The sequence below is a fragment of the Vibrio sp. Vb1574 genome, assembly GCF_033338675.1.
The window spans coordinates 1-54,859 of record NZ_JAWOTC010000031.1; the positions used below are offsets into that span (position 1 = coordinate 1).

Here is a 54,859-nt window from a genome sequence, read left to right on the forward strand (position 1 = left end):
GCGGGGTGGAGCAGCTTGGTAGCTCGTCGGGCTCATAACCCGAAGGTCGTCGGTTCAAATCCGGCCCCCGCAACCAAATACAAGACGATAGATTGAGTACTTATTTAGTATACAATTGTTAAGTCGTCTACGGATGCGCCGCTTGATTCAACGCCTGCTTCTCGCAACCAATCACATCGCTCTTTTCATAATGCTGCGAAGCATGAATCCCCAAAAGCTAAACTTTTATCCGCATCATATGATGTCGGACGATTTCGTTTGTGTTTAAAACACGATATGAATCGGCTGACGTACAAGTATGATGAGGCTTCGCGTGTTTTATCTACTTTAATTAACAGAGTTATCCACATACGTCGTTCTGTGGATAAGTTGGTTGATAAAGTGTTTTTAGCTTGACTTTTTATGATGGGGAAGAAAGATCTTTTCTCTAAAGTGAAGTGGAAACAACAAAGAAATATCAATTAACTCTTTGTTATACAAAGAAAAAATAAGTTTTTTGTCGGATCGAGTACGTTAAAATACGATCATTAACTGGTATTTTTTTGATCCTAGTCATTTCTCCGAGCTGTGTTTAACTTTTTTCTGCTAGCTTGTTTTTCTTGAATCTCAAATTTTTTTCCACATTACAAAATTGAGAACAAGGTCATGAATTGAACATGCAAAAGTACTTTCAATCTCTTGCATATAGACTACGCTCTATGCGTCTCTCGGCAGTCCCTTCTCGACTATCCTTATTAAGCGTTGCTTTTTCGTCTCTATAGATGAATTACTCTCAGTGGGGAGTTGATTCAGTTGCTCTGTCAAAGCCCATTTAATGTGCTCATCAAGTAATTTATTTTCACCTTGCCGACTTTCCAGCGCATCTATGATTCGCTGACTATATTCTGCATTACCAAGTGCGACAGCGATGTTACGTAGCCACTGTATATGACCAATACGACGGATAGCGGAGCCTTCCATATTTTTTAGAAAAGTCGCTTCATCCCAGTTAAACATGTCGACGAGGTCAGGGTTTTTGAAACTGTCACGACGGTGGAAATCATCTTGCTCCGTTATGTCGGCGTAGCGGTTCCATGGGCAAACCAATTGACAGTCGTCACAACCATAAATGCGGTTACCCATTGGCTTTCGAAACTCTTCAGGAATCACGCCATCGAACTCGATGGTGAGATAAGAGATACAACGCCTGGCATCGACAACTTTGTCTTCAACGATGGCTTGTGTTGGGCATGATGTAATGCATGCTTTGCATTTACCGCACTGATCAACGCTTGGCTCATCTACGGGTAGTGGTAAGTCGATAAGTAGTTCACCTAAAAAGAACCACGATCCACAGTCTTGATCTAAAATCAGGGAATGTTTCCCGGTCCAACCTAAGCCCGCTTTTTGGGCGAGAGGTCGCTCTAATATTGGTGCGGAATCAACGAAAGGTCGGTAACCATATTGACCAACCTCTTGTTCAATAAGTTTGCCGAGTTTATTTAGCTGCTTTCTGACGAGCTTGTGATAATCACGCCCTAGTGCGTAGCGGCTAATATAGGCATGACTTTTATTCGCGAGGTTTGAAGCGAATTGAGCCTCTGGTGGCAGATAGTCCATCCGGACGCTGATAACACGAACGGTTCCCGGGAGTAGCTCATGGGGTCTAGCACGCATCATACCGTGACGAGCCATCCAATCCATTGAGCCGTGATAGCCTGCATCAAGCCATTTTTGTAGTGCTGCTTCATGTTCACTCAGATCAACGTCGCAGATCCCAACTTTTTGGAAGCCGAGTTCTTTTCCCCAAACTTTGATTTGTTGTGCGAGTTGTTCGTAGTTCATGTTAACCACCGGAATAAAGGGGGGCGGATCTTAACGGATCTCTGGCTTTGGTGCTACCCAGTTAGGTACGTTTTTGATGTTGTGAATACTGCTTATTGAAGTCATTTGCATATATTCTAAATCTAGGTCGATACTAAGATGATTAAGATACCGTTTATTGGATACTTTTTTCGCACATATGACATTTGAAAGCTTGTCTCTCAAAACCAACACGGTTTACTATTCCTGTTCTTTTGATTTTTATATAGTCAACGATCATTAGTTAGAGAAGCATCAATGAGCACGAAACAATTCAATTTAAAAGATGAGCATGAAACGGTTGCACTAGGCACCGCTTTGGCTCAGCTTTGTTCCCAGCAAACCACAATTTATCTGCATGGTGATTTGGGTGCAGGTAAAACAACCTTTAGTCGTGGTTTTGTCCGTGCTCTTGGTCATCAAGGTAACGTGAAAAGTCCAACTTATACTCTAGTCGAACCGTACCAGTTGGATCAGTGGCAAGTATATCACTTCGACCTTTATCGTCTTGCGGATCCTGAAGAGCTTGAGTTTATGGGGATTCGAGACTATTTCACAGACGATGCGATTTGCTTGGTTGAATGGCCTGAAAAAGGGCATGGCTTACTGCCACAACCGGATCTTGATGTAAACATTCGCTACCAAGGTGAGCAACGTGTAGCCGAACTAACAGCTAATAATGATTATGGTGTGCAGTTACTCAGTCGATTGGAGCTATGTTGAGTTTTTCAAATTTTAGAGTAGTGGCGACGTTTGTCGCCACTTTTCTCCTTCTCATCCCCAATTTAGCATTTGCTAACGTCGTTAAGAGTTTTCGAGTTTGGCCTTCACCTGATGAAACGCGTGTTGTCATCGATTTAGGCTCGGAAGCTGACTATTCCTATTTCTCTTTATCAGGGCCGGATCGCCTTGTCGTGGATTTAAAAAGCACGACGATGCAGGCCAAACTGCCTGTTACTGTTACGGATAGCCCTGTTTTAAAACTGGTACGAAAAAGCTCGCCTCCAGAGAAGGGCACTTATCGTTTGGTGTTTGAACTAAAAAAGAGCGTTCAAGCGGAATTATTTAAATTAAGCCCAACACCAGGTGGGCAGTATGGTCACCGCTTGGTGATTGATTTACCGCACGGTAAGAAGGCATCGACCTCTAAACCGAGTAAGCCAGCGGCGGCCAGCAAAGACATGAGTTCAGTTCAACGAGCTCAAGAAGTGTTAATTGTTATCGACCCTGGTCACGGTGGGGAAGACCCTGGCTCTATTGGCCCTTCACGTCGTAAGTACGAGAAAGATGCGGTATTGAGTATCTCAAGAAAAATTGCTGCTCAGCTCGATGCGACTCCTGGTATTAAAACGCGCATGACTCGTACGGGAGATTATTTTGTAAACTTAAATCGTCGTGTCGCGATTGCTCGTGAAAATGATGCGCACTTGCTGATTTCCATTCACGCAGATGCGTTTACTTCACCGAAGCCTCGCGGTGGATCGGTCTTCGTACTAAATACTCGTCGTGCAAATACCGAAATTGCTCGTTGGGTCGAGAACCATGAGAAACAGTCTGAGTTATTGGGCGGCTCGGGTAATGCGTTCTTCACGAAGACAAAAGATCGTAACGTGAACCAAACTTTGTTGGACTTGCAGTTTAGTCATTCACAAAAAGAAGGCTATAAGCTGGCAACAGAAATCCTAGGTGAGATGGGACGTGTTGCGCACCTGCATAACACCAAACCGATCAACACCAGCCTTGCGGTTTTACGCTCTCCACAGATTCCGTCTGTGCTAGTGGAAACGGGCTTTATTTCTAACCCAACAGAAGAGCGTTTACTGTTTCAACGAGCGCACCAAGATAAGTTAGCTCAGGCTATCACTAAGGCGGTCGTCAAGTACTTAAAAGATAACCCACCAGAGGGTACGGTGTTCTCGCCTTCAGCGAAGCCAATGGTACATATTGTAAAGCGTGGCGAGTCATTATCGGTGATCGCGAACAAATATGGGCTTAGCTCTAAAGCGCTGATGTCGGCAAACAACTTGAAGTCGACAGGCTTGGCAATTGGTCAGAAGCTCAACATTCCTTCTGCTGGTACGATTAAAGTGCCAAGTAAACCGATTACTGTTGAGACAGAAACCATTACGCACAAGGTTAAGTCTGGTGAGTTCTTAGGTAAGATTGCGAATCACTATAAAGTGAAGGTTTCAGATATCCGCCGAGAGAATAACTTGAAGTCAGATACCTTGTGGGTAGGGCAAAAGTTGAAGATAACGGTCGCGGTAAAAGATAAACCGATTCGTAAGCACAAGGTTTCTCGGGGTGAGTTCCTTGGCAAAATAGCGTCCAAATACGGCGTTAGCGTATCGAGCATTCGTAAAGCGAATAACTTACGCTCTGATCAGCTAGCGGTTGGGCAAGTCCTGATCATTCCAAACAAGTAGGTGAGCTTCTAACTCATTATGACGATTAAAATTTTGCCAGCCAGACTTGCAAACCAAATCGCCGCAGGGGAAGTGGTCGAAAGACCTGCTTCTGTGATTAAAGAACTGGTTGAAAATAGTCTTGATTCTGGCGCAACTCGAATCGATATCGATATCGAGAAAGGAGGCGCAAAGCTGATTCGTGTTCGTGATAACGGAAAAGGTATCGCGAAAGATGAACTCGGCTTAGCGCTCAGTCGTCATGCGACATCTAAGATACATACCTTAGATGATCTCGAAGCCATTATGAGTCTAGGTTTTCGCGGTGAAGCGTTAGCCAGTATTAGCTCAGTCTCGCGTTTGACGCTCACGTCGCGTCCTGCGGCACAAGAAGAAGCCTGGAGTGCCTACTCCGAAGGGCGTGATATGCAGGTGAAGCTTAAGCCAGCAGCGCACCCGATTGGCACTACCGTTGAGGTGTTGGACTTATTTTTTAATACTCCAGCGCGTCGCAAGTTTCTTCGTACGGAGAAAACCGAATTTGCTCATATTGATGAGTTATTGAAACGTATTGCGTTAAGTCGCTTTGATGTCACCATCAATGTGCGTCATAACGGCAAGATCATCCGTCAATATCGCGCGGCGAAAAATCAGCTTCAAACCGAAAAGCGTATTGCTGCTGTCTGCGGTAATGCGTTTGTGCGGCATATGCTCAGAATCGAGCTTGAGCATCAAGGGTTAAAGCTACATGGGTGGATTACCACGCCAGAGGGAGCAAGGCAGCAAAGCGATTTACAATATTGCTATGTGAATGGCCGAATGATGCGTGACAAATTAATCAATCACGCGATTCGTCAAAGCTATGAAATGAGCTTAAAGCCAGATCAGTTTGCTGCGTATGTGCTCTTTATTGAGCTAGATCCGCACCAAGTAGATGTTAATGTTCACCCTGCTAAGCATGAAGTGCGTTTCCACCAAGCTCGTTTGGTGCATGATTTCATCTATCAAGCTTTGACGGATGCACTTGCGCAAAGCGCCGTGATTGATAAACCACAGGTGAATGAATCGGCATTTCATCGCGTGGAACCGACTGAGTCCGAAGAGATTGAGCATTCGCCAGAGCCTGAAAAAGTACAAGAGCCAGCATCTTCACCAGTACCAGAGCGGGTTTATCAAGCGATAGAGAGTACACCGGCTTATCCTGGACGCAGTGATTATGAAGTGAAGCCTCGTAATAGCGGTCCTAGTGAAACCTCCGTGCGAGAGGCGCGCGTAGTGGAGTCATTCAAACGTAATGATTGGGTGGAATCCAAACCTGCACCAAAGCCAAGTCACAGTAAAGAGCGCCACGTAGAACCAGCTCCAACTAAACAAGAAGTACGCGCTTATCACGAGCTGTTGAAAACGCCAGAGTTTGAGGCTCAGGCAGTCACTCCAATAGCGCCCCAAACGATAACTTCGCACACATCAATGCCATCGATTACTGCATTAGGCAAAGCGCTGATGGTGGTTGATGAACAATTTGTTTTGATGAGCAGTGACAGTGGGGCGGCGTTAGTCTCGTTACCTAGAGCAGAATTTTATCGTGTAAAAGGCCAGCTTTCTCCAAGCGATGGTGCACTCAAGGCACAACCTCTGCTTGTTCCTCTATCTATTAAGTTAGAGGCCGAATTAGTGAGACTGGCCCAAGATTATCAACAAGATTTGGCATTGCTTGGTATTCAATTGAAAGCGAGAAACGAGCACGCCTTAATGGTGATGGGCGTCCCAGCTCCGCTGCGTCAACAAAACTTACAAAATTTAGTACCAGATCTGTTATCTTACGCGCAATCTTGTGTGAACGAAGGTATAGCAGCGGCTCAGATGCTGTCTGAGTTGATAGATTGGCTCGCATTACAGGTCACGACAGTGAAGAGTCACTATACTTTTTCTGAAGCCATTCAAATTATTGCGGAACTTGAACAGCTAAGACATGGTCAATTGCCATTAGAAGATACAAAATTCGTATCCGCTGTTGATTTCTCTGCCACGATAGCCAAATTAAAACCATGACAGATAAACTACCTTTGGCGCTATTTTTAATGGGGCCAACTGCATCAGGCAAAACTGAGTTGGCGATTCGTCTTCGTCAAAAATTTCCGATTGAGATCATCAGTGTTGATTCTGCTTTGATCTACAAAGGGATGGATATCGGTACGGCGAAACCGGATGAAAAAGAGTTAAGTTTGGCGCCTCATCGCTTGATAGATATTTTGGATCCAAGTGAATCTTACTCTGTCGCCGACTTTCGTCGAGATGCATTGAAAGCGATGGATGATATTGTTGCAGAAGGAAAAATTCCACTTCTTGTGGGTGGAACAATGCTGTATTACAAGGCGTTACTTGAAGGTTTATCACCACTTCCTGCTGCAAATCCTGAAATTCGTCAGCAAATTGAACAAGAGGCATTGACTAAAGGTTGGTCAGTGTTGCACGATGAACTCAAAGAGGTTGATCCTGTGTCAGCCGCGAGAATCCATCCCAATGATCCCCAACGTTTATCTCGGGCATTGGAAGTTTTTCGCATTTCAGGTAAAACTTTGACTGAATTGACTCAAACGAAAGGTGAAAGCCTACCATACCGAGTCAAGCAGTTTGCAATAGCTCCCAAGGATAGGGCAGAACTTCACCGTCGGATTGAACTCCGTTTCGAGAAGATGATGGAAGCGGGCTTTGAAGAAGAAATGAAAGCGTTACATTCGCGAAAAGATCTTCACCCCGATCTTCCTTCCATACGATGCGTCGGTTACCGACAGATGTGGGAGTATTTAGATGGGGAGTGTACACGTGACGAAGCGGTATTTCGTGGCGTATGCGCGACTCGTCAATTGGCCAAGCGTCAAATCACCTGGTTACGCAGCTGGGATGATTTAACTTGGTTGGATAGCGAGAACATTGAACAGGCATTAGAAACGATGTCGGAAGCAATAGCATCTGATTGACATAGCTGTGTATAATGTGATCGTTTTTGCGTGAACGCACTCTCAAAGGATCTGTTGTTGGCAGTTTTTATACTATGCTGCTAATTACTTAGAGTGCATTTTTGATTCGTTTAGCTCAGATGCAAAAGCCGTATCTTTTGCATTGCACCACTAGCTAAATAATTACAACTACAAATTAAATAAGGAAAATAAAAATGGCTAAGGGGCAATCTCTACAAGACCCATTTCTAAACGCGCTACGTCGTGAGCGTATCCCGGTATCTATCTACCTTGTGAATGGTATTAAACTACAAGGTCAGATCGAATCATTCGATCAATTTGTGATCCTGCTGAAGAATACTGTTAACCAAATGGTGTACAAGCACGCGATCTCAACAGTTGTGCCGGCTCGTCCAGTGAGCCATCACAGCGGTGAACGTCCACAAGGTGAGCGTCCACAAGAGAAATCAGAAGATTAATTCTTCATCGAGTATTTTTAAAATAAGGAGTTGATTGCTTGTTTGACCGTTATGAATCCGGTGAGCGAGCCGTACTTGTTCATATCAACTTCACGCAAGAAGGTGAATGGGAAGATCTGGCTGAGTTCGAAATGCTGGTTTCTTCTGCTGGGGTAGAGGCGCTACAAGTGGTAACTGGTAGTCGTCAATCCCCACACCCGAAATACTATGTCGGAGAGGGTAAGGCCCAAGAGATTGCTACAGCGGTACAATCAACTGGTGCCGAAATTGTGATTTTTAATCACGCCCTCTCTCCTGCCCAAGAACGTAACCTCGAAGCACTGTGCCAATGTCGAGTTCTCGACCGCACTGGTCTTATTCTCGATATCTTTGCTCAACGAGCTCGAACACACGAAGGTAAGTTACAGGTAGAGCTGGCTCAACTTCGTCATATCTCTACTCGTTTGATTCGTGGTTGGACACACCTTGAAAGGCAGAAAGGTGGTATCGGTTTACGTGGCCCGGGTGAAACCCAGCTGGAAACCGACCGTCGCTTATTGCGTGACAGAATCAAAGCCATCCTGCGACGCTTAGACAAAGTAGCGAAGCAGCGTGAACAAGGGCGCCGCGCCCGAAATCGAGCTGAAATCCCAACGGTTTCACTTGTGGGTTACACCAACGCGGGTAAGTCGACACTCTTCAACCGTATTACAGAAGCTGGCGTGTACGCGGCTGATCAATTATTTGCTACTTTGGACCCGACTTTACGTAAGATAGAGTTAGCAGATGTTGGTCCTGCCATCTTGGCAGACACGGTTGGTTTTATTCGACATTTGCCACACGACTTGGTTGCGGCCTTCAAGGCAACCTTGCAGGAAACGCAAGAAGCTGACATTTTGTTACATGTTGTTGATGCCAGTGATGAGCGTTTTCGTGAGAATATTCAAGCTGTTCATGAAGTACTAGAAGAGATCGACGCGCATGAAGTGCCGACTCTGGTTGTCATGAACAAAATCGACAATCTAGATTCGCAGAAACCACGTATAGAACGAGACGAGGAAGGCGTACCTCGCGCAGTTTGGGTTTCAGCAATGGATGGGTTGGGCATTGATGTCCTGTTTGAGGCTCTGACGGAACGTCTGGCGTCACAAATGGTCGAGCATCAGTTGCGAATTCCTCCACAGTATCAAGGACGATTCCGTAGTACCTTCTTCCAAATGAAGTGTATTCAACGTGAGGAATATGACCAGGATGGTAACTTGTTGATCGATATTCGAATGCAGCAAGTAGATTGGTCTAGACTTGAAAAAAGAGAAGGGGCAGTTTTGACTGGCTTTATAGTCACTTAAAGGACTGCTACAGTATAACGTCATATCAAATGATGGAGCTTTCTAATGGCGTGGAATGAGCCTGGAAATAACAACGGCAACAATGGCCGCGATAATGACCCTTGGGGTAATAATAATCGTGGTGGCCAGCGTCCTGGTGGCCGAGATCAAGGTCCGCCAGATTTAGATGAAGTGTTCAACAAACTGAGTCAAAAGCTGGGCGGCAAGTTTGGTAAAAAAGGCGGCGGTGGTTCTCCAATCGGCGGCGGTGGTGGTAGTGCAATTGGCTTTGGCGTGATTGCTCTGATTGCTGTTGCAGTTTGGTTCTTCGCTGGTTTTTACACCATCGGTGAAGCAGAGCGTGGTGTTGTACTGCGTTTAGGTAAATACGATCGTATCGTAGACCCAGGTCTTAACTGGCGTCCTCGCTTTATTGATGAGTACGAAGCGGTAAACGTACAAGCGATTCGTTCACTACGTGCATCTGGTCTAATGCTGACCAAAGATGAAAACGTTGTAACAGTTGCGATGGATGTTCAGTACCGAGTGACTGACCCATACAAATACTTGTACCGTGTAACCAATGCAGACGACAGCTTGCGTCAAGCAACGGATTCTGCACTACGTGCAGTAATTGGTGACTCATTGATGGATAGCATTCTAACCAGTGGTCGTCAGCAAATTCGTCAAACTACGCAAGAAACACTGAACCAAATCATTGATAGCTATGATATGGGTCTGGTACTTGTTGATGTGAACTTCCAGTCTGCTCGTCCACCAGAGCAAGTGAAAGATGCGTTTGATGATGCAATCGCAGCACGTGAGGATGAAGAGCGTTTCATTCGTGAAGCTGAAGCATACAAGAACGAAATCTTGCCTAAGGCAACGGGTCGTGCAGAGCGTTTGAAGAAAGAAGCACAAGGTTACAATGAGCGTGTCACTAACGAGGCTCTTGGTCAGGTAGCACAGTTCGAAAAACTACTACCAGAATACCAAGCAGCGCCTGGTGTAACGCGTGATCGTCTGTACATTGACGCAATGGAAGAGGTGTACTCAAGCACTTCGAAAGTGTTGATTGACTCGGAATCAAGCGGCAATCTTCTTTACCTTCCAATCGATAAGTTGGCGGGACAAGAGGGCAAAGCAGATACCAAACGTAAATCGAAGTCATCTTCAACTTATGATCAAATTCAACTTGAGTCTGATCGTACACAAGAAGACACTTCGAACACGCAGTCTCGTTCAACAGGTTCACGTCAAGGGAGATACTAAGAATGCGTAAGTTAATGATCCCTGTACTGGTAATCGCACTGGCATTAATGTTGATGTCTTTGTTTGTGATTCCTGAAGGTGAGCGCGGTATCGTGGTTCGATTTGGTCGTGTCTTGAAAGACAATAACGACATCACTCGAATTTACGAGCCTGGTCTGCATTTCAAGATGCCTTTGTTTGACCGTGTGAAACAACTTGATGCACGTATCCAAACAATGGATGGTCGTGCAGACCGTTTCGTAACGTCTGAGAAAAAAGACGTTATCATTGATACCTACGTGAAGTGGCGTATTGAAGATTTTGGTCGCTACTACCTCGCGACAGGCGGTGGTAACTCGCTAACGGCAGAGGCACTACTTGAGCGTAAAGTGACGGACGTGCTTCGTTCTGAAATCGGTGCTCGTGAAATCAAACAGATCGTATCTGGTCCACGTAACGATGATGTGCTACCAGAAGACGCAAGTGCCGATGTTGTCGCAACTGAAGCGGCTCGTGAGGCGCTTGAGATTGATGGTGAACGCGACCTAATCATGTCTGAAGTATTGAAAGACACGCGTGAAAGCGCAATGAAAGACTTGGGTGTTCGTGTCGTTGATTTCCGAATGAAGAAAATCAACCTGCCTGATGAAATCAGTGAGTCTATCTACCGTCGTATGCGTGCGGAGCGTGAGTCCGTTGCTCGTAAGCACCGTTCTCAAGGTCGTGAAAAAGCGGAAGTTATTCGTGCTCAAGCAGAACTAGAAGTAGCAACTATTCTAGCTGAAGCTGATAAAACTGCGCGTGTGACACGAGGTGAGGCGGATGCTGAAGCTGCGAAGATTTATGCTGAAGCATACAACAAAGACCCTGAGTTCTTTAGCTTCCTACGTTCGCTACGTGCGTATGAGAAGTCCTTCAGCTCTAAGAGCGATATTCTGGTGCTTGATCCGAAGAGTGAGTTCTTCCAATACATGAACCAGTCGAAGGGCAGCATGGAGAAATAATCTCCGCGTCTCATTGAAATAAAAGGCTCCTTAGGGAGCCTTTTTTGTATCTGATGCTAAGTGCTAGCTCATCATGATGGCGATGACGGCTCCAGCAACTACTAGGCAGCCACCGATGCGTCGTAGCTGATTGTTGGGTTGTTCACTTAATTGAGCCACCATATTCCGCCAACCGTTAGGAGCAATCAGTGGCCCAATGCCTTCCACGATCAAGACGAGCCCAATCGCCAACCATATGGATTCAGACATAGCGCTTTCCAGTCGAATAGAGAAAGCTAAATACTATCAGTGATATGCTGATTTCAAAATGAACAAAGCGGCAAGATGACATTCTGGTAGCAACTCTGTGAACAAAAAATGACTGCAAGAAGCGTGATTCGGTGCTAGAATCCATTTTTAACTAGCAATCAGACTTGGAAAGATGGGAAATAACGTAGTCGTTCTAGGCACCCAATGGGGTGACGAAGGTAAAGGTAAAATCGTAGACCTTTTAACTGAAGATGCAAAATACGTGGTACGCTACCAAGGCGGTCACAACGCAGGTCACACTCTCGTAATTGACGGTGAAAAAACCGTTCTTCACTTAATTCCATCAGGTATCCTTCGCGATAACGTAAAATGTGTTATCGGTAACGGTGTTGTACTATCACCTGAAGCTCTACTTAAAGAAATGAAGCCTCTTGAAGAGCGCGGTATTCCAGTACGCGAGCGTCTTTTCATTTCTGAAGCATGTCCGCTAATTCTTCCTTACCACGTTGCAATGGACCAAGCTCGCGAAATCGCTCGCGGTAAAAAAGCTATCGGTACTACTGGTCGTGGTATCGGTCCAGCATACGAAGATAAAGTTGCTCGTCGTGGTCTACGCGTTGGCGACCTATTCGATATGGCGACTTTCGCAGAGAAGCTAAAAGAAGTCATGGAGTTCCATAACTTCCAACTAGTTAACTTCTACAAAGCGGAACCAGTAAGCTACGAAGAAGTACTTGAGCAAGCTAAAGGCTACGCTGAACTACTAACGTCAATGGTTATCGACGTAACTGACGAACTAGACGCAGCACGTAAGCGCGGCGACAAGATCATGTTCGAAGGTGCACAAGGTACACTACTTGATATCGACCACGGTACTTACCCGTACGTAACGTCTTCTAACACGACTGCTGGTGGTGTTGCTGCAGGTTCTGGTTTTGGTCCTCGTCACATCGGTTACATCTTGGGTATCGCAAAAGCGTACTGTACTCGCGTTGGTGCTGGTCCATTCCCGACTGAACTATACGACGGTTTAGATAAGCAAGATCCAATTGGTAAGCACTTAGGTGAAGTTGGCCACGAGTTCGGTGCGACAACTGGTCGTCTACGTCGTACAGGTTGGTTCGATGCTGTTGCTATGCGTCGTGCAATCCAAATCAACTCTGTATCTGGTTTCTGTCTAACTAAACTAGACGTACTAGATGGTCTAGAAGAGCTAAAAATCTGTACTGGTTACAAGATGGAAGATGGCTCCGTGCTAGAAGTTTCTCCGATGGCTGCTGAAGCATTCGAAAAAGCAACGCCAATCTACGAAACAATGCCTGGTTGGTCTGAGAACACATTTGGTGCTAAGTCACTAGATGCTCTACCACAAGCCGCTCTTGACTACATCAAGCGTATTGAAGAGCTAACTGGCGTTCCAGTAGACATCATCTCTACAGGTCCTGACCGTAACGAAACTATCATCAAAGTTCACCCATTCGAAGCTTAATTGATAGCCGTTAAAGATTGCAAAAGCCGACCTTCTGGTCGGCTTTTTTGTATCTGAACAAAAACAGCGTGACTCTCATATGGCAAGCTTTTGCCGCTGAGCCTAAATCAGAGGCAAAAATTGTCTAAAGCTTAGCTGTTTTTTGCCGATAAGGTTATCAAGCAGAGGAGATCCTTCACCGATCTTTGGTTTCTTAGATACCTTAAGGGTACGTTTATGAAGTTACGAACAGTGGCTGCTTCACTGTTGTTGACCTTGGTTGCTACCACAGTGAAAGCCAATGTTGCTTATGTGGGGGCACCAGTTCCGATCTATACCGAAGCAGAGCTGATAAAGCTTATTGAGCAAAATAAGCACTTACAACGTGTGCGCGCTGATAACTGCCAGCTGGTGGAGGATATCGTAGCTCGTGCGACTCGAATTAACTTACCCGCTTATGAATTTCTGTACGGAGATATGTTGGCTTGGGGTGTGTGTGTCGAGCAAGATGTCGAACTGGGTCTTTACTACATCGAAAATGCAGCGCATCAGGGGTTACCAGCTGCACTAGAGCAGATTGGCCGATACTATTCGCGTGGCACTTTAGTACAGCAAGATAAAGAACGTGCAATTCCATATTTGCGAGAAGCTGCGTCAATGGGAAACCTAAACGCGCGTATTCATCTGGCCGAGTTGCTTTTACGTGATTATGGCAGTCCACTCGATTACGAAGATGCGTATCGTTGGTTATATAACTCTGTCACAGCAGATAAGCGGCAGCATAAGCGCATAACTGTATTGAGAAACGGCCTTGAACAGCGCATGCCACAAAACGTTATTGCTCGAGCTAAACGGCGAGACACCTTTTGGTAACGCTTCAATATTGCAAACAACTTCATACAACAAAGCCCACGTCACGTGGGCTTTGTTGTTTTCCCGATAGTTGGTAGCGCTTAAACCACTTTGTGTGGACCGAAGCATTCGTAATGGAATTGCTCTTCTGGTACGCCAAGTTCTAATAGCTGTTTCGCTACGTGCTGCATAAATCCTACAGGACCACAGAAGTCTACCTGCACGTTATCTTGCTTTAATGCAGCTTCAATTTCATACAGATTGACAAAGCCCGTGAAGTGGAAGTCTTCGCCTAGCTTGTCTTCTGCCGTTGGTTGGTTATACCAAACGAGCGCGTTCATATTTTCTTTTTCTGCAACGAGTTGGCTTACGTGTTGCTTGAAAGCATGCTGTTGGCCATTTTCTGTTGCATGAACCCAAGTTACAGGTGCTTGATGTGCTGAGAGACTTTCTAGCATTGACAGCGTTGGAGTAAGTCCCACACCAGCAGAAATTAGAACAACGGGTGTTTGTGGTTCGGCATCCATAAAGAAATCACCGGCAGGGGCCGCAAGCTGCACTTTTTCGCCAATGTTCAGGCTATCGTGCAGGTAGTTCGACACTTTTCCGCCTTCTTCACGTTTTACTGAGATACGGTAGGTGTTCTCTTGGACCGCAGAAGACAGGCTATATTGGCGAATTTCTTGGTTTTCTAACTGGTCACTGTTGATGTAGATGCCAAGGTATTGTCCCGGTTTATACGGCGCCACTTTTTGGCCATCGGTTGGCTTGAACACAAAGCTGCAAATGTGTTCGCTCTCAATCTTTTTATCGACTAATTCAAATTCGCGTAGACCGCGCCAGCCGCCTTCCAAAGCTTCATTTTGTTGGTAAATTTGTTCTTCGCGCTGAATAAATACATTCGCAAGTACGCCGTAAGCCTCAGCCCAAGCATCCAACACTTCTTGACCTGGATTAAAAAGCTCATCGATTGTAGCAAGTAAATGCTTACCAACGATTTGGTACTGATCTTCTGTGATCAAAAAGCTCGTGTGCTTATGCGCAATTTTCTCTACTGCGCCAAGCAGAGCTGGCAAATTTTCAATATTGGCAGCATAGGCACAGATAGCGTTGAATAATGCTTCACGCTGATCGCCGTTACGCTGGTTACTCATGTTAAAAATATCTTTCAACTCAGGGTTATGAGTAAACATACGCTCGTAAAAGTGCGCGGTCAGTTTTGGTCCTGTTTCGGCGATGAGTGGTGCGGTCGCTTTGACGATCTCGATAGTTTGATTGCTGAGCATAAGGGCTTCCTACTTTAAGTTGTATTTATAATGCATGTTTAAAGTTGTATCTCAAATGTATCTTTCGATCAAGAAAAGATTTACACTTTTATCGATAGCTCAAGTTTGGGGTTTTAGCATCACCAGCGGGTTATTGAGTCGCACTTTGGGAGAGAATATGCAGTTAACTAGTTTCACTGATTATGCGTTGAGAACCTTAATTTTCTTGGCTTCGTTGCCGGAAGATGAGTTAACCAGCATTACCGAAGTGACGGATTTATTTGGTGTGTCGCGCAACCATATGGTTAAAGTTATCAATCGGTTAGGACAGTTGGGTTATGTCCATACCGTGCGCGGAAAAAACGGTGGTATCCGGCTGATGAAGCCAGCATCTGAAATCACAGTCGGTGGTGTTGTGCGCGATTTAGAGCCGTTAGATTTAGTCAACTGTGGTGTGGATTTTTGCCATATTACCCCTGCTTGCCGCCTCAAAGATAAATTGGCGAAAGCAAAAAGTGCCTTTCTGGCGGAGTTGGATGACTGCACGATTGAATCCTTGCTCAGTGACAATTCTGAACTTTTGATCTTGCTGGCTCGTCCTTAACTCATTTGCATGCCTAGAGTCGATCTCGATCATTCTTTTTTCAAAGCAATTCTGTAGCTTATCGAGAGACTCAGATATACTAGCCATATACCTTCCTTGCTAGATAGGCGTGCCTATGTCAGACAATATTCCAAACGATCCTTTTGCAGATCGTGAATCCAAAAATTACGAAAATCCAATTCCAAGCCGAGAGTTTATCATCGAGTTTCTAGAGCAAGCGGGCGTTCCAATGAATCGTAACGACTTGTTTGAGGCACTAAAGCTTCAGGGCGAAGAGCAATACGAAGGGTTGCGTCGTCGGCTACGTGCGATGGAGCGAGATGGCCAACTGGTGTTTACCCGCCGTCAGTGCTATGCATTGCCTGAAAAACTTGAAATGGTGAAAGGTTACGTGATTGGTCATCGTGATGGCCATGGTTGGGTACGTCCAGAAGGCAGCGTCGGCAAGGATGATGATATTCTGTTACCGCACCATCAGATGAAGAACATCATCCACGGTGATTTTGTCTTAGTGCAACCTACAGACAACAGCAAGCGCGGCCGCCGTGAAGGACGTTTGGTGCGTGTGCTAGAGGAGCGTAATGATCAAATCGTTGGTCGTTTCTTCCTTGAATATGGATACTCCTATGTTGTCCCAGATGACTCGCGTATCAGCCAAGATATCCTGATCCCAAATGAGCACAAAGCGGGTGCACGCATGGGTAACGTAGTCGTAATTGAAATTACTGATCGTGGCTCACGCTCACGCGGCATGATGGGTAAAGTGGTTGAAGTCCTTGGTGAAAACATGGCACCAGGTATGGAAACACAAATTGCGATTCGTACACACCAAATCCCTCACGAATGGCCAGAAGCCGTCGATAAACAAATCGAAAACTTAGGCGAAGAAGTACCAGAAGAAGCGAAAGTTGGTCGTGTGGATCTACGTGATTTGCCACTAGTGACCATTGACGGCGAAGACGCACGAGACTTTGATGATGCCGTTTACTGTGAAAAGAACAAAGAAGGTGGTTGGCGTTTATGGGTAGCGATTGCTGACGTCAGTTACTACGTTCGTCCTGACTCTGCGTTGGACAAAGAAGCGATCAATCGTGGTAACTCAGTATATTTCCCTTCGCAAGTTGTGCCAATGTTGCCAGAAGTACTGTCGAACGGTCTATGTTCGCTTAACCCGCAAGTAGATCGCTTGTGTATGGTGTGCGAAATGACCATTTCCGATACAGGTAAGCTGTCTGGTTACAAGCATTACGAGGCGGTGATGAACTCGCACGCTCGTCTCACATATAGCAAAGTGAGCGCGATTCTAGAAGGGGATGAAGAACTACGTGAGCGCTACCAGCCGCTTGTTTTTCATCTAGAAGAGTTGCACAAGATGTACAAAGTGCTGAAAGAAGCACGAGATCAACGCGGTGCAATCGAATTTGAAACCGTTGAAACCAAATTTATTTTCAATGCGGAACGTAAAATCGAAAGCATTGAGCCAGTAATTCGTAATGACGCGCATAAGATCATCGAAGAATGTATGATTTTAGCCAACATTGCTTCGGCATCGCTGGTAGAAAAAGCGAAAGAGCCCGCGCTTTATCGTATCCACGAATCTCCAGGTGAATTACGCCTGCAAGGTTTCCGTGACTTCTTAAGTGAACTTGGTCTTGAGCTAAAAGGTGGTTTAGAGCCTTCACCAACGGACTATGCTGATCTCGCACGTCAAATCTCCGGGCGTCAAGATCAAGAGTTGATTCAGACCATGCTGCTACGCTCAATGAAGCAAGCGGTATACAACGCAGATAACGCGGGGCACTTTGGGTTGGCATTGAAACGCTATGCGCACTTTACGTCGCCAATTCGTCGTTACCCTGACTTGTTACTTCACCGTGCAATCAAGTATCTGATTGCTAAAGAAGAAGGTCGTAATCAAGATCGCTGGACACCAACAGGTGGCTATCATTACTCGTTTGACGACATGGATTTTTACGGCGAACAATGTTCGATGACAGAGCGCCGTGCTGATGATGCAACACGTGATGTTGCGGATTGGCTGAAGTGTGAATATATGCAAGACCACGTCGGTGACGAACTAGACGGTGTTATTGCTAATGTCACTAGCTTTGGCTTCTTTGTACGTTTAACGGATTTGCACATCGATGGTTTGGTACATATTTCTACCCTTGCGAACGACTACTATCAATTTGACCCGATTGGTCAACGACTTATTGGTGAAAGTTTCGGTAACATCTACCGCTTAGGTGATGCAGTAAAAGTAAAAGTACTGGCTGTTAACCTCGATGATAAGCAAATTGACTTTGAATTGGTCGAAACAAGTCGTAAGCTACGCGGCGAAGGTAAGACTGCGAAGAAACGCGCAGCGGAAGCAAAGCGCAAAGCGAAAGATAAAAAACGCGCTGCGACTCGCTCTTCATCGAAGGAAGGTGGCGCGGCTCGTGCAGTTCCTGCGATAGAGCCAACTAAACGCCCAGAAGAAACGGGCGCAACGAGTAAGCGTAATGGCCCAAAACGTGGTGACGCCGAAGGCAACGAGAAGCCTAAAGTGAAAAAAGCACGTAAAAAGAAGCCGCACAGTAAGCCGAAGAAAACCAAGCGCACTAAAAAAGAAGCGCAGTAGTAGGTTGAAGCGCCAACTTAGTTCAAACTTGGTTGGCGCAGGCAATACGACCAGAACAACAGGTTAAACAATGAGTAACGAATTTATCTACGGCATTCACGCAGTGAAGGCGGTATTGGAGCGCGAACCAGAGCGTTTTATCGAGGCGTACGTTTTAAAAGGTCGTCAAGATGATCGCCTAATGCCAATCCTAAATGATCTTCAGGTTTGTGGTGTTTCTATTCAGCAGATGACACGTAAAACTTTGGATGACAAAGCGCGCGGTGCAAATCACCAAGGCATCATCGCTCGTGTGAAACCAGCGAAGCAGCTGAATGAGAACGATATAGATGATATCCTGGCGCAGCACGAATCACCACTGCTATTAGTGTTAGACGGAGTGACCGATCCACACAATCTTGGTGCGTGTTTACGTAACGCAGATGCGGCAGGTGCTGCGGCGATCATCGTACCGAAAGATCGTTCTGCACCGATGAACGCAACCGTAAGCAAAGTGGCTTGTGGTGCAGCTGAAGTCGTGCCATTGATCCGAGTGACTAACTTGGCTCGTACTATGCGTACATTGCAAGAGAAAGGCATCTGGTTTGTTGGTACTGCGGGCGAAGCAACGCACGACATCTACCAAGCAAAACTGACTGGACCCCTTGCTATCGTAATGGGGGCAGAAGGTGATGGTATGCGTCGTCTGACTCGTGAAACCTGCGACGATTTGATTAAGATCCCAATGGCTGGTAGCGTTTCAAGCTTGAACGTATCTGTGGCATCCGGCATCTGTTTGTTTGAGGCAGTTCGTCAGCGTATTGCTGCAAAGTAACGACGAAACAAACAGTTACTGTAGAATCAGACATAATGATAAAAACAAAGGATGGGGTGCCATCCTTTGTCGTTTTCACCGATTTATAAATAAAAATCCTCAGGGAAGTTATGACTCAACAAGACATTAAATTCATCGCCTTCGATCTAGATGGTACTTTGCTTGATAGCGTGCCAGATCTAGCTGTCGCGGCAGACCAAGCGGTACAGGCGCTTGGCTTTCCATCGGTTTCAGAAGAACAAGTTCGTGATTATGTGGGTAACGGCGCAGACGTGCTTATTGGTCGCTCATTAAGCCAAAGCCTGACCATCAACCCAGAGCTGAGTGAAGAGCTTCGTGCTAAAGCGCGTGTATTGTTTGATGACTACTACGAGCAAAGCGGTCACAAGCTAAGTCATCTTTACCCAACGGTAAAAGAGACACTAGCAGAGCTGCACAAAGCGGGCTTTGTTATGGCGTTGGTGACTAACAAACCTTCAAAGTTTGTGCCTGACGTTTTGGAAAAGCACGACATCGCAAAATACTTCGTTGATGTCCTTGGCGGTGATGCATTCCCAGAGAAAAAACCAAACCCAGTAGCATTGAACTGGTTGATGGAAAAGCACCAAATCCAACCAAGTGAAATGCTGATGGTTGGCGACTCGAAAAACGACATTCTCGCAGCAAAGAATGCAGGCTGTGCCTCATTTGGTCTGACATATGGTTACAACCACGGTGAACCTATTTCAGCATCAAATCCAGATTTCGTCGCTGACAGTTTGGCAGAATTATTGGACGTTGTAGCGGTTTCTGCATAACGGCTACAAAAGAGCTTCCAAAATACTCGTTAATGAGTACACTGAGTAAACCGTGCACCTATTACTGCACGGTTTTTTTCATTTAATTAGATTAAGAAGTCAAAGGAATCATTCTAATGAGCAAACCCATTGTATTGAGTGGTGTTCAACCTTCAGGTGAACTAAGTATCGGTAACTACTTGGGTGCTCTACGTCAATGGCAGCAGATGCAAGACGATTATGATTGCCAATATTGTGTGGTAGACCTTCACGCGATTACGGTTCGTCAGGACCCTAAAGCGCTGCATGAAGCAACTCTAGACGCACTGGCAATTTGTCTGGCAGTTGGTGTTGACCCGAAGAAGAGCACGCTATTTGTTCAGTCACATGTACCAGAGCATGCTCAATTAGGTTGGCTTCTTAACTGTTACACTCAAATGGGTGAGCTGAGCCGTATGACTCAGTTTAAAGACAAATCGGCACGTTACGCGAATGACGTAAACGTCGGTCTATTTGACTACCCGGTGTTGATGGCTGCTGACATTTTGCTTTACGGTGCGCACCAAGTACCTGTAGGCAGTGACCAGAAGCAACATCTAGAATTAGCGCGAGATATCGCAACGCGTTTCAACAATATTTACTCGCCAGAGCAGCCAATCTTCCAAGTTCCAGAGCCTTACATTCCGACAGTAAATGCGCGTGTAATGAGCCTTCAAGACGCAACGAAGAAGATGTCTAAATCTGATGACAACCGTAAGAACGTTATCACGCTGCTGGAAGAGCCTAAGTCGATCCTTAAGAAGATCAACAAAGCGCAAACCGATACCGAAACGCCACCAAGTATCCGTCATGATATCGAGAACAAGGCGGGCATTGCTAACCTAATGGGTCTGTACTCTGCGGCGACAGGCATGAGCTTCGAAGAGATTGAAGCGAAGTACCAAGGCGTAGAAATGTATGGCCCATTTAAGAAAGATGTTGGTGAGGCAGTTGTAGCAATGCTTGAGCCAATTCAAGCAGAATATCACCGTATTCGCGCTGATCGTGCTTACATGGACGAGGTAATGCAGCAAGGCGCTGAGAAAGCCTCGGCACGAGCGGCTGAAACGCTTAAGAAAGCATACGAAGCAGTAGGTTTTGTAGCTCGCCCATAGTTGCTAAGAACGAATACGAAAAGCTCCACTTTGGTGGAGCTTTTTTATGCCTGTATTACTGAAATGGTGTGTCTTTCATACAGCGTTCCATGTCGTAATATTCAACACGTCCTCGAGCCCCTAGAAAGGCAGACTTCACAACCATGCCTCTATCAATGAAGTAACTAAGCTGTACGCATGATATATCGTAGCTGAGTTCTTTAATTCTCGCTGGAATCCAGTAGGTTCCTGGCGTTCTTAGACGCTGAGTAAAGGTAATAACACCCTCGTCACTGACTTCTAGCTCTTCAATACCATCCAGTTCATTTTTGGCTGATTCGATGATGTCTTGATTCGCCGTAGGTTGAAGTGGCTCACTGGCGGTCAACTGACACCCCGCTATCAAGCCAAGTAGGGAGAAAGCTAGCACACTGCGTTGAATTTTTTTCATTTGTCGTTCCTGGGTTTACAGCTAATGAGATCTTATTGTCTCGCGCAGGTGTTATATCTTTTGTGTATGTTTTTGGCTAGTGAGTAATGAAAAGTTATTGAATAAATCATGAACACTTTGAAGTATGAGGGGCCTGTATAAGAGAGAACGAAGCGAGTAATAGATTCTTGGGCTTGAACAGTGATACAAGTGAAAATTAAAGCATTCTAAATTAGTGACTAATTATATTTTTTATTTGTAACAGGAACGGTTGGGTTAATAAGCAACTCAACAAGTGATGTATTTTCTACTCCTTAACATGAAGTGAAAAAGTAAACTGAGTAATCAATCTAAATTCTGATTTGTTTATCAATAGCGCTCTGTATTTATTACAAAAAATGTTTGAATGGGATGCTCTGGCATATTTTCTTATATTCACATGTGATTCATTTCACGGCTTTAATTGCTCATTCTTATTTATTTCATAAATAAACCTGATAGTAGACGCAAATGGCAGGCTCTAACCAGAGCTAAATTTGCATTTACATAAATATCAGGTATGACAATGGACACGTTAATCAAACCCTCAATACTCGCATTAACCATCGCCAGTGCACTTAGTGCAAACGCGAACGCAGAGATTATTATTTCCCAATACGTAGAAGGCGGCGCTTATAATAAAGCGGTAGAGATCGCTAATACGGGTGATACTGCGGTGACACTCACTGGCTACGAGTTGGCGAAATCATCAAACGGTGGTGGTACTTGGGGCAGCACATTCGACCTTAGCCAAGTGACGATACAAGCTAACCAAGTGTATGTACTGGCGCATGGTGACGCGAGCGATACCATCAAAGCTATCGCCGATATCACAGATAAAAGCGTTGCGAACTTTAACGGTGACGACCCGATCGCACTGCTGAAAGATGGTGAAGTGCACGACATCATCGGTGTGATGGGTGACGTAGATTTTGGTAAAGACACCACATTAGTTCGTAACAGTGATGCACTAACCCCTTCTGCTACTTATGATGCATCTCAGTGGACGGCATTTGAGAAAGACAACATTGACGGCCTTGGTGAGCTAAATGCGACTGAGCCACCAGCACCATTCGCTTGTGAAGTCGACGGTCAGCAACCTAACTTCACTACCATCCAAGATATTCAAGGTGAAGGCGATACGTCTCCATTCATTGATGGTTACCCATACATTACTGACGAAGATCATTTCGTAACGGGTGTCGTGACTGCTGTTACCACTGGCCTAACCAAAGGTTTCTACCTACAAGCATTAGAAAGCGACAACAACGACAAGACCTCAGAAGGCTTGTTCATTCATACTGACGCGGCAGACACGGCGCTGAAAGCTGGTGACGTTGTTTGTGTGAAAGGTAAAGTTCAAGAGTATTACAGCAATACTCAGCTTGCTTCTGATGCTAACAGCTATGTGAAAACAGGCACCTCTGAAACCTCTCGAGTTACCGATCTTGTTATCAAAGAAGGTGAGACACTACGTGATGCGCTTGAGCGTCATGAAGGGATGCAAGTTGAGTTGACCTCGGCAAGTGACTTGTTTGTAACTCGCAACTTCTCTTACGACTACGATTCACGTCGTAACAATATGATGCTCTCTCATGAAGCGCCATTGTTAAAGCCGACTCAATTACACGCGGCAGAGAGCGATGCAGCCGTTGAGCTAGCAAAAGACAACGCAGCAAACCGCGTATACCTAGAATCAGATGGCAAAGCACCAAACGGCCAAATCCCATACTACCCAGATTTTGCTAAAGATGCAGACCAAGATGGCTCTTCAGAGCAGCACATTCGCCTTGGTTCTCGAGTAGAAGGTCTTCAGGGTGTCGTGGCTTACAGCTACAACGAATACCGCCTGATTGCGACCAATGAAGTCGATAACACCAACTTTGTGACTTCAGGTGAAGGCTTCGATGTGGCTCGTAAAGATGCCCCAGCGATTGCGGACTCAGATTTGCGTATTGCAAGCTTCAACGTACTGAACTACTTCAACTCCGTGGCTGACAGTGGCCATGAAAACCCAACCGGACAAAACCGTGGTGCGACTAACCTAGATGAGTTCCTGATCCAACAAGCGAAAATCGTTGCGGCGATGAACAAGATGGACGCTGACATCATTGGTTTGATGGAAGTGGAAAACAACGGCTTTGGTGATGGCAGTGCTATCCAAAACTTAGTTGATGCCCTAAATGCTGAGATTGATGACGCTGAAGATCATTACACGTATGTCGAAATCGAAGAGCAAGACAAATACCAAGACGAATACTTTGGCAGTGATGCGATCATGGTGGCGATTTTATATCGTGCTAACGCAGTAACGCCAAAAGACGCTGCAAAAGTGATCATCACGCCAGAGCAGCACATTGCAGAAAACACAATTACTCGTAAAGAGGGCACAGAAAGTAACCCTGCTTACGATAAGTACCAACGCCACAGTCTACTTCAGACCTTTACGGTGAAAGAGACGGGTGAAGATTTGTCTATTGTCGTAAACCACTTTAAGTCGAAAGGCTCTGAGTGTATTGAAGAGTGGATTGCTGGTGTAGAAGATTCTGAGCCAGCGGATCTGCAAGGCAACTGTAACAACTTCCGCGTTTCTGCTGCGCACGCAGTGGGTGAAGCGTTGAAAGAGGTGAAAGGCGATGTATTGCTCATGGGCGACCTCAATGCTTATGGCATGGAAGACCCACTTCTGACACTGACTGATTACTCGAAAGAGAAATACGGCCGTGACATTTATACTGCTGCTTACACAACCATTGGTGATGGTGAACTTCAAGTAGAGAAGACCAAAATTGAAAAAGGTTACGGTCTGCACAACTTAAACACGTTGCTGCACGGCACTGATACGTTTTCTTACACCTATTCGGGCGAGCTGGGTAATTTGGACCACGCATTGGCAAGCAGTAGCCTAGCGCAAAAAGTGGTAGCAATTGAAGATTGGCACATCAACTCTCTAGAAAGTAACTTGTTTGAATACAGCAGCAAATACACGGGTGACATGCCGAAGTACAAAGATGCGTTCTCTGCCTCTGACCACGATCCAGTGATCATCGCGATTGATTTACCAGATGATGACATCGATTTACCGAAAGCAGGTGACAACTTAGCCGTCGATGTCCGTTTACCACCAACGGCGGTTGTGGGCGATATTGTTACGGTGAACTTAACGCCATCCACACAAGCGGCTGCGGCAAGCAGCGATACGAAAGCTTACTCGGCTAGCCAAACTTTAGTTCAAGCTGATATTGATGCGCGTAGCGTGAATATTGAGTTTGAACAAACGCCAGAGCAAGGTAATTATCAGTTAGAAGAGAAAGTGACTGACTCGACAGGTAATATCGTGAAGTTTAGCTCTGTTCGTGATGTTTCAATGACGCAAACTGAAGCTGGAACAGAAGTGTCGAAGGATTCAGATGGTGGTTCGTTTGGTTTTGGCGCGCTATTTGCGCTGCTAGGTCTCGGCTTATTCCGTCGTCGCCGCTAAGCGAATTTACTTCCTGACAAACAGTTCCTAAATAGCTGTAAAGACCAAAGGCCAGCCTATGCTGGCCTTTATGTTCAGAAAAAATATAGAAATGGATAATCATATTGACGTATTAGTTACCAAGTTTGGGTATACTTTTTCAGCAGAGCAAAGGGTGAGACTACTAAATGGACATTAGCTATCGTCAGCTCAAAGCTTTTATCGCCTTGGCTGAGGAACAAAATTTTACTTATGCCGCTGAAAAGGTGCACATCACCCAGTCTGCGTTGAGCCAGATGATGAAAAAGCTGACCCAGCAACTTGCCAGCGAACTCTATCAGCGCCAAGGCAGGAAAATCATCCTCACCGAAGCGGGCGAGCAGTTGTATCAGGAAGCGCGATTTATCGTTAATCGCTTGGATAAACTAGTTCAGCAAAACAAAGACCGCCAGCACGGCTACAACAAGTCGCTGGTGGTTTCGTCGCTATATACGTTGTGTGCATCCTTAGCGCCGAAAACCCTCAATGACCTGAAAAAGCGCTATCCAGATTTTACTTTTCGCTTAATTGAAGAACGGGTTGATGACATTACCCATTCAGTACTACAAGGGCAGGCAGACATCGGCATCAACACCAATCCGAATCACCCAGAATTGAACTTTGATTTACTGTTTCGCGATTACCTGTGCTTTGTTTGCCGGCAAGACCATCCGCTCGCCGAGCATAAGCAAGTCAGTTGGGAACAAGCGCATCAATACGCGTCGATTGGTGTCAGCCCCGGGAACAGTTTACGCACACTTGCCGACGAAGCGTTTCAACGCATTGGTTTAACCTATGATCCGGAGTTGAGCGCTTCGCATACCTCAACACTATTAGGGATGATTTCCAGCGGACTAGGTTCGACGATTCTGTCTTCCACTATCGGTGAGTTGAGCAACAACGTGGAAGTTCGCTTTATTCCGATTGTTCAACCGGTTCAGTACCGCTCAGTAGGGCTCATTACACGTAAAGAAACTCATCGAGAGTTAGTCGATGAGTTCAGTTTGATTTTGAAAAAGCATGTCAGCGACTGGGGCTTTGCTGAGTTTATCCCCAGTCGTTAAGCGACGTTACATTGGCCCGACGGGTAAACCTGTCAGCATGTAAATCAGGAATAGCCCGCCCCAAACACTAAATAGCACCAGAGCGTATGGCACCATCATCGCGAGGAAAGTACCAAATTTCACTTGCGGATTATATTTGGCGATCAGCGCCAGTACCATCGGAATATATGGATTGGTCGGTGAAATGATGTTGGTGGTGGAGTCGGCAATACGATAGCCCATTTGCGTAATTTGCGGGTCTACGCCAAGTAACATAAAGAGTGGGATAAATACCGGGGCCATGATCGCCCATTGCGCCGAACCACTAAACACAATCATGTTCATCACGCCAGCAAGCATCATAAACAGCGCCATCATCGCCAGCTTTGGCATCTCGACAGACGAAATCCATTCCGCACCATTCACCGCAATAAAGATAGCTAAATTAGACCACTTAAACCAAGCAATGAACTGGGCAATCACAAATACCAAGACAATGTAGCCGCCAACGCCCTTGAGCGCTTTGGACATCAAGTCAGGAATATCACTGGCTTGTTTGATCGTACCCGCTTTGACGCCGTAAACCACCGCATTCATAAAGAAGAATGCCATGATGATCGGGATAATCCCTTTTAGGAAAGGTGAAGGTACCAAACCGCCGTCTGCATTACGTAGAGGTGAATCGGCTGGCAGCAGGGCGGCCAAAAGCAAAGCGATAAACACCAAAGACGCTGCTCCAGCCCATTTCAACGCACTCTTTTGCTTAGTGGTAATTTCAAAAGACGGTTCACTATCGGCGTGGTTGGTTGTCACTTTATGCGCGAATTTAGGCTCGATGTATTTGTCGGTGATGAGCGTCCCTGTGACGACTAAAATCGGAACGGAAAGCAACATAAAGTACCAGTTTGCTGCCGGGCTAACTTCGACGTGTTCAACGATGGCAGACGCTTCGGTTGAAATACCGGAAAGTAATACATCGGTGCCAGCAATAAATAGGTTGGCGGTAAACCCAGCCGCGACCGCGACAAAACCTGCGGCGATGCCGACAATTGGGTTGCGGTTGGTTGCCGCAAAAATCAGACCTGCGAGAGGGGGAACCAAAATGAACGCAGCGTCTGAGGCGAGGTTACCGATGATACCAGTGACGAAAATCGACGCGGTGACAAACTGACGCGGCGCGTTGAGCAATGATTGCTTGATTGCACTGTCGGCCAAGCCTACTTCTTGCAATAGCCCCACCGCTAGCATCATACATAAGACCAATCCGAGTGGTTTAAACGAGACGAAGTTATTCACCGTCGATTGCAGGATGTAAACCAGACCTTCACCACTGATTAGGCTCTTAACGTGCACTACTTCACCCGTAGATGGATGGGTCACGCCGCCGCCAATAAACGAGAATAGGCAAGAGAGCAGCATGACGCTGAGGCACAGGAAGATAAACAGATAGAAGGGATGAGGGACTTTATCGCCCAGTCGCTCAATGCGGTCGATCATTGACGCGCCTGAACTCGATTTTTGCGTAATTGCAGTCGACATTGTTAGAACACTCCTTTGTGTAAAAAGGGGAGTCACTTCCCCTCATTTGTTGTTATTGCTGTTCAATCAAATTGATAAAGTAAGCGGCGCCAATCGGCAGCAGCCGGTCGTTAAAGTCGTAGGCTTTGTTGTGCAGGCCAACGCTGCATCCTTGCTCCTCAGTGCCGTTGCCGATAAAGCCGTAGCAACCCGGTACTTTGTTGAGGAAAAAGGCGAAGTCTTCGCTGGTTAGCATAGCTTCACAGCTTGGGTTAACGCGCTCAGCTCCAACGGTTTGAGCCGCTGCGTCGATCGCTCGCCGAGTTTCGTTTTCGGTGTTAACCGTCGGTGGGTGAGAAATTGGTCCGAGTTTAAATTCTGCTTGCATCCCGTGCGCCTTGGCGCTGTGAGCTACTAGTTGCTCGAGTCGTTCAACCAAGCTATCTCGTGTTTGTTGAGACAAAGTACGGAACGTACCGCTCATATGAGCTTGGTCGGCGATGGCGTTGGTTGTTTCTCCACAATGCAGCTGTGTGACCGAAACCACTAGTGGATCAAACGGGTCGTAGTTGCGGCTGACCATGCCTTGAATACCTTGGTAAATATGGGTCGCGACAAGCAATGGATCTTGGGTTGTGTGTGGTAAGCCAGCATGACCACTTTTTCCGTCGACAGTGACAAACAGACGGTCAGAGCTCGCCATTATTGGCCCCGTCTTAAATGCGAAATGCCCTTCAGGAATGCCCGGCATATTGTGCAGAGCGTAGCATTCGTCGATCGGGAAGCGCTCTAACACGCCGTCGGTGATCATGGTCTCGGCGCCACCGCGACCTTCTTCTGCCGGTTGGAATATCAGCACCGCTTTGCCTGCAAAGTTACGCGACCGGGCCAAGTAGCGCGCAGCGAGTAGCAACATAGTGGTGTGACCGTCATGGCCACAGGCGTGCATTTTACCGTCGTGGCACGAACGGTGGGCAAATGTGTTGGCTTCATGGATGGGTAGCGCGTCCATGTCGGCGCGAAGACCGATGCTCTTTCCGTCCCCGATCGAGCCGTGAATCACACCCACTACGCCCGTTTTGGCGAAATCAGTACAGATTTCATCTACGCCGTACTTTTCGAGCTCGGCAACCACTAACGCTTGAGTGTTATTTTCTTCAAAACCTAATTCTGGTTGCTTATGAATGGCATGACGGATACTAATCGCGTCGGCTAACCAAGGTTCTAAGACTTCAATAATGTTCATACATCTCCCCTTTAATTGAGAATGATTTAACACTATTGAAACAATTCAAACAAACCGGATTACTACTGAAACTATTAGCGTTGCTAATAGTTGCTTGGAGAGAGGTTAAACTAAAAGCCGCCCAATACTGAGCGGCTTGAATGACGATTACATCCCATAGGTAAATGGTTTACCGATCGGCAGCATGTCCTGATGCACTGGTGCTAATGCGCTCGCGTAGCAGCTGAGCAGTTTCAAGGTGTATTGAGTGCGAGCAACAAAATCACTGTCATCGCTATTCGCATCTTGATCGATGAGTTTATCGCTGTTGCGCACAATGAGGTGGTCAGGCAAAAAGCACACGTGGTTATTTTTGCTGCCGGTCATGCGCAATTCGCTGATCGGGTAAACACCGTTGATACTCACGCTGACACTCACCAATAGTGCTGGTTTATGTGCCAGTTCGTTTGCTGTCGTCAGTAATAGGAAGTTTTTCAGCGCTGGGGTTGCCATCCCGTGCCATTCCGGTGTGATAAAGACAAACGCGTCAGACTCTTTCAGTTTTTGCGCGATTGGTGTCCAAACATCCCACTCTTGGCTACCTTGCCAAACGCCTTCATTCCAAAATGGTAGGTTCAGCTCATGCAGATCGAGGATCTCCACTTGGTCGAATTCTTGCAAACCGTGCTGTTTGAGAAAACGAGCCACTTTGAGACTTTGTGAATTTACCCTTTGGCTGCCAGATACAATCGTTAGTTTCATAATCATTTCCTTTTTAATTTAATATCTTGTTTATTGGTGTTATGCATTTGCAGTTTTAGGACTATGGGAGGCCAAAAAGATCGAAATCAGTATTGCTCCTGCACCTAACAATTGCAGTGGTGTGAGTATTTCATCTAAAAATATGTAGCCCAACACGCTCGCCGAGACGCTACTCAGAAATCCTAGAAACGCGACGTTTGTTGCAGGAAGACGCTCGATTCCTTTAAACCACAGTGCGTAAGCGAGTACGGCGCCCACTATGGTTAGGTAGCTGTATCCGGCCAAGTTTTTCAGTGAAATGGTGTCTGGTAGACCTTCAAACCATAGCGCTGCAGGTAATAAAAGGATGCCTCCGACAAGGAGTTGCCAGCCAGTGAACGCCAATGTCGACATATTCTCCGGACGTCCCCAGTATTTGGTGAGCACCACGCCACTTGCCATGCTTAATGTACCTAGTACCGCCAGAACAATTCCTTGCGCGCTGATCTGCACCGTTTCGTTGATGACGATAAGCGCTACACCAAGCACCCCGAAGATTGCTGCGATGCAGTGGCTCAAAGCGATCTTACTTTTTAATACCAGCCCACTGAGCAGCATCACTATGATCGGCTGGCTCGACATGACCAGTGCCGCGGTTCCTCCAGGTAGGTAACTTGCAGCAAAAAACAGGCAGTAAAAGAACAGTCCGATGTTGAGCACTCCAAGGCATGCGAGTTTTCCCCACCATTGCTGGTTCGGAAAGCACCGCGTATAAGCGATGAGTAATAATCCCGCCGGAAGTGCGCGTATCGCAGACGCGAGTAGGGGACTATCTGCGGGTAGCAACTCAGTAGTGACGATGTAGGTGCTGCCCCAAACGATGGGAGCAATCGCGGTGAGCAGTATTGCTTGAATCCTTTCTGCGTTGGTCATAATACCTCCTGTAAAGTATCTTTTGTGAAAGATTGTTTTTTAAAAGTAATGGCGTTTTTTCTTTTGGTCAAGTATCTTTTTGAAAAGGTTTTTAGTTAGTGATGATAATGGGGATGATGTAATGGACGGTGTAGATAAGATTCTTCAGCAGTGGCAGCAAGCACGACCTGACTTAGATTGTTCTTCGATGGGCGTGGTTGGGCGCATTCGTCGCGCGGCAAACTTCTGGGAACAGGTCCATGGCCAAGTGTGCGGTGATGCTGGGATCAGCGCAATTGAGTTCGATATTCTGGCCACGCTAAGACGTAGCATAGACCCCGTCACGCCGACAAAGTTGTACAAAACGTTGATGATTTCGTCTGGTGCAGTGAGTACACGCTTAGAAGGCTTGGTACAAAAAGGTTGGGTGCACCGCGTAGCGAGCGAAAGCGACCGCAGAAGTAATCGAGTGACATTGACGGAAGACGGTGTTGCCTTTTTAGATCAGGTGCTTGAAGCGCATGTCGCGAGCATGGAACAACACTTAACTTGTCTTGACTCTGAAGAGAGAAGTGCGCTAGAAAGCCTGCTGAGTAAGTTCCTGCGAGCCGAGGTGGAATAACTGATCGTACTTGCGTTTAGATAAAAAGGCGGCACAATACTCGCTTTCAGGTTTCCACGATGTAGTCCCATGCTGTTAATTATCGATAATTATGATTCGTTTACCTACAACCTTTACCAATACTTCTGCGAGCTTGGTGCAGACGTAAAGGTGGTGCGTAACGATGAAATCGACATCCAAGGCATTGAGGCGCTCAATCCAACTCATTTGGTGATCTCGCCAGGGCCATGTACGCCGAACGAAGCAGGTATTTCACTGAAAGCGATAGAACACTTCGCTGGTAAGCTTCCAATATTGGGTGTTTGCCTTGGCCATCAAGCGATAGCGCAAGTGTTTGGGGGGGAAGTGGTACGTGCTCGACAAGTGATGCACGGCAAGACCTCACCAATTCGTCACAACGGTCGCAGTGTGTTTAAAAATCTGAATAACCCACTCACGGTAACCCGTTATCACTCTCTTGTGGTGAAAAACGGTACTTTACCCGACGTGTTTGAACTGACTGCATGGACAGAACTGCCTGACGGAAGCATGGATGAAATAATGGGTTACCAACATAAAACCTTGCCAATTGATGCGGTGCAGTTCCACCCAGAATCAATCAAAACTGAGCAAGGTCACGAGTTGCTTGCGAACTTTTTAGCACGCAAAACGATCTGATCGCGATCACTTTTCTTAACAAATCATTCATCTTTTTGCTGAGGTGAGCGGATTGCAAAACTATGCGATTCTCTCGAGTCTCTTTGTCTATTCATGTCTTTTTAAACCTTCTATCCCCTGTATTACATAACATTTATAAAAAATCACTTCTCTATTTTACTTTCTTGATGCATAAATAGTCATAAGCAGTGATTAATGGAAGTTGCTTTCGAGAACGAAAAGAATAAATCACTATTGAAATGGTTAATTAAATGTAAATACAATGCCGCAATAGCTTAAATGCAAAACATTATTTGCTGGCAAAGAGAGCCGGTTAAATTCGCTTATCTGCTACGCATGCGGTATCAAGAAGGAATGTGCAATGACAACGGAAATTAAAGTAGAGCGCGGTTTATTCGATGAGGTAATGGTACCTTGCTATAACCCGATGGAAATGATCCCTGTTAAAGGTGAAGGTTCACGTGTTTGGGATCAGGACGGTAATGAATACATCGACTTTGCTGGTGGTATTGCAGTGAGCTGTCTTGGCCATTGTCATCCAGTAATGGTAAACGCACTAACAGAGCAAGCTAACAAGCTTTGGCACTTAAGTAACGTTATGACGAACGAACCAGCCCTTCGTCTGGCGAAAAAGCTAACAGAAGTGAGTTTTGCTGAGCGAGTGTTCTTTGCTAACTCTGGCGCAGAAGCAAACGAAGCCGCTTTGAAGCTGGCACGTCGTTATGCAGCAGACGTTCATGGCACTGAGAAGTCTGAAATCATTGCATTCAAACAAGGTTTCCACGGTCGTACATTCTTTACCGTAACGGTTGGTGGCCAAGCGGCATACTCTGACGGCTTCGGTCCTAAGCCAGGCGACGTGACACACCTTCCTTACAACGATATCGAAGCTTTACAAGCGCACATGTCTGATCGTACTTGTGCGGTTATGATGGAGCCACTACAAGGTGAAGGCGGCATCGTGCCACCAACGCCTGAGTTCGCTCAAGCGGTTCGCGAGCTGTGTGACAAACACAACGCCTTACTGATCTTCGATGAAGTGCAGACTGGTAATGGCCGTACAGGTAACTTCTACGCTTACCAAGGTTTAGGTATCACGCCAGATATTCTAAGTACTGCGAAATCACTTGGTGGCGGTTTCCCAATCGGTGCAATGCTAACGACAGCAAAATTGGCAGAGCACATGAAAGTGGGCACTCACGGTTCTACATATGGCGGTAACCCACTAGCGTGTGCGGTTGCAGAAGCGGTTGTAAATGAAGTCACTAAGCCAGAGGTTTTGGCTGGTGTGCTAGAACGCGAAGCAATGTTCCGTGAAGGTCTAGAGAAGATCAACGCGAAGTACAACATCTTCTCAGAAGTGCGCGGTCAAGGCCTATTACTTGGCGCTGCACTAAATGAAGAATGGCAAGGCCGTGCGCGTGACGTGCTGGTTGCTGCAGGTAAACAAGGTCTCATGGTATTGGTTGCGGGTGCCAATGTCGTACGTTTCACACCATCACTCGTTATCACACAACAAGAAATTGAAGAAGGCTTGGCGAAACTGGATAAAGCGATCGCGACTTTAGTTTAAGCGCGATATCAGTTTAAACGTCAACGCAGACACCCCCGTCAAGGATCTCTGATGGGGGAATTGTTCCTACAATATAGTTAGGATCTTCTTGCATCTGGAGGGAGTATTGATGCTAGTAGTTCGCCCTATCGCGATGTCGGATTACGACGCACTGCACACTTGTGCGGTGGAGTCTGGTCACGGATTTACATCTCTACCGGTTAACGAAGAACTGTTAACCAATCGAATCAAACATTCAGAGTACAGCTTTGGTAAGCCAGATGTGGCAGAACCAGGCGATGAAGGCTACCTGATGGTTGGCTTTGACTCTGAAACGGGTGAGGTTGCGGGTACCACCGGAATCGAAGCATCTATCGGCTGGGATGTCCCATTTTACTCATATCACATTAGTAAAGTTGTGCACTCGTCGCCAAAGCTTGGCGTTAACAACGTCGTTAAACTGCTTACTTTTGGTAATAACTACACGGGTAACAGCGAAATTTGTACCTTGTTCTTGCGTGAGAAATTCCGCCAAGGTCTGAATGGTCGTCTAATGTCGAAGTGTCGTTTCCTAATGATGGCAGAGCACCCAGAGCGCTTCTCTGAAACGATCTTTGCGGAGATGCGTGGCGTTTCAGACGACGAGGGTAATTCACCATTCTGGCAATGGCTCCAAGAGCATTTCTTCTCTATCGATTTCACTCTTGCAGATTACCTGACAGGTATCGGCAAGAAAGGCTTTATCGCCGACTTGATGCCGAAACTGCCTATTTACATCAACCTGCTCAGCCCAGAAGCGCAAGCCGTGATTGGTCAAGTACATGACAACACGCGTCCAGCGCTGAAGCTGCTTGAGCGTGAAGGTTTTACCAACCGAGGCTACGTCGACATCTTCGATGGTGGCCCAACGGTTGAGTGTGATCTGCGTAATATTGAGTCGGTACGTCATTCATTCCGCGCGCAAGTCAAAATCTCTGAACATTCCAGCACACAAGACTTCTTGATGTGTAATTCATCTTTCGAGAACTTCCGTGCGACAGTCACTAAGGCGGCGTATGACGCAGAGACACAGAGCGTAATGATCGCACCAGACGTTGCAGATGCACTTTCGGTTGAAGAAGGGGATTTCGTTCGCCTTCTTCCGCAGTAACAGACGACAGAATTTAAGGATAGAAACAATGACACATTGGATTGCAGGTGAATGGGTACAAGGTCAGGGTGAAGCATTTACGTCTCTGTCGCCGTACAACCAAGAAGTGATCTGGCAAGGCAAAGGTGCAACGGCAGAGCAGGTGAACCAGGCGGTATCTGCAGCGCGTGAAGCGTTTATTGACTGGAAAAAGCGCCCATTTTCAGAGCGTGAGGCAATCGTGTTGGCTTTTGCGGAGAAAGTAAAAGAGAACAGCGAAAAAATCGCCGAAGTCATTGCCAAAGAAACTGGTAAGCCAATTTGGGAAACGCGCACTGAAGCAGCGGCAATGGCAGGTAAAATTGCCATTTCGATTCGCGCTTATCATGACCGCACTGGTGAGGCGAGCCGTGAAGCAGCAGGCAACCAAATCGTATTGCGCCACCGCCCATTGGGCGTGATGGCGGTGTTTGGTCCTTACAACTTCCCAGGCCACCTACCAAATGGTCACATTGTGCCTGCGCTACTGGCTGGTAACACGGTAGTCTTCAAACCGTCTGAGCAAACGCCATGGACGGGTGAATTGGCAATGAAGCTATGGGAAGAAGCCGGTCTGCCGAAAGGCGTGATTAACCTTGTTCAAGGCGCGAAAGAAACTGGTATCGCGCTCGCTGACGCAAAAGGCATTGATGGCGTACTGTTTACGGGTAGCGCGAATACGGGGCATGTATTACACCGTCAATTTGCGGGTCAACCGGGCAAGATGCTCGCACTAGAAATGGGTGGTAATAACCCGATGGTGATCTCTGATAAATATGGTGATTTGGATGCCACGGTTTACACCATCATCCAGTCAGCGTTTATCAGTGCTGGGCAGCGTTGTACGTGTGCTCGTCGTTTGTATGTGCCATTGGGTGAAAAAGGCGATGCGCTTATCACCAAGCTCGTCGAAGCGACACGCAATATTCGCGTAGACCAACCATTTGCAGAACCTGCGCCATTTATGGGACCGCAAATTTCGGTCGCGGCAGCCAAGTTTATTCTTGATGCACAAGCTAATCTACAGTCTCTTGGCGGTGAAAGCTTGATTGAAGCGAAAGCAGGAGAGGCGGCGTTTGTTTCTCCTGGCATCATTGATGTAACGAACATTGCTGAGTTACCAGATGAAGAATACTTCGGCCCACTTCTGCAAGTGGTGCGTTACGAAGGGTTAGACAAAGCCGTGGCGCTAGCAAACGATACGCGCTTTGGCTTATCTGCTGGTTTGGTCTCAACCGACGACCAAGAATGGGAATACTTCGTTGACCACATTCGTGCAGGTATCGTGAACCGTAACCGCCAGCTCACTGGTGCAAGTGGTGATGCGCCATTTGGTGGTCCGGGAGCGTCGGGTAACTTGCGCCCAAGCGCTTACTACGCAGCAGATTACTGTGCGTACCCAATGGCATCAATGGAAGGTCAAGAGACTGTCTTGCCTGCAACATTGAGTCCAGGTGTAGCGCTATAAGTTTTAATAATAGAGTCGCAACTATGCATTGCGGCTCACCTTGCCGGCGCATCATTTAGGTATGGGTTGTAGTGATCGTTGGCAGAACACGAAAAGTGAGCAAAGACTCGGAAAAGCGTGTTGACTGACTGGCATTTACCGTCACAGGTTGATGGTTGCTCGTTCATTATTCTGGACAACTTTTGTTGTGAACGAGCAGCCAACTTCCGCTTACCTTTAAACTCTACATCTCGTAACAAGGAGTCGTTATGACGCCCGATGTGTTATTTGAATCGCTATGGCAAGATTACATTCAACGTCTTTGCCCTTCGGCTGCTAAAGTGCATCAGCTGCTTCAAGAAGATGAGCCTCTGATTAATGATCATATAGCTTTACGTACCTTCAATATCGCGCCTCTTGGTATTGAAACTCTAGCTAAGCCATTTGTAGCTATTGGTTACAAGGCGTGTGGTGATTACGTTTTCGAAAGCAAAAAGCTGGTTGCTAAGCACTATGAGCACCCAGATCCGAAGCAACCTAAAGTATTTATTAGTGAGCTAAAAGTTGAAGAGTGCTCTCCTGAGCTACAAGAGATTGTGAAAAATTTGGTGGCACAAGTCGATGCTGACAAGCTGAACGATAGCGCATTCTTACATGGTGGACGCTTGTGGGATTTAAGCTTTGCTGATTACCAAACGTTGGCTAAAGAAAGTGAGTACGCATCTTGGCTTGCGGCGCATGGTTACGGAGCAAACCACTTCACGGTGAGCGTTAACCAGCTCAATGAATATGAAGAAGTGAAGCAGGTAAACGATCATCTGCGTACCGCTGGGTTTACCATTAATGAAAATGGTGGTGAAGTGAAGGGCACTCCTGAGGTGTTGCTAGAGCAGTCATCGACCATGGCAGATAAAGTAGCGGTTCGTTTTAGCGAAGGCACTGAAATTATCCCTGGCGGGTTTTATGAATTTGCTAAGCGCTATCCGATGGAAAATGGTGATTTGTACCCAGGTTTCGTGGCCGCTTCAGCTGACAAAATCTTTGAAAGTACGAATGGCTAAGTTTTAGGGTTAACCTGTTAAGCTTACTCATTAGTGTTCGCTGCACCCTATCTCATTTGGTCATGAGTAAATAAAAAGCCACCAATGTTGCCATTGGTGGCTTTTATAATTTTGTTCGTGTCACTCTAGTTCGAGATTAACGAGTACCGTAAACCACGATGGTTTTACCGTGAGCAGAGATTAGGTTCTGCTCTTCTAGCATCTTCAAGATACGACCTACTGTCTCACGAGAACAGCCAACAATTTGACCGATTTCTTGACGAGTGATCTTGATTTGCATGCCGTCTGGGTGAGTCATTGCGTCTGGTTGTTTTGCAAGGTTCAGAAGCGTCTGAGCGATACGACCAGTTACGTCTAGGAACGCCAGGTCACCCACTTTTTGGCTAGTTACTTGAAGACGACGAGCCATCTGCGCAGAAAGACGCATTAGGATGTCTGGGTTTACTTGGATAAGCTGACGGAACTTCTTGAAAGAAATTTCAGCAACTTCACAAGGAGATTTAGCACGAACCCAAGCTGTGCGCTCTTGGTCTTCCTCGAATAGACCAAGTTCACCAATAAAGTCTCCTTGGTTTAGGTAAGAAAGGATCATCTCCTTACCTTCTTCGTCTTTGATAAGAACCGCAACAGAACCTTTAACGATGTAGTACAAAGTTTCTGCCTTTTCGCCCGCGTGAATTAGCGTGCTCTTTGAAGGGTACTTATGAATATGACAGTGTGAAAGAAACCACTCTAATGTTGGGTCGGTTTGAGGTTTACCTAGAACCATAATATCTCACTTCCTCTGCAGGGTACGCTTGCGCTATCCATATTTTAGCTAAGCCTGAATTAGGCCTACTAGAATAAGAGCACTTTTTATATGCTGCAAGCTCTCTTGTGTTTCGGTAAGAAATAGTATCCTTTTTCGAAAACGATTTCTTGATTTTAATCGTGCCATGATTGAGATTTTGTAAGCAAAACTGTGCACATGATCACGGTATGAAAAGTAAACATCTTCGCAGGCAGGTTTTTAGCCAATTTTCCCTGTTTCGATGAGCTGTTGTAGGATAGGCCGAACTATGAGCTCCATTGCAAAGCTCATCTTACCGCCGGGTACGACAATCGTGTTGTGGCGTGACATGAATGAGCCATCAATCATGGCCAGCAGATATGGGAAGTCGACATTCTTGATACCGCGTAGGCGAATCACCACAAAACTCTCATCCAAACTAGGGATGCCTTTTGCATTAAGTGGGTTGGAAGTATCAACGGTCGGTACGCGCTGGAAGTTGATGTGAGTACGAGAAAACTGCGGAGTGATATAGTTGAGGTAATCGTCCATGGATCGCACGATTGAGTCCATTACCGCTTCACGCGAATGGCCGCGATCGCGAGTGTCACGTACGAATTTTTGTATCCACTCTAAGTTTACAATCGGCACCATGCCGATTAAGAAATCCACATGTTGAGCAACATTAACATCGCCATCGACCACGCCACCATGTAACCCTTCATAAAACAGAACGTCGCTGTTTTCGGGTAAGTCTTGCCACGGTGTAAACGTGCCTGGCATTTGATTGTAGGGAACCGCTTCGTCAAACGTGTGCAGATAACGGCGCACGCTGCCAGTGCCGTCATGCCCGAACTTACGGAAAAACTCTTCTAATCCCGGGAAGTCATTAGCTTGTGGGCCAAAGTAGCTAATGTGTCGACCTTGCTCGCGGGCTTTGCGAATTTCGATGTCCATTTCTGGGCGAGTAAAGCGATGGAAGCTATCGCCTTCAACCCATGCGGGTTTAACGTTCATCATATTGAACATTTTACGGAAGGCTTCAGATGTAGTGGTCGTGCCGGCACCGGACGAACCAGTAACCGCAATAATTGGGTGTTTAGCTGACATGACAAACCTTGTCGAAAATTACTTACCTGTAATGTGCAGTAGAGTTACTACTGCACGGTCGATATCCCACTATAGCACGTAACAATACCTTGTCATCGAGTGGGATACGGTAAAATGTGAAGGGTCTAAAATTTTGTTTTATGTTGAATATCGACGGTTTCGTGTAGCTCAGAGAACACGATAACCGCTTCACCTTTTTCCAATTGAGCTTTAACTTGATCAATTTTGTCTTGCAAAGAAACCTCGACGGTTCCGTAATCCGTTCCTTCGCGTAAGACGAATTCACGAATTAAGTTTTCCAATGTTTCCGGCGCAATGTCTTGCCATGGAATGATCATAAATACCTCTAACTTTTATGATGAGCGGCTAGTTTACTGCGTTCGTTGCTTGGATACAGCAGAAAGGTAATCTGCGGCGATACTTTCGTAATACGCGGGCAGCGCTTCCTCCAACCAAAACTTAGGTTTTAACGCCGTTCCTGTTAGGAAGCCAACATGGCCACCGTGTTCAAAGAGACGGTAATCAATGTTATCTGGCAGAACAAACTTCGGTATCACATCATCGGTCATGAACGGATCGTCTTTGGCATGGATGATCAGTGTGGGTAGCGTGATTTGCTGTAGTTTACTTAAGCCAGAGCATTGGTCGTAATAATCTTGTGCGTCTTTAAAGCCATGCAATGGTGCGGTAATCAAATCATCGAATTCATACAGCCGTGTGACACGTTTGATTGAGTTGTAGGACAGCGCCAGCTCGCCATGCAGTAGATGATGCTTTTGTAACGCGTTACGTTTCAGTGAAGAAAGCAGATAACGGCGATACACTTTTGAAAAGCCTTGTTCTATACGGTTCGCACACGCCGCTAGGTCTAAAGGCGCTGAGATAATAGTCGCTGCATTCAAAATAGGGTGGTCTTTATATTGGGCTAAATAATTCGCCAACATGTTACCGCCAAGAGAAATACCAACCGCAACTTTGGGGTTATCAGGAAAGCGTTGCTCAAGGTGCTCTAAGAAGTGGCGGGCGTCAGTCACTTCACCAGAATGATAGGCGCGAGCTTTCTTGTTTGGCTTACCGCTACAACCGCGGAAATGCATCATCACCGACAGCCATCCAGATTGAGCAAATGCATTCATTAGCCCATTGGCATAAGGGCTATAGAAGCACCCCTCTAATCCATGAAATAAAACAAAAATCGGCTTTTTTTGTGCAGGCTCTTGGGTTGGGTCCTCGCTCCACGCGAGATCGAGAAAGTCGCCATCGGATGTATCGAGGGTTTGCCAAATCGGCGTAAACAACGCTTTTTTGCGAATAAAACGCGGCAAAAGCGTTTGGAGATGCGGGTTTTTGATCCCGGCGGCTGCGAAAAATTGTGTCATACCTAACTGCTCTTATGCGGTCCTTCGGTGTCCGTTGAAGAACTTATTAATATAATCCTTTATAAAGATTATAGGTATTCTACAGAGTTATGGGCGTTTTGGTGGTTGAATGTTTGGCACCGGAATAGCAAAGGCTTGCTGCAAATGCTCCCCACCGAGTTGACGACAGTATCTCAACGTCAGTGGGTCACCATCATTTTTGAGTAGTGCAAGTGAGTTAATGCAGTCCACCAAATCCGCTTGTTGCTGCTTTTCTAGTTGCAGCTCAAACTGCAAGGTCTCACGATACAAAGCGTCATTGACTTGAGACTTAAGGTGGCGACGAAGGTCGCGAAAGGAGTGAAGTAAAGTTTCGCTCCTACCTAGACAGTCTTGCACCAAGGACCAGTCTTTTTCTTGGAAAATGAGTTGCTGCTCATCGAGCCATCTGAGCAGCAGGAGTAGGTTCACGTTACCGTGGTAGTTGTTCTGTAATGATAAACACGCCTCTTTCACTTCTCGCACACCATAAAATTGCAGACTAAACTGCCAAAGGTGTTCTAGGGTGAGTGTGTATTCAGCGTGTTGATTACTCATTGATTAAACTCTAGCTCCATCTGCTCCAACGTTTCTTGAGCAGACATCCATTCCATTTCAATTTCTTCGAGCTCAGCCTTACTAGAAGCTTGAAGTGCCAGCACTTGGTTAAGTTTAGCTTTATTTTCGGCCGCATACAGTGAGTTGTCCGCCAATTGTTCTTCAGCTTCGGCCAGTGCAGCACCTAACTTATCCATTTTATTTTCTAGTTGTGTCAGCGTTTTGCGAATTGGCGCTGTCTGTTTTCGAAACTCTGCATCGCGACGTTTTTGCTCTTTCTTCGCAGCTGCGCTGTTGGCCGTATCTTTGCTTGGCTGCGCAGCCTGCGCTTCTTTGCGTTCCGCTCTTTGTTGTTCGGTTAACCATTTATAATAGTCATTTAAATCACCGTCGAACGGAGCAACTTGTCGATCATGCACTAAATACAAGTCATCGGTCGTAGCGCGCAGTAAATAGCGGTCGTGCGAAACAATCACCATCGCACCTTCGAATGTTTGCAGTGCCATCGTAAGTGCTTGGCGCATGTCCAAGTCTAAGTGGTTGGTCGGTTCATCAAGTAGCAACAGGTTTGGCTTTTGCCACACAATTAAAGCCAACACCAAACGGGCTTTTTCGCCACCAGAAAACGGCGCAACTTTTTCTAGTGCTTTGTCACCTTGGAAGCCAAAGCTACCTAGGTAATCACGTAGCTGCTGTTCGGTTTGATCTGGTGCGATTTGCATCATGTGTTGCAGCGGCGTTTCTTCAGGATGAAGCGTTTCTAACTGGTGCTGAGCGAAGTAACCAATTTTCACGCCTTGTGAGTAAGTTAGGTCACCACCTTGCGCGTTAAGTTCACCAGAGAGCAGCTTGATTAAGGTCGATTTACCCGCACCATTACGGCCGAGTAGACCAATACGACTGCCAGGAACCAAGTTCAAGCGGATCTTCTCTAAGATGAGGTTGTCACCGTAACCTGCAGATACTTCATCCATCATCATGATTGGGTTTGGCAGCGCAGCTGGCTCACGGAATTGAAAGCTAAATGGGTTATCGAATTGAGCTGGCAGTACTTTTTCCATGCGCTCCAAAGCTTTGATACGGCTTTGGGCTTGGCGTGCTTTTGATGCTTTGTAACGGAAGCGGTCGATGTAGCTTTGCATGTGCGACATCTGCTTCTGTTGCTTTTCAAACATCGCTTGTTGTAACACCATTTTTTGTGCACGTTGGTTTTCGAATGACGAGTAGTTACCCGTGTATTCGTTCAGCTGCTGATTCTCGATGTGAATGATGCGACCAACGATCGGATCCAAGAAGTCACGGTCGTGCGAGATCAGGATCAGTGTGCCTGGGTAGTTTTGTAGCCAACGTTCAAGCCACATCACTGCGTCTAAGTCCAAGTGGTTGGTTGGCTCATCGAGTAGCAATAAGTCAGAACGGCACAATAGCGCCTGGGCTAAGTTAAGGCGCATACGCCAACCACCTGAGAATTGAGTCAAACTCCAACTCATTTGCTCTTGGCTGAACCCTAAACCATCGAGCAGTTCTGCCGCGCGAGCGCGAATGCTGTAACCACCAATGGTTTCAATTTTACCGTGTATCTCGGCAACTAGGGTTCCGTTGTCTTGTGTTTCTGCTTCAGCTAACTGCTTTTCGAGAGCGCGGTACTCGCGATCACCATCAATGACGTATTCCAGTGCAGTGCGCTCTAGCGCAGGCGTTTCCTGTGCGACCCAGGCCAACTCCCAGTGTTGAGGTTGGCTAAATGAGCCAGCATCAATTGACAGTTCATCTTTCAGTAGGGCAAACAGCGTTGATTTACCGCAGCCGTTTTTGCCCACAAGACCGACTTTATCGCCAGGGTGAATAGTCGCAGAAGCTTGGTCTAAAAGAGGTTTACCGCCACGCAGTAACTGAATATCAGAGAAGGTAATCATAAAGTTTTCATTCACTTTGCGCAGTGCGCGTTGCTTGGTTACATAGCGAAGTGGTTTCAATCGTTTTTAAAGCCACTTGGGTATATATCTAGCGGTGAATAGTAGGGGTATTGGCCGGAAAAGTCGATTGATTCGCTTTAATTGCATTATGCTGTACAAAAAAGTATAACAATTTGATAACGGATAAAAATAACCACAAGGACGACCATTTGGCTGTTGCACCGTCTATTCTCCCAAAAGTTCTGGTCATTTATGCTCATCCAGAGCCACATAACTCGATTGCCAATCAAGTGATGATAAAAAAAGCTCAGTCGCTTGATCACGTCACTGTGCACGATCTTTACGGTGTTTACCCCGATTTCTTTATTGATGTGAATTACGAACATGAGTTGTTGCTCGCTCACGATGTGATTGTATTTCACCACCCACTTTATATGTATTCATGTCCAGCCCTATTAAAAGAGTGGCTAGACCGAGTGTTAGGTAAAGGCTTTGCGTTTGGCGGAGGTGCGGCGCTAGAAGGAAAATACTGGCGCAGTGTCATTACAACAGGTGGTAAAGAAGAAGCCTTCAGCGCGAAGGGGTACAATAAATACCCACTTGAGCAAATCTTGCAACCGTTTGAACTGACGGCAGCCCTATGCCAAATGCACTGGATTGAACCTCTGGTGTTGTATTGGTCAAGAAATGTTTCGGATATTGAACGCTACGAACATGCCGAGTTATACCGTGGATGGCTGAGTAACCCACTTGAAAACTGGCAAGCGGCAGATCGAGGAGGTCAGTATGGCGATCACCAGTGAGTTTCTTCAAAGCAGTGTGGTCTTTCTTTCGGCTGCGGTTATTGCGGTGCCGATTGCTCAGCGCCTTGGGCTTGGCTCGGTTTTAGGTTATTTACTCGCTGGTGTGTTGATTGGCCCATGGGGGCTTGGCTTAATTAGCGACGTTGATGCCATTTTGCATTTTGCCGAGCTTGGGGTTGTGTTGTTACTGTTTTTGATAGGGCTGGAATTAAACCCTAAAAAATTGTGGCAGATGCGAGGGCCGATTTTAGGTTTAGGCGGTGCGCAGGTTGTGGTCACGACCGCCGTGATTGGTAGTGTCGTCAGTATGTTTGGCGTAAGCATGCAAGTGAGTTTAGTGATCGGGATGGGGTTGGCGCTGTCCTCGACGGCGATTGCGCTTAAAGTCATTGAAGAGCAAGGGCTTAATGGTACCGAAACGGGGCAATCTGGTTTTGCGGTGCTGCTCTTTCAAGATATTGCAGTGATCCCGATGCTGGCGATGTTGCCCTTGCTAGCAGGCGGGCATAGTGGTGGAAGTTGGTTGGATGTCTTCACTATTTTAGGCAGTGTGGTAGCACTGTTGATTGGAGGTCACTTTTTACTACGTCCGCTATTTCGTTTTGTCGTGATGAGCGGCGTTCGTGAGCTCTTTACCGTTGCTGCACTTTTAGTCGTGCTTGGCATTTCGGTCGTGATGCAAAAGCTCGGCCTTTCGATGGCATTGGGGACTTTTTTAGCAGGCGTTTTGCTGGCAGAGAGTGAGTATCGCCATGAGCTGGAAATCGCTATCGAGCCATTTAAAGGTCTGTTGTTGGGGTTATTCTTTATTGCGGTGGGCATGGCGGTAAACTTGGGGTTATTGGCATTACATCCTTTAGAGATTCTCGGTGCGGTGGTGGCTTTGGTCATGGTTAAGGGTTTGGTTTTGTATGCATTGGCGAGAGCTGCCCGTGTCGGAGCCAAAGCGAGAAGCCGTATGGCTGCAATTTTGAGCCAAGGCGGTGAGTTTGCCTTTGTCATATTTACCGCGGCGAGCCAAGAGGGCATTTTGTCCAAAGAGCAAGTGGCGTTTCTGTTGGTGGTGGTCAGTCTATCCATGGTGACGACTCCTCTTTTGCTGATGGGACAAAAGAAGTGGTTTGCTCATACCCTGAATCAAGAAGAAGAGGGCATGACCACGAAAGTCGTGGATCGCCGACCACGCGTTATCATTGCAGGCTTTGGACGTTTCGGTCAGATCGTCGGACGTTTAATGTATGCCAATAAAATCAAAGTGACAGTATTAGAAAGTGATGCCAGCCAAATCCACCTATTACGTAAGTATGGTTACAAAGTGTTTTATGGCGATGCTACACAAATTGACCTATTGAGGGCTGCTGGCGCTGATAAAGCGGAAGCATTGATTATTTGTACTGATTCACCTGATGAGGTGATGGCCATCGTGGACATTTGTCGCGTGCACTTCCCGAAACTTAAGTTGTTAGCCCGAGCAAGAAGCCGTGTCGAGGCTTACCAGTTAATGAGTCATGGTGTAGAGAATTACTCTCGTGAAACATTTTTAGGGGCGCTAGATCTCGGTCGCCAAGCGCTCGTAGAACTGGGTATGCATCCTTATCAAGCAAAGCGGGCAGAAGCACATTTTCGCAAGTTAGATAATGCTATGCTTAAGGACTTATTGCCTCAACACAATGAAGATAAGAAATTAGCTCAAAGAGCGAAAGAGGCCCGCAAAGAGCTAGAAGAAATATTTGGTCGTGAAATGGAGAGCGACCATCAGTCACCTAATCATTGGAAGTAGTACTTGAGCCAAGACTCAAGCTAAGGAAATAGCGTGAAAATCAAGAAACGTTTTATTGCCGGCGCTAGCTGCCCAAATTGCAGCCAGCAAGATACCCTGCGCTGGTGGATTGAAAATAACATCGAATTAGTTGAGTGTGTCGAGTGTGAGTTTACAGAGCAGCGTAAACCACAATCTGTAGAGAAAAATAAACACTCAGATCAGGAAATGATCGGAATTTTTAAGCCGGAGTAATTGAACTTCGATAATTGATCCCCATAATACACCCAGATATCTCAGTACTTAACCCCATTCAGGTTAAGTCAATTAATCTCCCTGGAGTTAGTATGAAAATTGAAAAGAACGTTGTTGCAAGCCTTGCATACAAAGTAATGATGGAAGACGGTGTCGTTGTTGATCAATCAACAGCAGAAGCACCTCTAGATTACCTTCACGGTCACAACAACCTAATCACAGGTCTTGAAAAAGAACTTGAAGGTAAAGTGGCTGGCGACAAGTTCTCAGTAACGGTAGCTCCTGAAGAAGCTTACGGTGAGCACAACGATGCGCTAGTACAGCGCGTTCCTGCGGACGTGTTCCAAGGCGTTGAGCAAATCGAAGTGGGCATGCGCTTCCTAGCTGACACTGACCAAGGTCCAATCCCTGTTGAAGTAACAGAAGTTGACGGCAACGAAGTGGTTGTTGACGGTAACCATATGTTAGCTGGTCAAACACTAACTTTCGAAGTAGAAGTTATGTCTACACGTGAAGCAACAGCAGAAGAGATCGAACACGGTCACATCCACCAAGGTGGTGGCTGTTGTGGTGGTCACGATCATGACCACGATCACGAAGAAGAAGGCGGCTGCTGTGGCGGCGGTAGCTGTGGTTCTCACTAATCATAAGCGCCTTCACTAGATAATCTTATCTAGCAAAGCTTTGAAAAGCGCAAGTTGAGTTTTCAACTTGCGCTTTTTGTTTATCTAAGGTGTAGTGCCAACCATACAAGGAATAACAGTTGGACAAAGTGATGACGAAACCTTTCTCGATTGCCATTCATGGTGGTGCGGGCACCATCTTGCGTGAACAGATGAGCGATGAGCTGCAACAATCCATCTTGGCGGATTTAGAAGCTGCGGTAAAAGCGGGACATCAAATTCTAGAAACGGGCGGTGAAGCCTTAGATGCCGTCGTAGCGGCAGTGAAAGTATTGGAAGACTCTCCTAACTTTAATGCGGGTAAAGGCTCAGTGCTGACCAACAACGAAATGGTCGAAATGGACGCTTCTGTAATGGATGGTAGAAACCAAGCGGCAGGTGCTGTTGCCGGTGTTCGTCATATCAGAAACCCAATTGAGCTCGCTCGTGACGTGATGCGAAACAGCAATCATGTGCTGTTGGTGGGTGAGGGCGCAGAGAAGTTTGCTTTTGAGCAAGGCCATGAGTATACCGAGCAAGATTACTTCTTTACTGATCGCCGTTATGAGCAGTTGCTGTCTATGCGTGAGAAAGGACTGTTTGCTTTGTCGGAATCTCGTTACCCAGATGACCGTAAGCACGGTACGGTTGGTGCGGTGGCATTGGACCAACAAGGCAACTTAGCCGCTGCCACCAGTACGGGTGGCGTGACGAACAAGAAATACAACCGAGTCGGAGATTCTGCTCTTATTGGTTGTGGTACGGTGGCCGAAAATGGCGTCGTGGCAGTTTCCACTACGGGTGTCGGCGAGTTCTTTATTCGTAAACGTGTTGCGGAAGACGTTGCAGCACGTATGCGTTACTTACAAGAAGATATTCATACGGCTTGTGAACACATTATCCAAGGTGATCTCAAACAGATGGGCGGAGAGGGCGGTTTGATTGCCATTGATGCTAAAGGTGAGATGCACTTTGCGATGAACAGTTCTGGCATGTACCGAGCAGGCATTAATACGCAAGGCGAGCTGAGCGTTAAAATCTACGCCGACGAATAGCTTCCTCTTGAGTACCTTCTTAAGTAATTAATACAACAAAGCCCAGAACATGTTCTGGGCTTTATGCTATTTGAGCCTGCATTTTAATAATGCGGTGGTGGGGTTTCTTCTGACGGATCGGCTAAATTCGACGAGTCCATATTTTTTACTTTACCTACCACATATTTCATCTGATCGAGCATCTTGGTAATTTGCAGTTGTTGCTGCGATAAAGCGCCGTTCAGATCTTCAATAGTCTGTTCTTGGAACGCAAGCTGACATTCTAAGTCATTAATGCGTGCTTCCAATTGCTGAATGATTTTTTCTGTCATGATCCGTTCTCTAACTGCCAAGCTTGGGCAATACCTGCTGAAGTAGCAGTAATTACGCGTTGTTTTGAATCAAAAGCTGCATCATACACGACCGCACGGGGAGGGCGAGTGTCTTTTTTGGGCTCCACTTCAAATCCACTCATTCGTTTTCCGGTTTGAGTATCCCATATCGACACACGGCCAGAAGGGCTTCCTGTGACTAGTTGAGTCCCGTCGTCAGAAAATCGTGCGGTAGAGAAAATTAATTGGCGTGACCAACTGCTCAACTGTGTGACTTCTTGTCCAGTTTTTAAATCCCAAACAATCGCTTGGTTTCCGCCATCAGATGTCATTGCTAATTTTCCATCTCTTTGCAGGGCCACGCGAACAATTCGTTGTTCATGTTCGAAGGTTCGTAGTACTTGTCCGGTTTCGGTGTCCCACAGATACGCTTTATAGTCATTACCTCCGGTTAGGGCGAAGCGCCCATTAGGAGAAATGGCCACTGAATTGACTTTTTCACGATGCGCAAGGAACTCCATGCGACGCCCGGTGACTAAGTTGACATAAATTGCTTTACCGTTGGATAACCCAAGCAGAACTTGTTCACCATTACTGGTGATATCAACGTCGCGAATGAGCGCATCAGAGATAGACCAAAGGCCTTCGGATTGCGTCCAGCCTAGGTCCCAAACTGCGAAGTTCATTTGGCTTGCTGTAATTGCGTAGCGACCATTGTCAGATATGCGGATATGGGAAACCACATTGGCATCGGCATCGAGTTCACCCAGATTGGCTAGTTGTTCATTTTGCTCTAGGTCCCACAACATCAAATGACGTTGTTGAGAATAGAGCAGAGCAAACCGTCCATCTCTGCTAAGTGCGAAGCTCGTCGCACCTTGAGGTTCTATCGGCCAACGCTGCACTTCACGCTCGGCGAAAAAGCAACCATTTAACGTGGTGATGACAATTAAATATAGGAATAAATGAAAAATTCTTTGCATCACATCTAATAATCCGGTTTGTGTCTTAAGACATATAGCTAGTATATTGGTATAACGATTGTCTTCACTAGTCTCATAGAAGATTTGTGCACAACAACCAATGGCAGAGCCATTATTGGGAGAATTTAATGAAATCAGTTTTAAAAGTGTCGCTACTTGCTGCAACAGTTATGCTAGCGGTAGGTTGTCAGAAAGAAGAAACTAAAACAGAAACCGCACCTCAAGCAGAACAAGTTCAAGCAGAAACCGGTAAAGCGGTTCACTTTAAAACCGACGACGACAAAGCGGCATACGCAATCGGTGTTTCATTTGCTAACTACCTAAGCACAAGCATCGACAAGCCAAGCGAAATCGGCATTAATCTTAACAAAGATTTGGTACTAAAAGGTATCGAAGACGTCTTCAAAGGCAATGCTGAATTGAATGAAGAAGAAACACGTGCAGCACTAGAATCTCTAGACAAGCGTGTTGCAGAAAAGATGCAAGCACAAGCGGCTGAGAAAGCAGCTGAAGCGAAAAAAGCTGGCGATGATTTCCGTGCTGAGTTTGAGAAGCAAGAAGGCGTAGTGAAGACAGATACAGGTCTTCTATACCAAGTAATGACACCAGCTGAAGGTGAGAAGCCAAAAGACACTGATACGGTTCAAGTACACTACAAAGGTACTCTGATCGACGGTACTCAGTTCGACAGCTCATACGATCGTGGTGAACCTGCAACGTTCCCACTTAACCGTGTAATCCCAGGTTGGACAGAGGGTGTTCAGCTAATGCCTGTGGGTTCTAAATTCAAATTCGTTATCCCGCCAGAGCTAGCATACGGTGACCAAGACACACCAAGCATTCCTGCTAACTCAACGCTAGTATTTGAAGTTGAGCTGCTAAAAGTTGAGAACGACAACGCAGAGCAATAACAATAAGCTGCGATAAGTTATTGAAAAAGGTCCGTTTAACGGGCCTTTTTTGTTCTAGGTCACTAGTTGGTGAGTTTGCTAGGTTGCTTTTCAAATTTTCTGATAAACTTACACCAATTTGTTGATTTTTCGCTCGAAGGCTTATGACAACTACAGAAACAATAAACGCGGAGATGTTGCTCGAAATGGAATCCGTTAACGTGATGCCGTTTACCGAGCACGACAAAATCATTTTAAGATCTTATGAGGCGGTCGTGGATGGTATCGCCAGCCTGATAGGTCCATTTTGTGAAATCGTTCTTCACTCTCTAGAAGACTTAAATACCTCTGCAATTAAAATCGCTAACGGTGAAAACACGGGGCGCCAAGTCGGCTCACCAATCACTGATTTAGCGCTTAAGATGCTAAAAGACATCGAAGGCTCGGAGCGCAACTTCTCACGTTCGTACTTTACCCGTGCAAAAGGTGGCGTGTTGATGAAGTCGATTACTGTCGCTATTCGTAATGGCGAAAATCGCGTGATTGGTTTGTTGTGTATCAACGTCAACTTGGATGCGCCTTTCTCGCAAGTCCTTCAGTCTTTCATGCCGACGCAAGAAGCGAAAGAAGCGGCTTCCTCGGTCAACTTTGCTAGTGACGTAGAAGAGCTGGTGGACCAAACTGTTGAACGCACCATCGAAGAGATCAATGCGGATAAATCCGTGTCTAACAACACCAAAAATCGCCAGATCGTGATGGAGTTGTACGACAAAGGTATCTTCGATATTAAAGATGCCATCAACCGTGTCGCGGATCGCCTTAATATTTCAAAACACACCGTTTACTTGTACATTCGTCAACGTAAAACCGAGGATGATGAAAGGTGAGCAAACTGACTTACACGTTAGTGGTGAATGGTCCCGTTTATGGCAGCCAGTCAGCGCGCAGTGCTTATCAGTTCGCCAAAGCGGTGATAGAGCAAGGCCATCAGCTAGTGAGCGTCTTCTTTTATCAAGATGGTGTGACTAATGGTACTGCTTTGAGTGTGCCAGCTAACGATGAATTTGATCTCAATAAGGCGTGGCAGTCTTTGGCTAAAGAGCATGGTGTTCGCCTAGAAACTTGTGTCGCGGCCGCTTTGCGTCGCGGGATTGTAAGTGAAGAAGAAGCGAATCAACATGGTTTGGTTCAGAACAATCTAGCCGATGGTTTTGAACAAGCAGGCTTAGGTAGCCTAGCTGAAGCGATGTTAACCCAAGACAGAGTGGTACAGTTTTGAGTCAGTTAACTTATCTATTTCGTAGTGCGCCACATGGCAGTGCAGCTGGTCGTGAAGGTGTGGATGCACTGTTAGCCGCGTCGGCTTACTGTGAAGATATCAGCGTCATTTTCGTGGGTGACGGGGTATACCAGCTTCTACTCGGACAAAACCCCAACAATATTTTGAGTAAAGATTACGCGCCGATGTTAAAGCTTTTCGATTTATACGACATCGAACAAGTCTTTGTGTGTTCAGAGTCGTTAACCCAGCGAGGTTTGGCGCAAGCGGATTTAGTCATTGAAGCCCAAGCGTTAAGCTCAGAACAGCTCAAAGATAAGTTACAACACGCTGGCAAGCTACTGTCTTTTTGAGGAAGGTATGTTACACATCATAAAAACAGTCTCTGCTCTAGAAGACGCCATGCCCTTATGCAGTGAACAGGATGACATCTTACTTATAGAAGATGCAGTGTACGCTGCTAACTCGCAACATAAAGCATTTTCCCATCTAAAAAACCGCAGCGTATTTGTGTTAGAGAGCGATGCGCAAGCTCGCGGTATTGCAAATCGTATCAGTCCATCGCTGACGATTGTGAATTACTCAGGCTTCGTTGAACTAACAGCAAAACAGGATAAATCCCTAACTTGGGATTGAACAAGATTTGCTGTCGACAAAGCTTTACGGATGAATTGTTCTAATTGAACAAAAAAGATCCGTATATTTCTTGACACACCTCTCACTGCTGCATAGAATTTTGCGTCCCTAACTGCATTGGCAGTTGGGGATAGATTTTTCACAAAGCTTACTTTCAAGTAAATCAGGAGCTAGTTAATGGCAACTATTAACCAGTTGGTACGTAAGCCACGTGCAAAGCAAGTTGTTAAAAGCAACGTGCCTGCACTAGAAGCGTGCCCACAAAAACGTGGTGTATGTACTCGTGTTTACACTACTACACCTAAAAAACCTAACTCAGCACTTCGTAAAGTTTGTCGTGTACGTCTGACAAACGGCTTCGAAGTTACATCGTACATCGGCGGTGAAGGTCACAACCTTCAAGAGCACTCAGTTGTTCTAATCCGTGGTGGTCGTGTTAAAGACCTTCCAGGTGTGCGTTACCACACTGTTCGCGGCGCACTAGACTGTGCTGGCGTAAATGACCGTAAACAAGGTCGTTCTAAGTACGGTGTGAAGCGTCCTAAGTCTTAATGGATTCCGTTAAGTAAGGCCAAACACTAAATTATTTTTAATTTTTTGAAAAAACTGAAAAGTTTTGGATAAAACCTGAAGAAGACAACGGAGATAAATCCATGCCACGTCGTCGCGTCATTGGTCAGCGTAAGATCCTTCCAGATCCAAAATTCAAATCTGAATTGCTGGCAAAATTCGTTAACATCCTAATGGTTGACGGTAAAAAATCTACTGCAGAGAAAATCGTTTACACTGCACTAGATGCTATGGCTGAAAAGTCTGGTAAAGACCACTTAGCTATTTTTGAAGAAGCTCTTGAAAACGTTCGCCCAGCGGTAGAGGTTAAATCTCGCCGTGTTGGTGGTTCAACTTACCAAGTACCTGTAGAAGTACGTCCGGTTCGCCGTAACGCACTTGCTATGCGTTGGTTGGTTGAAGCTGCGCGCAAGCGTGGTGAAAAATCTATGGCTCAACGCCTAGCTGCTGAAATGCTAGACGCGTCTGAGAACAAAGGTACTGCGGTTAAGAAACGTGAAGACGTTCACCGCATGGCTGACGCAAACAAAGCGTTCGCTCATTACCGTTGGTAATACCTTCTGTGCTGCGAGGTTCTCTCGCAGCACTTTTCTATACTCTAAGGTACACCTTAGTAAGAGGATACAATCGTGGCTCGTAAAACTCCTATTGAGCTATACCGTAATATCGGTATCTGTGCTCACGTAGATGCAGGAAAAACAACCACAACTGAGCGTATTCTGTTCTACACTGGCCTTTCTCACAAAATCGGCGAAGTTCACGATGGTGCAGCAACCATGGACTGGATGGAGCAGGAGCAGGAGCGTGGTATCACTATCACATCCGCTGCTACTACTACATTCTGGCGTGGTATGGAAGCACAGTTCCCTGAGCATCGCGTAAACATCATTGATACCCCTGGACACGTTGACTTTACTATCGAAGTAGAGCGTTCTCTTCGTGTACTTGATGGTGCTGTGGTTGTGTTCTGTGGCTCATCTGGTGTTGAACCTCAGTCTGAAACTGTATGGCGTCAAGCAGACAAATACCACGTTCCACGTTTGGTATTTGTAAACAAGATGGACCGTGCAGGCGCAGACTTCCTACGCGTTGTGAACCAAATTAAGAATCGTCTTGGTGCGACTCCTGTTCCAATCCAGCTGAACGTTGGTGCGGAAGATGAGTTCAGAGGTGTCATCGACCTTATCAAGATGAAAATGATCAACTGGAATGATGCCGATCAAGGCACTTCGTTTACTTACGAAGACATCCCAGCTGACATGATTGAACTTGCTGAAGAGTGGCGCAACCACATGGTTGAATCCGCTGCTGAAGCTAGCGAAGAGCTGATGGACAAGTACCTTGAAGAAGGTGAATTGACTGAAGCTGAGCTCAAACAAGCTTTACGTACTCGCACACTAAATAACGAAATCGTACTGGCTACTTGTGGTAGTGCGTTTAAGAACAAAGGTGTTCAAGCGGTACTGGATGCAGTAGTTGAGTTCTTGCCATCGCCTGTTGACGTACCTGCAATTAAAGGTGTCGACGAAAGAGAAAATGAAGTTGAGCGTCATGCTGACGACAACGAACCTTTCTCAGCGCTAGCGTTTAAGATTGCGACTGACCCATTCGTGGGCACGCTAACTTTCATGCGTGTTTACTCCGGTGTTGTAAACTCGGGTGACGCTGTTTACAACTCAGTAAAAGAGAAGAAAGAGCGTTTCGGTCGTATCGTTCAGATGCATGCGAATAAGCGTGAAGAAGTGAAAGAAGTTCGCGCTGGTGATATTGCAGCTGCTATCGGTCTGAAAGACGTAACAACAGGTGACACACTGTGTGATCAGAACCACAAAGTGATTCTAGAACGCATGGAGTTCCCTGAACCAGTTATTCAGATTGCTGTAGAGCCTCGTTCTAAGGCAGACCAAGAGAAAATGGCTATCGCGCTAGGTAAACTAGCTGCGGAAGATCCATCATTCCGCGTGGAAACGGACGACGAATCAGGTCAGACTCTGATCTCAGGTATGGGTGAACTTCACCTAGACATTATCGTTGATCGTATGAAGCGTGAATTCAGCGTTGATTGTAACGTTGGTAAACCTCAGGTTGCTTACCGTGAAACCATTCGTGGTAAAGCGGAAGTTGAAGGTAAGTTTGTTCGTCAATCAGGTGGTCGTGGTCAATACGGTCATGTTTGGGTCAAACTTGAGCCTTCTGAGCCTGGTGAAGGTTTCGTATTCGTAGACGAAATCGTGGGCGGTGTGATTCCTAAGGAATACATCAGTTCGGTATCGAAAGGTATCGAAGAGCAAATGAATAGTGGTGTTCTAGCGGGTTACCCTGTACTAGATATTAAAGCTACACTATTTGATGGTTCTTACCACGATGTAGACTCAAGCGAGATGGCGTTTAAGATCGCTGGCTCGATGGCATTCAAGAAAGGTGCACTAGAAGCACAACCTGTGATTCTAGAACCTATGATGAATGTCGAAGTAACCACTCCGGAAGACTGGATGGGTGACGTTGTTGGTGACCTAAACCGTCGTCGCGGTATCATTGAAGGCATGGACGAAGGTGTGGCTGGTCTTAAGATCATCCGTGCTCAAGTACCACTATCCGAAATGTTCGGTTACGCAACTGATCTACGTTCTGCAACTCAAGGCCGTGCGTCTTACTCTATGGAGTTTCACGAGTACGCTGAAGTTCCGAAAAACTTCGCAGATAAAATTATTGCAGAGCGTGGTTACTAATTGACGATTGAACTGCAAAAAGTTTACGACTTTTTGCGAGATCAGGGCGTCCAAATATTGCGCTAACGGGCGTTGGCGCATAAAATAACAATTTCTGGCGCGTCGTCGATCAATAATGATCACGACGAATCATAACTAGGAAGGAACACGATCGTGTCTAAAGAAAAATTTGAACGTACGAAACCGCACGTTAACGTTGGTACTATCGGCCACGTTGACCACGGTAAAACA

General features: G+C 46.2%; 52 protein-coding genes. 36 read left to right on the plus strand and 16 right to left on the minus strand.

Going from position 1 to position 54,859, the window contains the following annotated elements; translation table 11 throughout:
* Positions 1-696 precede the first annotated feature (696 nt).
* Positions 697-1,824 carry a tRNA epoxyqueuosine(34) reductase QueG gene (queG, locus tag R7O12_RS16935; protein WP_005381370.1) on the minus strand — a complete coding sequence of 376 codons (1,128 nt, stop codon included), beginning with the start codon at positions 1,822-1,824 and terminating at the stop codon, positions 697-699.
* Positions 1,825-2,100: 276 nt separating this feature from the next.
* On the opposite strand from queG, the gene tsaE reads away from it, so the two are divergent.
* The 8 genes from tsaE (at position 2,101) to hflC (ending at position 11,248) form a co-directional block, all read left to right on the plus strand.
* Complete coding sequence (gene tsaE / locus R7O12_RS16940) at positions 2,101-2,565, plus strand: tRNA (adenosine(37)-N6)-threonylcarbamoyltransferase complex ATPase subunit type 1 TsaE (protein ID WP_005381372.1); 465 nt, start codon at positions 2,101-2,103, stop codon at positions 2,563-2,565.
* The gene (locus R7O12_RS16945; RefSeq protein ID WP_005381374.1) at positions 2,559-4,268 is read left to right on the plus strand and encodes an N-acetylmuramoyl-L-alanine amidase; all 1,710 of its coding nucleotides are present in this window, start codon (positions 2,559-2,561) and stop codon (positions 4,266-4,268) included. Before tsaE ends, R7O12_RS16945 begins: the two co-directional genes overlap by 7 nt.
* A gap of 18 nt (positions 4,269-4,286) precedes the next feature.
* The gene (gene mutL, locus R7O12_RS16950) at positions 4,287-6,299 is read left to right on the plus strand and encodes a DNA mismatch repair endonuclease MutL (protein WP_262598091.1); all 2,013 of its coding nucleotides are present in this window, start codon (positions 4,287-4,289) and stop codon (positions 6,297-6,299) included.
* The gene (gene miaA / locus R7O12_RS16955; RefSeq protein ID WP_005381378.1) at positions 6,296-7,228 is read left to right on the plus strand and encodes a tRNA (adenosine(37)-N6)-dimethylallyltransferase MiaA; all 933 of its coding nucleotides are present in this window, start codon (positions 6,296-6,298) and stop codon (positions 7,226-7,228) included. Before mutL ends, miaA begins: the two co-directional genes overlap by 4 nt.
* 194 nt (positions 7,229-7,422) lie before the next feature.
* The gene (gene hfq, locus R7O12_RS16960) at positions 7,423-7,686 is read left to right on the plus strand and encodes an RNA chaperone Hfq (RefSeq protein WP_005381379.1); all 264 of its coding nucleotides are present in this window, start codon (positions 7,423-7,425) and stop codon (positions 7,684-7,686) included.
* A 38-nt stretch (positions 7,687-7,724) separates the two neighbouring features.
* Complete coding sequence (hflX, locus tag R7O12_RS16965; protein ID WP_005381380.1) at positions 7,725-9,014, plus strand: ribosome rescue GTPase HflX; 1,290 nt, start codon at positions 7,725-7,727, stop codon at positions 9,012-9,014.
* Between the two features lie 45 nt (positions 9,015-9,059).
* A complete protein-coding gene (hflK, locus tag R7O12_RS16970) occupies positions 9,060-10,265 on the plus strand; it encodes an FtsH protease activity modulator HflK (protein ID WP_017633728.1) in 1,206 nt (401 codons plus the stop codon).
* Positions 10,266-10,267: 2 nt separating this feature from the next.
* Positions 10,268-11,248, plus strand: a complete 981-nt coding sequence (hflC, locus tag R7O12_RS16975; RefSeq protein ID WP_005381382.1) for a protease modulator HflC — start codon at positions 10,268-10,270, stop codon at positions 11,246-11,248.
* A gap of 63 nt (positions 11,249-11,311) precedes the next feature.
* On the opposite strand, the gene R7O12_RS16980 is transcribed toward hflC, so the two are convergent.
* Entirely contained in the window at positions 11,312-11,497 is a 186-nt protein-coding gene (locus R7O12_RS16980; protein WP_005381383.1) for a DUF2065 domain-containing protein, read from the minus strand.
* Between the two features lie 172 nt (positions 11,498-11,669).
* Here R7O12_RS16980 and R7O12_RS16985 point away from each other — a divergent pair, with 172 nt between their 5' ends.
* The gene (locus R7O12_RS16985; protein WP_005381385.1) at positions 11,670-12,986 is read left to right on the plus strand and encodes an adenylosuccinate synthase; all 1,317 of its coding nucleotides are present in this window, start codon (positions 11,670-11,672) and stop codon (positions 12,984-12,986) included.
* Positions 12,987-13,202: 216 nt separating this feature from the next.
* On the plus strand, positions 13,203-13,838 hold the full coding sequence (gene motX, locus R7O12_RS16990; RefSeq protein WP_318126157.1) for a flagellar protein MotX: 636 nt from the start codon (positions 13,203-13,205) through the stop codon (positions 13,836-13,838).
* A gap of 80 nt (positions 13,839-13,918) precedes the next feature.
* Here the strand turns inward: motX and hmpA are convergent, their stop codons facing one another.
* Positions 13,919-15,103, minus strand: coding sequence for an NO-inducible flavohemoprotein (gene hmpA / locus R7O12_RS16995; protein ID WP_318126158.1), 1,185 nt, complete (start codon positions 15,101-15,103; stop codon positions 13,919-13,921).
* A gap of 157 nt (positions 15,104-15,260) precedes the next feature.
* Here hmpA and nsrR point away from each other — a divergent pair, with 157 nt between their 5' ends.
* From nsrR to trpS, 5 genes are all read left to right on the plus strand, one after another.
* A complete protein-coding gene (gene nsrR / locus R7O12_RS17000) occupies positions 15,261-15,686 on the plus strand; it encodes a nitric oxide-sensing transcriptional repressor NsrR (RefSeq protein WP_005381392.1) in 426 nt (141 codons plus the stop codon).
* Between the two features lie 115 nt (positions 15,687-15,801).
* Positions 15,802-18,309, plus strand: a complete 2,508-nt coding sequence (gene rnr / locus R7O12_RS17005) for a ribonuclease R (RefSeq protein WP_258615885.1) — start codon at positions 15,802-15,804, stop codon at positions 18,307-18,309.
* Positions 18,310-18,379: 70 nt separating this feature from the next.
* Positions 18,380-19,123, plus strand: coding sequence for a 23S rRNA (guanosine(2251)-2'-O)-methyltransferase RlmB (gene rlmB / locus R7O12_RS17010; RefSeq protein WP_005381395.1), 744 nt, complete (start codon positions 18,380-18,382; stop codon positions 19,121-19,123).
* A 110-nt stretch (positions 19,124-19,233) separates the two neighbouring features.
* Positions 19,234-19,920, plus strand: coding sequence for a phosphoglycolate phosphatase (locus R7O12_RS17015; RefSeq protein ID WP_005382834.1), 687 nt, complete (start codon positions 19,234-19,236; stop codon positions 19,918-19,920).
* Between the two features lie 116 nt (positions 19,921-20,036).
* Positions 20,037-21,053, plus strand: a complete 1,017-nt coding sequence (trpS, locus tag R7O12_RS17020) for a tryptophan--tRNA ligase (RefSeq protein WP_005381398.1) — start codon at positions 20,037-20,039, stop codon at positions 21,051-21,053.
* A gap of 55 nt (positions 21,054-21,108) precedes the next feature.
* On the opposite strand, the gene R7O12_RS17025 is transcribed toward trpS, so the two are convergent.
* Positions 21,109-21,483, minus strand: coding sequence for a hypothetical protein (locus R7O12_RS17025; protein ID WP_318126161.1), 375 nt, complete (start codon positions 21,481-21,483; stop codon positions 21,109-21,111).
* Between the two features lie 544 nt (positions 21,484-22,027).
* On the opposite strand from R7O12_RS17025, the gene R7O12_RS17030 reads away from it, so the two are divergent.
* Positions 22,028-24,982 (plus strand): ExeM/NucH family extracellular endonuclease, encoded by a 2,955-nt coding sequence (locus R7O12_RS17030; protein ID WP_318126163.1) that lies wholly within the window; start codon positions 22,028-22,030, stop codon positions 24,980-24,982.
* Positions 24,983-25,149: 167 nt separating this feature from the next.
* Positions 25,150-26,064, plus strand: coding sequence for a LysR family transcriptional regulator (locus R7O12_RS17035; RefSeq protein WP_033907171.1), 915 nt, complete (start codon positions 25,150-25,152; stop codon positions 26,062-26,064).
* Between the two features lie 6 nt (positions 26,065-26,070).
* Here the strand turns inward: R7O12_RS17035 and R7O12_RS17040 are convergent, their stop codons facing one another.
* From R7O12_RS17040 to R7O12_RS17055, 4 genes are all read right to left on the minus strand, one after another.
* A complete protein-coding gene (locus R7O12_RS17040; protein WP_053303039.1) occupies positions 26,071-27,582 on the minus strand; it encodes an AbgT family transporter in 1,512 nt (503 codons plus the stop codon).
* A gap of 52 nt (positions 27,583-27,634) precedes the next feature.
* Entirely contained in the window at positions 27,635-28,807 is a 1,173-nt protein-coding gene (locus R7O12_RS17045) for a M20 aminoacylase family protein (RefSeq protein WP_053303040.1), read from the minus strand.
* Positions 28,808-28,954: 147 nt separating this feature from the next.
* On the minus strand, positions 28,955-29,548 hold the full coding sequence (locus R7O12_RS17050) for an NADPH-dependent FMN reductase (RefSeq protein WP_033907167.1): 594 nt from the start codon (positions 29,546-29,548) through the stop codon (positions 28,955-28,957).
* A gap of 39 nt (positions 29,549-29,587) precedes the next feature.
* Complete coding sequence (locus R7O12_RS17055) at positions 29,588-30,460, minus strand: EamA family transporter (RefSeq protein WP_033907166.1); 873 nt, start codon at positions 30,458-30,460, stop codon at positions 29,588-29,590.
* A gap of 121 nt (positions 30,461-30,581) precedes the next feature.
* On the opposite strand from R7O12_RS17055, the gene R7O12_RS17060 reads away from it, so the two are divergent.
* The 6 genes from R7O12_RS17060 (at position 30,582) to R7O12_RS17085 (ending at position 36,946) form a co-directional block, all read left to right on the plus strand.
* Positions 30,582-31,061, plus strand: coding sequence for a MarR family winged helix-turn-helix transcriptional regulator (locus tag R7O12_RS17060; protein WP_206971029.1), 480 nt, complete (start codon positions 30,582-30,584; stop codon positions 31,059-31,061).
* Between the two features lie 69 nt (positions 31,062-31,130).
* Complete coding sequence (locus R7O12_RS17065) at positions 31,131-31,718, plus strand: aminodeoxychorismate/anthranilate synthase component II (protein ID WP_065274924.1); 588 nt, start codon at positions 31,131-31,133, stop codon at positions 31,716-31,718.
* A 361-nt stretch (positions 31,719-32,079) separates the two neighbouring features.
* Entirely contained in the window at positions 32,080-33,291 is a 1,212-nt protein-coding gene (locus R7O12_RS17070; RefSeq protein ID WP_206971028.1) for an aspartate aminotransferase family protein, read from the plus strand.
* A 109-nt stretch (positions 33,292-33,400) separates the two neighbouring features.
* On the plus strand, positions 33,401-34,420 hold the full coding sequence (gene astA, locus R7O12_RS17075; protein WP_005381422.1) for an arginine N-succinyltransferase: 1,020 nt from the start codon (positions 33,401-33,403) through the stop codon (positions 34,418-34,420).
* 28 nt (positions 34,421-34,448) lie between these two features.
* Positions 34,449-35,906: a succinylglutamate-semialdehyde dehydrogenase gene (astD, locus tag R7O12_RS17080; protein ID WP_005381424.1), complete on the plus strand. Its 1,458-nt coding sequence runs from the start codon at positions 34,449-34,451 to the stop codon at positions 35,904-35,906.
* A gap of 248 nt (positions 35,907-36,154) precedes the next feature.
* Positions 36,155-36,946: a DUF1338 domain-containing protein gene (locus R7O12_RS17085; protein WP_042523639.1), complete on the plus strand. Its 792-nt coding sequence runs from the start codon at positions 36,155-36,157 to the stop codon at positions 36,944-36,946.
* A 136-nt stretch (positions 36,947-37,082) separates the two neighbouring features.
* Here the strand turns inward: R7O12_RS17085 and crp are convergent, their stop codons facing one another.
* From crp to R7O12_RS17115, 6 genes are all read right to left on the minus strand, one after another.
* Entirely contained in the window at positions 37,083-37,715 is a 633-nt protein-coding gene (gene crp / locus R7O12_RS17090) for a cAMP-activated global transcriptional regulator CRP (RefSeq protein ID WP_005381432.1), read from the minus strand.
* A 240-nt stretch (positions 37,716-37,955) separates the two neighbouring features.
* Positions 37,956-38,825 (minus strand): phosphoribulokinase, encoded by an 870-nt coding sequence (locus tag R7O12_RS17095; protein ID WP_005381434.1) that lies wholly within the window; start codon positions 38,823-38,825, stop codon positions 37,956-37,958.
* Between the two features lie 125 nt (positions 38,826-38,950).
* On the minus strand, positions 38,951-39,163 hold the full coding sequence (locus tag R7O12_RS17100; protein ID WP_005382815.1) for a YheU family protein: 213 nt from the start codon (positions 39,161-39,163) through the stop codon (positions 38,951-38,953).
* A gap of 33 nt (positions 39,164-39,196) precedes the next feature.
* Entirely contained in the window at positions 39,197-40,204 is a 1,008-nt protein-coding gene (locus R7O12_RS17105) for a hydrolase (protein ID WP_017633737.1), read from the minus strand.
* An 87-nt stretch (positions 40,205-40,291) separates the two neighbouring features.
* On the minus strand, positions 40,292-40,780 hold the full coding sequence (locus R7O12_RS17110) for a TIGR02444 family protein (protein ID WP_258497666.1): 489 nt from the start codon (positions 40,778-40,780) through the stop codon (positions 40,292-40,294).
* Positions 40,777-42,696 (minus strand): ABC transporter ATP-binding protein, encoded by a 1,920-nt coding sequence (locus R7O12_RS17115; RefSeq protein ID WP_042523641.1) that lies wholly within the window; start codon positions 42,694-42,696, stop codon positions 40,777-40,779. The genes R7O12_RS17110 and R7O12_RS17115 overlap by 4 nt, the downstream gene beginning before the upstream one ends.
* Positions 42,697-42,905: 209 nt before the next feature.
* On the opposite strand from R7O12_RS17115, the gene kefG reads away from it, so the two are divergent.
* From kefG to R7O12_RS17140, 5 genes are all read left to right on the plus strand, one after another.
* Positions 42,906-43,499: a glutathione-regulated potassium-efflux system ancillary protein KefG gene (gene kefG / locus R7O12_RS17120; RefSeq protein ID WP_005381444.1), complete on the plus strand. Its 594-nt coding sequence runs from the start codon at positions 42,906-42,908 to the stop codon at positions 43,497-43,499.
* Positions 43,483-45,279 carry a glutathione-regulated potassium-efflux system protein KefB gene (kefB, locus tag R7O12_RS17125; RefSeq protein ID WP_318126165.1) on the plus strand — a complete coding sequence of 599 codons (1,797 nt, stop codon included), beginning with the start codon at positions 43,483-43,485 and terminating at the stop codon, positions 45,277-45,279. Before kefG ends, kefB begins: the two co-directional genes overlap by 17 nt.
* 33 nt (positions 45,280-45,312) lie before the next feature.
* On the plus strand, positions 45,313-45,513 hold the full coding sequence (locus R7O12_RS17130) for a YheV family putative zinc ribbon protein (protein WP_005381449.1): 201 nt from the start codon (positions 45,313-45,315) through the stop codon (positions 45,511-45,513).
* A 92-nt stretch (positions 45,514-45,605) separates the two neighbouring features.
* On the plus strand, positions 45,606-46,157 hold the full coding sequence (gene slyD / locus R7O12_RS17135) for a peptidylprolyl isomerase (RefSeq protein ID WP_005381451.1): 552 nt from the start codon (positions 45,606-45,608) through the stop codon (positions 46,155-46,157).
* A 131-nt stretch (positions 46,158-46,288) separates the two neighbouring features.
* Positions 46,289-47,230, plus strand: a complete 942-nt coding sequence (locus R7O12_RS17140; RefSeq protein ID WP_031779066.1) for an isoaspartyl peptidase/L-asparaginase family protein — start codon at positions 46,289-46,291, stop codon at positions 47,228-47,230.
* 83 nt (positions 47,231-47,313) lie between these two features.
* On the opposite strand, the gene R7O12_RS17145 is transcribed toward R7O12_RS17140, so the two are convergent.
* Together R7O12_RS17145 and R7O12_RS17150 are read right to left on the minus strand one after the other, a co-directional pair.
* A complete protein-coding gene (locus tag R7O12_RS17145) occupies positions 47,314-47,541 on the minus strand; it encodes a SlyX family protein (protein ID WP_005381455.1) in 228 nt (75 codons plus the stop codon).
* Complete coding sequence (locus R7O12_RS17150) at positions 47,538-48,524, minus strand: WD40 repeat domain-containing protein (RefSeq protein ID WP_005381457.1); 987 nt, start codon at positions 48,522-48,524, stop codon at positions 47,538-47,540. The genes R7O12_RS17145 and R7O12_RS17150 overlap by 4 nt, the downstream gene beginning before the upstream one ends.
* A gap of 128 nt (positions 48,525-48,652) precedes the next feature.
* Here R7O12_RS17150 and fkpA point away from each other — a divergent pair, with 128 nt between their 5' ends.
* The 8 genes from fkpA to fusA all read left to right on the plus strand — a co-directional run bounded on the left by fkpA (position 48,653) and on the right by fusA (position 54,628).
* Positions 48,653-49,435 carry an FKBP-type peptidyl-prolyl cis-trans isomerase gene (fkpA, locus tag R7O12_RS17155; RefSeq protein ID WP_017821751.1) on the plus strand — a complete coding sequence of 261 codons (783 nt, stop codon included), beginning with the start codon at positions 48,653-48,655 and terminating at the stop codon, positions 49,433-49,435.
* A gap of 143 nt (positions 49,436-49,578) precedes the next feature.
* On the plus strand, positions 49,579-50,301 hold the full coding sequence (locus R7O12_RS17160; RefSeq protein WP_005382804.1) for a transcriptional regulator: 723 nt from the start codon (positions 49,579-49,581) through the stop codon (positions 50,299-50,301).
* Entirely contained in the window at positions 50,298-50,693 is a 396-nt protein-coding gene (tusD, locus tag R7O12_RS17165) for a sulfurtransferase complex subunit TusD (RefSeq protein ID WP_017821752.1), read from the plus strand. Before R7O12_RS17160 ends, tusD begins: the two co-directional genes overlap by 4 nt.
* Positions 50,690-51,046, plus strand: coding sequence for a sulfurtransferase complex subunit TusC (gene tusC / locus R7O12_RS17170; protein WP_213898832.1), 357 nt, complete (start codon positions 50,690-50,692; stop codon positions 51,044-51,046). Before tusD ends, tusC begins: the two co-directional genes overlap by 4 nt.
* 7 nt (positions 51,047-51,053) lie before the next feature.
* Positions 51,054-51,329: a sulfurtransferase complex subunit TusB gene (tusB, locus tag R7O12_RS17175; protein ID WP_005382799.1), complete on the plus strand. Its 276-nt coding sequence runs from the start codon at positions 51,054-51,056 to the stop codon at positions 51,327-51,329.
* A 177-nt stretch (positions 51,330-51,506) separates the two neighbouring features.
* A complete protein-coding gene (rpsL, locus tag R7O12_RS17180; protein ID WP_004399892.1) occupies positions 51,507-51,881 on the plus strand; it encodes a 30S ribosomal protein S12 in 375 nt (124 codons plus the stop codon).
* A 101-nt stretch (positions 51,882-51,982) separates the two neighbouring features.
* The gene (gene rpsG / locus R7O12_RS17185; protein WP_005382796.1) at positions 51,983-52,453 is read left to right on the plus strand and encodes a 30S ribosomal protein S7; all 471 of its coding nucleotides are present in this window, start codon (positions 51,983-51,985) and stop codon (positions 52,451-52,453) included.
* 75 nt (positions 52,454-52,528) lie between these two features.
* The gene (gene fusA / locus R7O12_RS17190; protein WP_005382794.1) at positions 52,529-54,628 is read left to right on the plus strand and encodes an elongation factor G; all 2,100 of its coding nucleotides are present in this window, start codon (positions 52,529-52,531) and stop codon (positions 54,626-54,628) included.
* Positions 54,629-54,859 lie beyond the last annotated feature (231 nt).

Excerpts from the sequence above, each read along its gene's own strand:
- hmpA (WP_318126158.1), bottom strand. The coding sequence starts at position 15,103 with ATGCTCAGCAATCAAACTATCGAGATCGTCAAAGCGACCGCACCACTC.
- rpsL (WP_004399892.1), top strand. The coding sequence starts at position 51,507 with ATGGCAACTATTAACCAGTTGGTACGTAAGCCACGTGCAAAGCAAGTT.
- R7O12_RS17100 (WP_005382815.1), bottom strand. The coding sequence starts at position 39,163 with ATGATCATTCCATGGCAAGACATTGCGCCGGAAACATTGGAAAACTTA.
- R7O12_RS17065 (WP_065274924.1), top strand. The coding sequence starts at position 31,131 with ATGCTGTTAATTATCGATAATTATGATTCGTTTACCTACAACCTTTAC.
- R7O12_RS17035 (WP_033907171.1), top strand. The coding sequence starts at position 25,150 with ATGGACATTAGCTATCGTCAGCTCAAAGCTTTTATCGCCTTGGCTGAG.
- R7O12_RS17050 (WP_033907167.1), bottom strand. The coding sequence starts at position 29,548 with ATGAAACTAACGATTGTATCTGGCAGCCAAAGGGTAAATTCACAAAGT.
- R7O12_RS17140 (WP_031779066.1), top strand. The coding sequence starts at position 46,289 with ATGACGAAACCTTTCTCGATTGCCATTCATGGTGGTGCGGGCACCATC.
- queG (WP_005381370.1), bottom strand. The coding sequence starts at position 1,824 with ATGAACTACGAACAACTCGCACAACAAATCAAAGTTTGGGGAAAAGAA.
- hfq (WP_005381379.1), top strand. The coding sequence starts at position 7,423 with ATGGCTAAGGGGCAATCTCTACAAGACCCATTTCTAAACGCGCTACGT.
- fkpA (WP_017821751.1), top strand. The coding sequence starts at position 48,653 with ATGAAATCAGTTTTAAAAGTGTCGCTACTTGCTGCAACAGTTATGCTA.
- R7O12_RS17115 (WP_042523641.1), bottom strand. The coding sequence starts at position 42,696 with ATGATTACCTTCTCTGATATTCAGTTACTGCGTGGCGGTAAACCTCTT.
- mutL (WP_262598091.1), top strand. The coding sequence starts at position 4,287 with ATGACGATTAAAATTTTGCCAGCCAGACTTGCAAACCAAATCGCCGCA.
- trpS (WP_005381398.1), top strand. The coding sequence starts at position 20,037 with ATGAGCAAACCCATTGTATTGAGTGGTGTTCAACCTTCAGGTGAACTA.
- R7O12_RS17030 (WP_318126163.1), top strand. The coding sequence starts at position 22,028 with ATGGACACGTTAATCAAACCCTCAATACTCGCATTAACCATCGCCAGT.
- R7O12_RS17045 (WP_053303040.1), bottom strand. The coding sequence starts at position 28,807 with ATGAACATTATTGAAGTCTTAGAACCTTGGTTAGCCGACGCGATTAGT.
- R7O12_RS17055 (WP_033907166.1), bottom strand. The coding sequence starts at position 30,460 with ATGACCAACGCAGAAAGGATTCAAGCAATACTGCTCACCGCGATTGCT.
- rpsG (WP_005382796.1), top strand. The coding sequence starts at position 51,983 with ATGCCACGTCGTCGCGTCATTGGTCAGCGTAAGATCCTTCCAGATCCA.
- R7O12_RS17160 (WP_005382804.1), top strand. The coding sequence starts at position 49,579 with ATGACAACTACAGAAACAATAAACGCGGAGATGTTGCTCGAAATGGAA.
- miaA (WP_005381378.1), top strand. The coding sequence starts at position 6,296 with ATGACAGATAAACTACCTTTGGCGCTATTTTTAATGGGGCCAACTGCA.
- R7O12_RS17085 (WP_042523639.1), top strand. The coding sequence starts at position 36,155 with ATGACGCCCGATGTGTTATTTGAATCGCTATGGCAAGATTACATTCAA.
- R7O12_RS16985 (WP_005381385.1), top strand. The coding sequence starts at position 11,670 with ATGGGAAATAACGTAGTCGTTCTAGGCACCCAATGGGGTGACGAAGGT.
- tusB (WP_005382799.1), top strand. The coding sequence starts at position 51,054 with ATGTTACACATCATAAAAACAGTCTCTGCTCTAGAAGACGCCATGCCC.
- hflC (WP_005381382.1), top strand. The coding sequence starts at position 10,268 with ATGCGTAAGTTAATGATCCCTGTACTGGTAATCGCACTGGCATTAATG.
- slyD (WP_005381451.1), top strand. The coding sequence starts at position 45,606 with ATGAAAATTGAAAAGAACGTTGTTGCAAGCCTTGCATACAAAGTAATG.
- R7O12_RS17060 (WP_206971029.1), top strand. The coding sequence starts at position 30,582 with ATGGACGGTGTAGATAAGATTCTTCAGCAGTGGCAGCAAGCACGACCT.
- R7O12_RS17025 (WP_318126161.1), bottom strand. The coding sequence starts at position 21,483 with ATGAAAAAAATTCAACGCAGTGTGCTAGCTTTCTCCCTACTTGGCTTG.
- R7O12_RS16980 (WP_005381383.1), bottom strand. The coding sequence starts at position 11,497 with ATGTCTGAATCCATATGGTTGGCGATTGGGCTCGTCTTGATCGTGGAA.
- astA (WP_005381422.1), top strand. The coding sequence starts at position 33,401 with ATGCTAGTAGTTCGCCCTATCGCGATGTCGGATTACGACGCACTGCAC.
- nsrR (WP_005381392.1), top strand. The coding sequence starts at position 15,261 with ATGCAGTTAACTAGTTTCACTGATTATGCGTTGAGAACCTTAATTTTC.
- crp (WP_005381432.1), bottom strand. The coding sequence starts at position 37,715 with ATGGTTCTAGGTAAACCTCAAACCGACCCAACATTAGAGTGGTTTCTT.
- rlmB (WP_005381395.1), top strand. The coding sequence starts at position 18,380 with ATGAGTAACGAATTTATCTACGGCATTCACGCAGTGAAGGCGGTATTG.
- kefB (WP_318126165.1), top strand. The coding sequence starts at position 43,483 with ATGGCGATCACCAGTGAGTTTCTTCAAAGCAGTGTGGTCTTTCTTTCG.
- R7O12_RS17110 (WP_258497666.1), bottom strand. The coding sequence starts at position 40,780 with ATGAGTAATCAACACGCTGAATACACACTCACCCTAGAACACCTTTGG.
- rnr (WP_258615885.1), top strand. The coding sequence starts at position 15,802 with ATGTCAGACAATATTCCAAACGATCCTTTTGCAGATCGTGAATCCAAA.
- R7O12_RS17145 (WP_005381455.1), bottom strand. The coding sequence starts at position 47,541 with ATGACAGAAAAAATCATTCAGCAATTGGAAGCACGCATTAATGACTTA.
- tsaE (WP_005381372.1), top strand. The coding sequence starts at position 2,101 with ATGAGCACGAAACAATTCAATTTAAAAGATGAGCATGAAACGGTTGCA.
- R7O12_RS17015 (WP_005382834.1), top strand. The coding sequence starts at position 19,234 with ATGACTCAACAAGACATTAAATTCATCGCCTTCGATCTAGATGGTACT.
- R7O12_RS16945 (WP_005381374.1), top strand. The coding sequence starts at position 2,559 with ATGTTGAGTTTTTCAAATTTTAGAGTAGTGGCGACGTTTGTCGCCACT.
- R7O12_RS17095 (WP_005381434.1), bottom strand. The coding sequence starts at position 38,825 with ATGTCAGCTAAACACCCAATTATTGCGGTTACTGGTTCGTCCGGTGCC.
- astD (WP_005381424.1), top strand. The coding sequence starts at position 34,449 with ATGACACATTGGATTGCAGGTGAATGGGTACAAGGTCAGGGTGAAGCA.
- motX (WP_318126157.1), top strand. The coding sequence starts at position 13,203 with ATGAAGTTACGAACAGTGGCTGCTTCACTGTTGTTGACCTTGGTTGCT.
- R7O12_RS17150 (WP_005381457.1), bottom strand. The coding sequence starts at position 48,524 with ATGCAAAGAATTTTTCATTTATTCCTATATTTAATTGTCATCACCACG.
- hflK (WP_017633728.1), top strand. The coding sequence starts at position 9,060 with ATGGCGTGGAATGAGCCTGGAAATAACAACGGCAACAATGGCCGCGAT.
- R7O12_RS17105 (WP_017633737.1), bottom strand. The coding sequence starts at position 40,204 with ATGACACAATTTTTCGCAGCCGCCGGGATCAAAAACCCGCATCTCCAA.
- R7O12_RS17070 (WP_206971028.1), top strand. The coding sequence starts at position 32,080 with ATGACAACGGAAATTAAAGTAGAGCGCGGTTTATTCGATGAGGTAATG.
- R7O12_RS17040 (WP_053303039.1), bottom strand. The coding sequence starts at position 27,582 with ATGTCGACTGCAATTACGCAAAAATCGAGTTCAGGCGCGTCAATGATC.